Origin of the sequence: Aeromonas sp. PS2Canimalfood6, assembly GCF_048276795.1 — a bacterium.
Taxonomy (GTDB): domain Bacteria; phylum Pseudomonadota; class Gammaproteobacteria; order Enterobacterales; family Aeromonadaceae; genus Aeromonas; species Aeromonas caviae.
This window is the reverse complement of sequence record NZ_JBLUXC010000012.1, coordinates 1-56944: the sequence shown is the minus strand read 5'-3', so window position 1 is coordinate 56944 and position 56944 is coordinate 1. Positions and strand designations below refer to the sequence as shown.

Here is a 56944-nt window from a genome sequence, read left to right as displayed (position 1 = left end):
CCCGCTCGGCGATCCCCTGATGGAGGAACTGGCGATCACCCATGGTGGCGACCTTGCGCCCCTTCACCTTGAGGGTACCGTTTTCGGTCTCCAGCTCCAGCTCATTGCGATCGAAACCGGCCACGGCAACCGTGATGAGGTAGCTGTCGTGATCCCCCTTTTCGATGTTGTACGGGGGGTAGGCCGAGGTCTTCTGATCGAACAGGCCTTCCAGCTCGCGGGCCATCCGCTCGAAGCCGACGGCATTGGAATAGAGATGAGAAAAATCGAGGTTACGCATGATCCTATCCTTCTATAAAGCAACAGGGTTTACTCTCCACGGGCCCGCCATCGGCACCCGGGAAACATCAGCAATGCAACGAGGCCAGGCTGTCAGCCGTTGATCTCGATCTTGCGGGGCTTCATCGCCTCGGGCACTTCGCGCACCAGGTCGATGTGCAGCAGACCGTTCTTCAGGTCGGCCCCCTTCACCCGCACATAGTCGGCCAGCTGGAAGCGACGCTCGAAGCCGCGTTCGGCAATGCCCTGGTAGAGGTAGTTGCGCTCGGTGTCGGCCTGCTTGCTGCCCTTCACCGTCAGCAGATTTTCCTGGAAGCTCAGCTCCAGCTCTTCCTGGGTAAAGCCCGCCACCGCCATGCTGATGCGGTAGTCGCTGTCACCCAGCTGCTCGATGTTGTAGGGGGGATATCCGGCATTGCCATTGCTGGCCGCAGATTCGATGAGAGTGGCCAGACGATCGAAACCGATGGCAGAACGATAGAGCGGAGAAAAGTCGATAGAACGCATAGTATTACCCTCTTGTGAGCGATAACGGATTGTTTGCCCTCCTGATGGACGGGCGCCTGGTCGAAACCTCTGTCGAGCGTTCCGGCCTTGTTATCTATATAGGGGCCAGCATTTGGCTTTCAAGGGGTAAAAACAAAAGAAATACAGGCCATCAAAAATGGCCCGATTAGATCGATAATAGGCCTGTGGGCCACTCATGATCCGTCCCTCATCCCTCCATACTGGCCGTGTCCCCAACGAGAAACCGGAGCACGCCATGAAGATTACCCAGGTTCGCAACGCCACCCTGCTCATCCACTACGCAGGAACCCGCTTCCTCATCGACCCCATGCTGGCCCCCAAGGGGAGCTACCCCGGCTTCGAAGGCATGGCCAACAGCCATCTTCGCAACCCCCTGGTCGAGCTGCCGCTGCCCATGGCGACCCTGCTGGAGGTGGATGCGGTGATTGTCACCCATGACCATCTGGATCACTGGGACGATGTCGCGAAAGCGAAGATCCCCAGGCACCTTCCCCTGTTCGTGCAGCATCAGAAAGATGCCGACACCATGAGGGGATGCGGCTTCGAGGATGTGCGCCTGCTGGGCGAGGTCGGCGAGTTCGCCGGCATCCGCCTGCAACAGACGGAAGGCCGGCACGGCAGCGATAGCATCATGGCCCTGCTGGGGGATCGCCTTGGCGAGGTCAGCGGAGTGGTCTTCTCCCATCCCGCCGAAAAGACCCTCTATCTGGCCGGCGACACCGTCTGGAATGCCCAGGTTGAACAAGCGCTGCACCGGCACCAACCCGAGGTTGTCGTCCTCAACTGCGGCGATGCCCAGGTGACGGGTCTGGGTGCCATCATCATGGGCAAGGAGGATGTGGCCGCCGTCTATCAGGCCGCCCCGCAGGCCACCCTGATCGCCAGCCACATGGAGGCGGTCAATCATGCCCTGCTGTCCCGGCGGGAGCTGCGCGACTACCTGGACAGCCAGGGGATGGCCGCCCGGGTACGGGTGCCCGAGGATGGCGACACCATGGTGCTCTGAGCGAGAGGCCGGGCACCACATGGCTCTTCGGCTTTCTGTTGCTGCCCCGTATGATGGGGATCCGAGTGCAAAGGAGTCTTCAACCATGCCCCGTCCTCTCATCGTCGCCGTCATCACCTTCGATCACTTCAGCCCCTTTCACTGCTCGGTGCCCTGCCTCATCTTTGGCGACAAGATGATGCCGGGCCAGTCGTTGTTCGAGCTGAGACTCTGCGCCGGGGATGACACGCGGCAACCCGCCTCCTCCCAGGGCTTTCGCATGGAGGCCGACTATGGCCTGGAGGGTCTGCTGGAGGCGGATATCATCATCATCCCCTTCTGGCGCGATCCGGCCGAGCGCCCCGCCCAAGCCTTGCTCGATGCCCTGGTTGCCGCCCGGATCAGGGGAGCCCAGATCGTGGGGCTCTGTCTCGGCACCTATGTGCTGGCCTATGCCGGCCTGCTGGACGGGCGCGGTGCCGCCACCCACTGGGAATTTGAACAGGAGTTCGTCCAGCGCTTCCCCCGGGTGCGGCTCGATACCAATGCCCTCTACGTCGACGACGAAGGGCTCATCACCTCGGCTGGCACCGCCGCCAGCCTGGACTGCTGCCTCTATCTGGTTCGCCAGCATCACGGCAGCCAGATTGCCAACAAGCTGGCCAGGCGGCTGGTGGTGCCTCCCCACCGGGAGGGTGGCCAGGCCCAGTTCATCGAGCAGCCGGTGCCCGCCACCACCCGGGATGCCAGGATCAACCAGCTGTTCGATCACCTGCGCCTGCACCTGGCCGCGCCCCACACCCTGGATAGCCTGGCGGAACATTGCATGATGAGCCGACGCACCTTTAGCCGCCGCTTCCAGCTCGCCACCGGTCTCTCCCTCGGGGAGTGGCTGATGGCGGAGCGCCTGCGCCGCAGCCAGACGCTGCTGGAGTCCTGCTCCCACACCGTGGAACGCATCGCCGAACTGGTGGGGCTCGGGTCTGCCACCATATTGAGCAAGCACTTTCGCGCCCGCTTCGGGGTGTCGCCGCGGGAGTGGCGCCGCACCTTTCGCGGTGACAGAGTCTAGGTCTAGGTCCCTCATGTTTCACGTGGAACGCGCCCTCTTCCTTGCCCCAGAAAACAAAAAGCCGCTCACGAGGAGCGGCTTTTGATGGTTGTCGGACCGTCTATTAGACGTCGAGGTTGGCAACCCGCAGCGCGTTGGTCTCGATGAAGTCGCGACGGGGCTCTACGGCATCCCCCATCAGGGTGGAGAAGAGCTGGTCGGCGCCGACCGCGTCGTCGATGGTGACACGCAGCATGCGACGGGCTTCCGGATCCATGGTGGTTTCCCACAGCTGCTCCGGGTTCATCTCCCCCAGCCCTTTATAGCGCTGGATGTAGATGCCACGCTTGCCTTCGCCCATCAGCCACTCGACCGCTTCAACGAAGCTGGCGACCGGCTTCACCTTCTCACCACGCTTGATGTAACCGCCTTCCTCGATCAGATTGGCGATCTCCTTGCCCAGGGAGACCAGCTGACGGTACTCGGAGGATTGCAGGAAGTCGTAGCTGAGCGGGTATTCGCGGTCGACCCCGTGCTGGCGTACCACGGCGTGGGGCACGAACAGGCTGCGCTCCTCGTCGCGGCGTACCTGCATCTGGTACTGGATGCCGTGGTTGCTCTCGTTGAGCACGGCCTCCATGCTCTGGCACCAGGCCTGCAGATCGCTCTCGCTGGCCAGCAGGGTTTCGTTCAACTCAGGCTGATAGATCAGCTGGGTCAGCACGGCTTCCGGGGCGCGACGGGACATGCGGGTGATCAGGTGAGTCACGGAGCGATGCTGGTTGACCAGACGCTCCAGCGCCTCGCCACCGATGGCCGGGGCAGATTCGTTGACGTGCAGGGTCGCACCGTCCAGCGCCATGGCGGTCTGGTACTGCAACAATGCGTCTTCGTCTTTCAGGTACTGCTCCTGCTTGCCCTTCTTCACCTTGTAGAGCGGCGGCTGGGCGATGAAGACATAGCCACGCTCGATGATTTCCGGCATCTGACGATAGAAGAAGGTCAGCAGCAGGGTACGGATGTGCGCACCATCGACGTCCGCATCCGTCATGATGATGATGTTGTGATAGCGCAGCTTGTCCGGGTTGTACTCGTCGCGACCGATGCCACAGCCCAGAGCGGTGATCAGGGTGCCCACCTCCTGGGAGGAGATCATCTTGTCGAAACGGGCCTTCTCCACGTTCAGGATTTTACCCTTGAGGGGCAGGATGGCCTGGTTCTTCCGGTTGCGACCCTGCTTGGCGGAGCCGCCAGCAGAGTCCCCTTCCACGATGTAGAGTTCGGAGAGCGCCGGGTCTTTCTCCTGACAGTCCGCCAGCTTGCCGGGCAGACCGGCGATATCCAGCGCGCCCTTGCGGCGAGTCAGTTCGCGGGCCTTGCGGGCCGCTTCGCGGGCACGGGCCGCATCGATGATCTTGTTGACCACGATCTTGGCGTCGCCCGGGTTCTCCAGCAGGAAGTCTGCCAGCTTCTCGCCCATCGCCTGTTCCACGGCGGTCTTCACCTCGGACGAGACCAGCTTGTCCTTGGTCTGGGAGGAGAACTTGGGGTCAGGCACCTTGACGGAGATAACGGCAATCAGACCTTCACGGACATCGTCACCACTGGCGGCGGACTTGGCCTTCTTGCTGTAGTCCTCCTTGTCCATGTAGTTGTTCAGCGTCCGGGTCAACGCGGTACGGAAGCCCACCAGGTGGGTACCGCCATCCCGCTGCGGAATATTGTTGGTGAAGCAGTAGACCCCTTCCTGATAGGCGTCGTTCCACTGCATGGCGACTTCGACACCGATGCCGTCCTGCTCTGTGGTGAAGTGGAACACCTTGGGGTGGATCGGGGTCTTGTTCTGGTTCAGGTACTCGACGAAGGCCTTGATGCCCCCTTCGTAGCAGAAGTGCGCCTCGCGGCCATCACGCTCGTCCATCAGACGGATGGAGACGCCGGAGTTGAGGAAGGAGAGCTCGCGCAGACGCTTGGCCAGGATCTCGTAGTGGAACAGGGTGTCGCTGAAGATGGTCGGGCTCGGCCAGAAGCGAACTTCGGTCCCGGTGCCAGTGCTGTCACCAATCTGCTTGAGGGGTGCCTGCGGCTCGCCCAGGTGATAGGTCTGCTCGTAGACATGACCGTTGCGGCGGATGGTCAGCAGCAGCTTGTCGGAAAGCGCGTTCACCACGGAAACGCCCACACCGTGCAGACCGCCGGACACCTTGTAGGAGTTGTCATCGAATTTGCCGCCGGCGTGCAGCACGGTCATGATGACTTCAGCGGCCGAACGACCCTCTTCCGGGTGGATGTCCACCGGAATACCGCGACCGTTGTCGCGCACGGAGACGGAGCCGTCGGAATGGATCTTGACCTGGATATCGGAGCAGTAGCCAGCCAGAGCCTCGTCGATGGAGTTGTCGACGACCTCGAACACCATGTGGTGCAGGCCCGATCCATCGTCCGTATCGCCGATATACATCCCCGGGCGCTTGCGGACCGCATCCAGGCCCTTGAGCACCTTGATATTCGAGGAGTCGTAAGTATTTTCACTCATAGCTTACTCTCTGCCTTCTCTAACGTTTCGGAGATCTTGCCTTGTTCCACTTGGAACAGCTTGCAGTCACTCGCATCCATCATGTCTGCGAGCTGACCGGTATCGATGGCGGTGATGAACACCTGGGACGCGCACTGCTTCAGCCTTGCGGCCAGCAGACGACGTTTGTCGACATCCAGTTCAGAGGCAAAATCATCAATTAAAAAAATACAGCCGCGGCTGCTATGTTGATTCAAATAGAGCCCTTGGGCCAGCCGCATGGCACAGACCAGCAACTTCAGCTGACCCCTGGACAAAATATCCTGCGCGGGGACGCCGTTCGCCTTGAGCCGCACGTCCGCCTTCTGCGGACCGACCCCAGTGTACCCCAGCGAACGATCCCGTTCGAACCCCGCCTCCAGCAATGCGTCGAGGGGAGTGTCTTTTTCCCAGCCTCGATAGAATCCAAGACTGATATCGAACTCCGGCAGAAAATCTGCCGTCATCTCCTTGATCAGGGGTGTAATGGCCTGACAATAACTGGCGCGAAACCCCGCCAGCTCGCCGCCCAGTCGCACCAGCTCCTGATCCCAGAACGCCAGTTGACGATACTGGGTGTTCTGGCGCAGCAAGGCATTGCGCTGCTTCAGCAGCCGACGCACCCGCCCCCAGAGGGAGAAGAAGGTCGGCTCCTGATGGAAAACACCCCAGTCGAGCCAGGCCCGGCGAGCCTGGGGCCCACCGGTCAGCAGGCTGAAACCATCGGGGTGGATCAACTGTACCGGCAACAGCTCCGCCAGATCGGCGAGGCGCTGGGCCTGGGCACCGGCGATCTTGAGCTGGGTTTCGCCCCCCTTGTCCTTGGCAAGCCCGATGGGCACCTGACGCCCCTCCAGCTCGCACTGGGCAAACAGGGTAAAGGCCCGCTCGCCCTGGCGGATGACCCGCCCGGTCAAATGGGTACGAAACGAGCGGCCGAGACCAAGGTAATGAATGGCTTCCAGCACGCTGGTCTTGCCGCTGCCGTTGCTCCCGACCAGGATATTGAGGCCGGGAGACAGCGCGAGACTGGCGTGCTGAATGTTGCGAAAGTCGCTGAGCTGGAGTTTGACCAGGGACACGACTAGATCCGCATCGGCATCACCACGTACTGGGCATCTTGGTTCTCAAAATCCTCAATAATGGCGCTGCTGATGGAATCGCTCAGGCTGATCCGGATTTGGTCACATTTTAACGTATTCAACACGTCCAGCACATAGGAGACGTTGAAGCCGATCTCCATCTCGCCAGCGGCGTATTGTACGTCAAGCAGCTCTTCGGCTTCTTCCTGTTCCGGGTTGTTGGCGGTGATGCGCAGCAGGTTTTCCTGCAGATTGAGACGCACCCCACGGAATTTCTCGTTGGAGAGGATGGCGGCACGAGCAAAGGCCTGGCGCAGATCCTCGCGACCGGCGATCAGGGCCTTGTCGCTCCCTCTCGGGATGACGCGGCGCCAGTCCGGGAAACGGCCATCCACCAGCTTGGAGGTGAAGATGAAGCCATCCAGGGCGGCGCGCAGGTTGCTGCGGCCCACTTGCAGCCGTACCGGCTTGTCTTCCGCTTCCAGCAGGCGCACCAGCTCCAGCACCCCTTTGCGCGGCAGGATGACCTGATGATCGGGCAACGATTCCCCCACCACCTCGCGGCGGCAGGTGGCCAGCCGGTGACCGTCCGTCGCCACGGTACGCAGGCCGTGTCCTTCGCTCTCGAACAGCATGCCGTTCAGGTAGTAGCGCACGTCCTGGCTCGCCATGGAGAACTGGGTCGCGTCGATGAGTTTTTTCAGCTCCAGCTGGCTGATGTCGAACTCGAGCACGGATTCCCAATCCTCGATGTTCGGGTATTCGGTCGCCGGCAGGGTCGACAGGTTGAAACGGGAGCGACCGGAACGGATGATGAGGCGCTCTCCCTCGGTGCTGAGGCGGATCTCCGCCCCCTCCGGCAGACCGCGACAGATGTCCAGCAGCTTGCGCGCCGGCACAGTGGTGCGGCCATCCTGGCTGTCGCTGTTGAGATAGACCTGTCCGATCATCTCCACTTCGAGATCGGTCCCGGTCAGCGACAGCAGACCATTGCTGACATCGAGCAGGACGTTGCCGAGGATCGGCAGGGTCGGCCGGCCACCCAGGGCACCGGACACCAGTTGCAGAGGACGTAACAGGGCCTCACGGCTAATTTCGAGCTGCATCTGTGCTCTCCGTTGTTATTGGGAGGAAAGGGTTCGGATCGGGTTGGAATATTCGCGCTGCATCAGTGCACTCCGTTCCGTTATCAGGACGAAAGGGTACGGATCAGGTTGGAATAGTCTTCCTTGATGTCGTGACTCTCTTCCTTCAGCTGTTCGATCTTGCGGCAGGCATGAAGAACGGTAGTGTGGTCACGACCACCAAAGGCATCCCCTATCTCCGGCAGACTGTGGTTGGTCAGCTCCTTGGCCAGGGCCATCGCCAACTGGCGCGGACGGGCAACGGAGCGGGAACGGCGCTTGGAGAGCAGATCCGCCAGCTTGATCTTGTAGTACTCCGCCACCGTCTTCTGGATGTTGTCGATGGTGACCAGCTTCTCCTGCAAGGCCAACAGGTCGCGCAGTGCCTCGCGCACGAAGTCGATGTTGATGGCGCGGCCGGTAAAGTTGGCGTTGGCGATCACCCGGTTGAGGGCGCCTTCCAGCTCACGGACGTTGGATCTCAACCGCTTGGCGATGAAGAAGGCCACTTCGTCAGGCAGGTGGATCTGGTTCTCGTCCGCCTTGCGCATCAGGATCGCGACGCGCGTCTCCAGCTCCGGCGGCTCGATCGCCACGGTCAGGCCCCAGCCAAAGCGGGACTTGAGACGATCCTCGACACCGTTGATCTCCTTTGGATAGCGATCCGAGGTCAGGATGATCTGCTGGTTGCCTTCGAGCAGGGCGTTGAAGGTGTGGAAGAACTCCTCCTGGGAGCGCTCCTTGTTGGCGAAGAACTGGATGTCATCGATGAGCAGGGCATCGACGCTACGGTAATAACGCTTGAACTCTTCAATGGCGTTATTCTGCAGCGCCTTCACCATATCCTGCACGAACCGCTCGGAGTGCATGTAGATGACTTTGGCGTCTTTCTTGCGATCCTTGATGGCGTTGCCGACGGCGTGCAGCAGGTGGGTCTTGCCCAGACCGGTGCCACCGTAGAGGAACAACGGGTTGTAGGCCCCGCCCGGATTGTCGGCGACCTGACGGGCTGCCGCACGAGCCAGCTGGTTGGACTTACCCTCGACGAAGTTCTCGAAGGTATAGTTCACGTTGGTGTTGCTCTTGTGGTTCGGCTCGGGCTTGGCTTCGGCCTTGTTCTCCCAGCTCTTGGGAGAGTTATTCACAGGATCGACACCGCGCGCCGGGGCCCTGGCGACCGCGACGGGATGAGGACGATTACCGATGTCAAAACGCAGGGTAGGCGCATCCGCTCCGCACAGCTCGTTGATGATGCCGTTGACCCGGAGCAGGTACTTGTCGCGTACCCAGTCCAGAACGAAGCGGTTCGGTGCATACAGGGTCAGAGTATTGTCACTCAACTCCGCTTGAAGCGGCCGGATCCACATGCTGAATTCTGCCGAGGGCAACTCATCTTGCAGCCGGTTAAGGCACTGCTGCCATAGCGAAGCAGTCACTCTAGACTCCCGTCAATTGATTAAGTAAAGACCGGCTATTCTACGTTTTTAGTGGCCGGATCTCCAGTTGCCGCCACACGGATCCAGCAAATAAGATCCTTGACTTTCAAGGATCCAACGCCCCAGGATCTGATTTCATCCCCAAAGTTACCCACAGCCGCCAACCGGCGATGTGGACAGAATGAGGCTCTGCGACCAGAGTTATTTTATATAACTAAATATCATTTATTTTTTATATTTTATTCCAATAACATCTGCGCCATTCCATGATTACAACTAAAAATACTGCACTACAGAGAGAGGAATCCCCATGAAATCCACCATCAAGCTGATTTCCGGCGCCGCCATTCTGCTGGCCAGCCTGTCCGGCCAGGCCATCGCCCAGGAAACCATCAAGGTCGGCATGTCCGGCAAATATTTCCCGTTCACCTTCGTCAAGCAGGACAAGCTGCAAGGCTTCGAGGTAGACATGTGGAACCAGATCGGTGAGCGCACCGGCTACAAGGTCGAGTTCGTGACCGCCAGCTTCTCCGGCCTGTTCGGCATGCTGGAAACCGGCCGCGTCGACACCATCTCCAACCAGATCACCATCACCGACGAGCGCAAGGCCAAGTACGATTTCTCCCAGCCCTATGTCTATGACGGCGCCCAGATCGTGGTGCGCAAGGGCAACAACACCATCCACGGTCTGAAGGATCTGGAAGGCAAGACGGTGGCGGTAAACCTGGGCTCCAACTTCGAAGAGCTGCTGCGCAAGAACGACCCGAACAAGAAGATCGACATCCGCACCTATGACTCCGCCTTCGAGCAGGACGTCGCCCTGGGTCGTATCGACGCCTTCGTGATGGACCGCGTTTCCACTGCTCAGCTGATCAAGGAATCCAAGCTGCCGCTGCAACAGGCTGGCGCGCCGTTCGAAACCATCGAGAACGCCCTGCCCTTCCTGAAGACCCCGGAGAAGCAGGCCCTGCTGAAGAAGGTCGACGAGGCGCTGACCGCCATGCGCAAAGACGGTTCCCTGACCAAGATCTCCGAAAAATGGTTCGCAGCGGACATTACCAGCAAATAAATGATGGAATTTGATCTCGAGTACACACTAGGGCTGTTCCCCATCCTGCTCAAATACCTGAGCACCACGATGGAAATGGCCCTGTGGGGATTCGTATTGTCACTCGTACTGTCGCTGATCCTGGCGATAGTACGGGTCTTTCGCGTTCCCGCAATTCACTGGCTGGCGATGCTCTATATCTCGTTCTTCCGAGGTACACCCCTGCTCGTCCAGCTGTTCCTTCTCTACTACGGGTTGCCACAACTCTTCCCCATCTTCGTGGGAATGGATGCCTTTACCGCCGCCATCATCGGCCTGACCCTGCACTTCGCCGCCTATATGGCCGAGTCGATCCGGGCCGCCATCCTCGGCATCCACAAGAGCCAGATGGAAGCCGCCCTCAGCATTGGCATGAGCCGGTTGCAGGCGATGCAACGGATCATCCTGCCCCAGGCGGCCCGCATCGCGACACCATCGCTGATGAACTACTTCATCGACATGATCAAGAGCACTTCCCTGGCGTTTACCCTGGGTGTGGCGGAGATCATGGGCAAGGCCCAGATGGAAGCGGCCTCCTCCTTCAAGTTCTTCGAGAGCTTCATGGCGGTGGCGCTGATCTACTGGGTGGTGGTCATCTTCTTCACCCGCTTGCAGCATCTGCTGGAAGTGCGGCTGAACCGTGCTTATTAAAGGAGGCCTGTCATGATCAACCTAACGGGTCTCTCCAAGGCCTATGACGGAAATCAGGTGCTCAACGGCATCGATCTTGAGGTAAAGAAGGGGGAGATTGTCGTCATCATCGGCCCCTCCGGTACCGGCAAGTCGACTCTGCTGCGCTGCCTCAACCTGCTGGAAACCCCGGATGCAGGGCGGCTCGTCATCGATGACCTCGCCGTGGATCTGGCCAAGGCCAGCGACCAGCAGGCCATCGAACTGCGCAAACGCGCCTCTTTCGTGTTCCAGAACTACGCCCTGTTCGCCAACAAGACGGCGCTGGACAACATCGCCGAGGGGCTGATCACCGTCTGGAAACAGCCGAAGGCGGAGGCTCGTGCCACTGCCCTGGGCATCCTCAAGGACATCGGCCTCGCCGAGAAACAGGATGCCTACCCGGCCTCCCTCTCCGGCGGCCAGCAACAGCGCGTCGGCATCGGCCGGGCCATGGCGGCCCACTCCAAGGTGATCCTGTTTGACGAGCCCACCTCCGCCCTCGATCCCGAGTGGGTCGACGAGGTGCTGGGCCTGATGAAGCAGCTCGCCCGCCAGCACCAGACCATGGTGGTGGTAACCCACGAGATCGAGTTTGCCCGTGATGTCGCCGATCGGGTGATCTTCATGGAAGGAGGCCGGATCGTGGAGCAGGGCCCGCCGGATCAGATATTGGTCGATCCGCAGGATCCCCGTACCCGGGAGTTCCTGCGCAAAGTACTTAAATAGCTCTCTCTTTGGCGGCCTGGCCGCCTTTTTTCTTGAGGGATCCTTGTTTAACCCCGGGTTGCCAGTATAATTCGGGGCCCTTGATCCTCCGGATCCTGCCAGATTATCCCGCTCGGTCGACGAACGGGGCGAGATGGAAAGGAACGGCGGATTGACGAGAAGCTGAACTCTGTTTAGAATTCGGCCTCTTTTGCTAGTCGTCACACGCTATAGCTGGCGCGTCGGCTAAGTGTGACAATCAAAACTGTACAGAAATACGGAATCGAATCATGAAACGTACTTTTCAACCGTCCAACCTGAAGCGCAAGCGCTCTCACGGTTTCCGCGCTCGCATGGCTACTGCCAACGGCCGCAAAGTTCTGGCCGCTCGTCGTGCCAAGGGTCGTGCCCGCCTGGTAGTCTAATGCCTACCCAGCACACCTTCTCTCGGGAGTTACGTCTGTTAACTCCCGAACACTTCAAACGCGTTTTCGCCGAGCCTGTCCGGGCCGCTTCTCCGCAAATTACGCTTCTTGCTTGCCCCAACTCCCTCGAACACCCCCGTCTTGGCCTCGCCGTGCCCAAAAAGGCGCTCAAGCGTGCCGTCTGGCGCAACCGTGTAAAACGAGTGGTTCGGGAAAGTTTTCGCCTCAATCAAGCCAATCTGCCCGCTATCGACATCGTCGTGATCGCCAAGGGTGGCGTGAAGGAGATGGACAACGAAGCGCTGTTCAAGTTACTGGAAAAGCTATGGCGCACTCTGTCACGCCGTTGCAATGGGTAGCAATCAAACTGATACGCCTGTATCAGCTAATCATTAGTCCCCTGCTCGGGCCGCGCTGCCGTTTCACCCCGACTTGTTCCCAATTTGCGATAGAAGCAATCCGACTTCACGGTTTCATAAAAGGCGTTTGGTTAGCCAGCAAACGTCTATTAAAATGCCATCCCTTATCCGAGGGTGGTTATGACCCGGTTCCGCAACCAAAGCGAAGAAACTGAAGACTATGGAATCACAACGCAATTTACTCCTGATCGGTTTGCTGTTCGTGAGCTTCTTGCTCTGGCAACAGTGGGAGTCCGACAAGGCTCCGAAGCCGGCCCCGACTACCGTGGCCCAAACCGAACATTTCGTACCTGAAGCCGGTCAGACCGGTGATATTCCTCAGGTTTCCGAGCAAGCAAATGGTAACGCCGCGCGCAAGCTGATCACCGTCTCCTCCGACGTGCTCAAGTTGACCCTGGACACCCAGGGCGGTGACATCGTCTCTGCCGAACTGCTGGCCCACAAGCTGGAAGAAGGCAAGGAACAGCCGTTTACCCTGCTGACCAGCCAGCCTGCCCACCTCTATGTGGCCCAGAGCGGTCTGGTCGGTCGCAATGGTCCGGACAGCCAGGCCCAGGGTCGTCCCACCTATGAAGCCGCCCAGACCAGCTATCAGCTGGCCGATGGTCAGGATCAAGTCGTCGTTCCGATGACCTGGACCGACAGCAAGGGTGTGGTCTTCACCAAGGAGTTCGTGCTCAAGCGCGGTGATTACGCCGTGGGCGTCGACTACAAGATCGACAACAAGTCTGCCGAGCCGGTCCAGGTACAGTTCTACGGTCAGCTGAAGCAGACCATGACCACGCCGAAGGATCAGGAAGGTCATGCCATGGTGGCCAGTGCCTACCGTGGTGGTGCCTTCTCCAGCGAAGACTCCCGCTACAAGAAGTACACCTTCGACGAGATGAAGGATGCCGACCTGAACAAGACCACCCAGGGTGGTTGGGTCGCCATGCTGCAGCACTACTTCGTCTCTGCCTGGGCCCCGAATGCCAACGACACCAACAGCTTCTACAGCCGCGTGATCCCGGGCAAGGACCAGGCCATCATCGGCTACAAGGCGCCGCTGGTTGACGTCGCTGCCGGCCAGCAGGCCGAAGTGAGCGGCAAGCTGTGGATCGGTCCCAAGCTGCAGGATCAGATGGCCAAGGTGGCAAACCACCTGGATCTGACCGTCGACTACGGCTGGCTCTGGTTCATCGCCCAACCGCTGCACTGGCTGCTGACCGTGTTCCACGGTTTCGTCCAGAACTGGGGTCTGGCCATCATCATGCTGACCCTGCTGGTGCGCGGCATCATGTTCCCGCTGACCAAGGCCCAGTACACCTCCATGGCCAAGATGCGCATGCTCCAGCCCAAGCTGGCTGCGCTCAAGGAACGCTTCGGTGACGATCGCCAGAAGATGTCCCAGGGCATGATGGAGCTGTACAAGAAGGAGAAGGTCAACCCGCTGGGCGGCTGCCTGCCCATCCTGGTACAGATGCCCATCTTCATCGCCCTCTACTGGGCACTGATGGAGTCTGTCGAGCTGCGCCACGCGCCGTTCGCCCTGTGGATCACCGACCTGTCGGTGAAGGACCCCTTCTTCGTGCTGCCAATCCTCATGGGTGCCTCCATGTGGTATCTGCAGAAGATGAGCCCGACCACCATCACGGACCCGATGCAGCAGAAGGTGATGCAGTTCATGCCGATCATCTTCACCTTCATGTTCCTCTGGTTCCCGGCAGGTCTGACTCTGTACTGGCTGGTGAGCAACGTCATCTCCATCATCCAGCAGACCATCATCTATCGTCAGCTGGAGAAGAAAGGCCTGCACTCACGCAACTGATGCGCAGCCCATCTTTCCTGATGACAAAAGAGGCGGCCTTCGGGCCGCCTTTTTTATTACAATGTCCCCCACCCTCTTACTCATTCAGCCAACCAGCGAGTCAAGCAAGATGACAACAGATACCATCGTGGCCCAGGCCACCGCCCCCGGCCGTGGCGGCGTCGGCATAGTCCGCGTCTCCGGCCCTGCCGCCGAGCGGGTCGCCGAGATAGTGCTCGGCAAGCTCCCCAGGGTGCGTTATGCCGAATATCTGCCGTTCAGGGACGAGCAGGGCCAGGCGCTGGATCAGGGCATCGCCCTGCTGTTCAAGGCCCCCAACAGCTTCACCGGCGAAGACGTGCTGGAGCTGCAGGGCCATGGCGGCCCCGTCATTCTCGACATGCTGATCCGCCGCATCCTGCAGATCGACGGCATCCGCCCCGCCCGCCCGGGCGAGTTCAGCGAGCGCGCCTTCCTCAACGACAAGCTGGATCTGGCCCAGGCCGAGGCCATCGCCGATCTCATCGAAGCCTCCAGCGAGCAGGCCGCCCGCAGCGCCATGCACTCCCTGCAGGGGCAGTTCTCCGGCAAGGTTCAGCAGTTGGTGGAGAGCCTCACCCGGCTGCGCATCTACGTGGAAGCGGCCATCGACTTCCCGGATGAAGAGATCGACTTTCTCTCCGACGGCAAGGTGGCGGGTGACCTCTACGCCATCATGTCCGAGCTGGACGACGTGCGCGGCGAGGCCAAGCAGGGTGCCCTGCTGCGAGAGGGGATGAAGGTGGTGATCGCCGGTCGTCCAAACGCTGGCAAATCGAGCCTGCTCAACGCCCTCGCAGGCCGCGAGTCCGCCATCGTCACAGAGATCGCCGGTACCACCCGCGACGTGCTGCGCGAGCACATCCATCTGGACGGCATGCCGCTGCACATCATCGACACCGCGGGCCTGCGCGATACCCAGGACAAGGTGGAACAGATCGGCATCGAGCGTGCCTGGGCCGAGATCGAACAGGCCGACCGGGTGCTGTTTATGGTGGACGGCACCACCACGGATGCCGTCAACCCCCACGACATCTGGCCGGAATTCGTTGATCGGTTGCCAAAAAACATCGGCCTCACCGTGGTGCGCAACAAGGCGGACCTGACCGGCGAGGATCTGGCACCGAGCCAGGAGCAGGGCCATGCCGTCTATCGCATCTCCGCCAAGACCGAGCTGGGGCTGCCCGCACTGCGCGAGCACCTCAAGGCCTGCATGGGCTTCCAGGGCAACACCGAAGGGGGCTTCATGGCCCGCCGCCGCCACCTGGACGCACTGGAGTGCGCCGCCGAACGGCTGCTGGTAGCCAGGGAGCAGCTTGAGGTCTATGTGGCTGGCGAACTGGTGGCCGAGGAGCTGCGCCTGGCCCAGGAGTCCCTGTCCGAGATCACCGGCGAGTTCAGCTCCGACGATCTGCTGGGCCGCATCTTCTCCAGCTTCTGCATCGGCAAGTAAGCCCGCTGAGCAGGCAATGAAAAGCCCGGGTTCATCCCGGGCTTTTTTTGTGCGCTTTTCATCCACCGACCTAGAGGCGGCGCAGGCACCACATGAAGTAAGCACCCCCTAACAGGGTGGAGACCAGACCGACGGGCACCTCCTGGGGAAAGAGGATCTGCTGGCCGATCCAGTCCGCCGACACCATCAGCAAAGCGCCACAGCCTGCGGCGCCGAGCAGGTGCCAGCGCGCCCTCACCAGCCCCATCAATCTGGCTAGGTGCGGCGCCAGCAGACCGGCAAAGGAGAGCGGGCCTATCACCATGGTGGCACTGGCGGTGAGCACGGCCACCAGCAGCAGGATGGTGAGCTGGGCACGGCCGAGATGGATCCCCAGAGCCGTCGCTACCGCCGGCCCCATGGGCATGAGGTCGAGCCAGCGGCTCGCCAGCAGGCAGGCTGCCAGCATCAGCAGCGCCAACACCACCAGGGCAAGGGCCACCGGCTGGGTGACGTAATAGGTGGAGCCGGACATCCAGGAGAGCAGTTGCTGCACCCGCAGGTCGCCGTTGGCCAGGGCGATGGCCTGCAACGGCTCGAACAGCGCCGTGATGGCGATGCCAGACAGCAGTATCCGCTCCGGCTGGAAGCCGTTGCGCCGGTTGATAAGCACCAGCAGCAACAGGCAGGCGAAGGCGCCCACCAGCCCCCCTAGCAGCATCATGGGCAGCGGCAAGGCGGGCAGCAACAGGGCCGCCGCAATCACCCCCATGAAGGTGCCACCGCTCACCCCCAGCAGCTCGGGGCTCGCCATGGGGTTGTTGCTGACTCGCTGCAACAGGGTGCCAGCCAGCGCCAACAACACGCCTGCGGCACCCGCAGCCAGCGTGCGCGGCAAGCGCCACTCCAGTTGGGCCTGCCACCGCAGCCAGCTCGGCCAACCCCAGCCGCCCATCCCCTGCCCAAACAACAGGGAGGCGATCACCGCCGCAGCCAGCCCCAACACCATCAGGCCAACAAGGCGAGTCGGCGCCGGATGGCGGGCCAACTGCAGGGAGGAGTTCGCCTTAGGCGCACTCTGCTTGATACCAAGACGCGGGATCAGCCAGAGCAGCAGCGGCGCCCCCAACAGGGCCGTCATGGCGCCGGTCGGGATCAGCACAGGCCAGAACCGGCTCAGGGTCTGCAGCAGCAGATCGGTGGCCGCCAGCAACAGGGCGCCGAGGATGGGTGCCCACAGCAGCCGCTGGGCCAGTTTTCTGACCCCCAGCAGCCGCACCATGGCGGGCGCCGCCAGCCCGATAAAACCGATCAGCCCCACCACGCTCACCACGCAGGCGGTGACAAACACCGCGAGGCCGAGGCCGGCGAATCTCAGGTGCTTGAGAGAGACCCCCAGGCTGCGAGCGCTGGCATCGTCCAGCTCCAGCACTGCCAGCGGGCGCACCAGCACCACCGCCAGCATCGCGGCCAGCAGCAACCGTGGCAGCAGATAGCCGACGCCGCTCCAGCTGTTCTGGGCCAGAGATCCGCTCCCCCACACCAGCAACCCTTTGAGCTCCTCCTGGAAGAACAGCAGCAATCCCATGCTGATGGCGGCCAGATAGAGGTTAATCACCAGCCCTGCAAAGACGATGACCACGGGATTGAGCTGACGGCGCCAAGCCAGGGCGAAGACCAGCCCCATGGCCAGGCTTCCCCCGGCCATGGCGATCCACTCCCGCCCGATCAGCAGCCAGGAGGGGGCGAGCAGGGTCACCATCATCAGCGCCAGCTGGGCGCCGGAGGCCACCCCCAGGGTGGTGGGCGAGGCCAGGGGATTGCGCAGCACCTGCTGCATCAGGGTACCGGCGAGCCCGAGGGCGGCACCGGCCAGCAGGCAGATGGCAAGGCGCGGCAGCCAGCTGAAATGGACCACCGCCTGGCGGGCATCGTCCAGCTCGGGGGAGAACAGGGCCTGCCACCAGAGCGCCCCCGGCAGTTGACGCGCCAGCTCGGCGCAAGCCAGCCCCAGTGTCAGCACCAACAGGCAGAGACCCGGGCGCAGCAGGGGCGAAGAAAGAGAAGAGCTCATTGATTTGATCCCCCGGTTGCTCTGTGGACAGCCTGCTCCCGCAAGGCACCGTCCAGCAGGGTGGCGAAGCGGCGGGCCGCCAATATGCCACCAAAACTCCATGTCGCAGGCAGATGGATCACCGGATTGTTCTGTACCAGCGGGAGATGCTGCCACAATCCAGGCTCCTGAAGTTTTTCACCAACTCCTACGGGCACGGGGTCCACCACCACCAGCCTGGCCTCCGGCATCCCGAGAAACTGCTCCAGGCTCGCGACCGAGAATCCCCAGGCATTGGTCTCTCCCTGCCAGGCGTTGCGAAGGCCGAGGCGCTGCATCACTGCCTCGAACAGGCTGCCACGGCCAAACACCCGCACATGGCGCTCATCGATGAATTGCACCACCAGCAAGGGGGGCAGATCGGCGGGCTGCGCCGCCTGCATCTGTGCCAGATCCAGCTCCAGCGCGGCGAGCTGGCGTTCGGCCTCGGTCTCTTTGTTGACCAGGGCGGCTATGGTCAGGGTCGCTTCCCGCAGTCGCAGCCACAGATCGGTGCCCGGTTCATACAGGGCGATGGAGTGCACCGGCGCGATGCGGGAGAGAGTCGGCGCCAGGGGGGCCGCCAGCGGCGAGATGAGAATAAGATCCGGTTTGAGCTCCGCCAGCAGTTCCCGGTTGGGCTGGGCACGCAGCCCGATATCGATCACCCCGGCAGGAAGCTGGGGTTCACCGACCCAGGCGCGATAGGGGGCCACATCCCCCACCGCCATCGGGGTGACCCCCAGAGCCAGCAGGGTCTCGGCTATGGTCCAGTCCACTGTGGCGATGCGAGGCGTGGCGCTGGTGGCGTCGGTGGCGGTGACAAGCTGCCCGGCCTCCCCTGCCAGGGGCAGCAGCAGACTGAGCAGACAGGGCGCCATCTTCAATAAACGGTTCAAGAGCGGCCCCCGGTCAGACGATGGCGATGGCGTGGTCATGGGCCGGATGGCGAATGACCTCCATGGGGATGCCATAGATGGCGTTCAGGGTCTCCCCTGTCATGATCTGTTCGGGCTCGCCATGGGTCAGCAGACGGCCGGAGTGCAGCGCCACCAGCCGATCGCAGAAGCGGGAGGCCATGTTGATGTCGTGAATGACGATGATGACCCCGAGGTTGAGCTGGCGGCTGAGCTGCTTGACGAGCGTGAGCACCTCCACCTGATGGGCCACGTCCAGGGCGGCCAGTGGCTCGTCCAACAGGATGAAACGGCTCTCCTGAGCCAGCAGCATGGCGAGCCAGACTCGTCCCCGCTCACCGCCGGAGAGGGTATCCACCAGCCGATCGGCAAAGCGTTCGGTGTGGGTCAGGGCGATGGCCCGCTCCACCTGACGGTGATCTTCCGCTCCCATCCGGCCCAGCAGGCCGCGCCAGGGGTAGCGCCCCATCTCCACCAGCTCGCGGCCGAGCAGGTTTTCGGCACTCGGCAGGTGCTGGGGCAGATAGGCCACCTGACGGGCAAACTCCCGGTTGCCCCAGGCAGACAACGGCTGGTCATCGAACAGGATCTCCCCGCCGCTGTGGGGTTGCTGGCGCGCCAGCAGCTTGATCAGGGTCGATTTGCCCGACCCGTTGTGGCCGATGAGGCCATAGACCCGACCTTGCTCGAAGCGAAGGCTGGTGGGGTGCAGCAGCGTGCGGTCATTGACCGCGAAGCTGGCGGATTTCATCTCGAACATAAGCAATTCCTGTGCTGGCTTGCTGCCAGTCTCATCGGTGCCAGCATCAGGCCGGCACCTTGCCATCCAGATGGGCGACCGCATCCCGACTCACCTGCTCGCGCTGCTCGCCGGTCAGTTCGGTGAGGCGGCCCTGGCGCATCTCCAGCAGGCGATCGGCCAGAGAGAAGTAGTGATCGTCGTGGCTGATGGCGATCACCGTCTTGCCCATCTCCTTGAGACGCGGCAACAGCACCTGATAGAAGATGCGGCGGAACTGGGGATCCTGATCCGCGGCCCACTCGTCGAACAGCATCACCTCCCGCTGCTCTGCCAGGGCCAGCAGTAGGGCGACCCGCTTGCGCTGGCCCTGGGAGAGGTCGATATCGGCGATGAAGCCATCCTCGATGGCAAGCTTGCTGCCCATCTGCAACCGCTCAAGCCACTCGGCGACCAGCGCCTCTTTCGACTCGGGCCCCAGCAAATGCTGGAACAGGTGGTAGTCGGTGAAGATGGCGGAGAAGAGCCCCAGATAGCCGTTGCGATCGGTGACCGGTTCCCCATCCAGCAGGATCCGGCCAGAGACCGGTTGATAGAGCCCGGTCAGCAGCATGGCCAGGGTCGACTTGCCGGAGCCATTGCCACCGATGAGGAATATCTGCTCCCCCCGCTCGATCACCAGATTGATGGGGCCCACGGAGAAACCGCCCTCCCCCTGGTAGTGAAAGCTCACCTGCTCCAGCTCGATGCGCTGCCAGGGGCGAGGCGCAGGCGGCAACGGGAACGCCTCGTCCGGCTCCGCCAGATTGAGGGCAGCTATCTTGTCGAATGCCACCTGGGCGGCGATCAGGGTCGGCAGGGCTCCGATGCCTTGCAGCAAGGGAGTGCGCAGGAACAACAGGGTCAGGGCGAAGGTGGCGGCCACATTGGTGTTGGCCCAGCCCAGCCCGTTGGCCAGGAAGAAGACCAGGCCGATGGCACCCAGCATCATGATGTTCGACCAGTTCACCGCGCTCAGGTGGTAGGTATCGGCGCGGATGATCTGCTCCCGGTAGTCCCGGGCATTCTGCTCATAGAGCTGGTGGTAGACGAAGTGGGCACGCTCGCGGTTGAGCGCCAGCTCCTTGCACCCGGCGATGATGGACTGGTAGTTCTGGTAGAGCCTGTCTTCGGCCTGGCGCATGTGCGCCAGGTGGCGATAGACCCGGTTCACCAGCAGCCAGCCCACCACCATGGTCACGGTGACCCAGAGGGCGGTAACACCGAGCAAGGCGGGAGAGAGCAGGCCAAGGTAGATGATGGAGCCCAGGGTGAGCACCAGACCCTGTACCAGTTCCGGCAGGCGCACGAAGGCGATGGTGATCTGACCGATGTCGCTGGAAAGGGAGGCCAGGAGCGGCCCCTGCCCTATTTGACGCAGACGGGCGACGTCGGTATCCAGCAGTTGCTTGAGCAGGCGGCCACGCAACCGGTAGACGAAATGGTGACCCAGGGTGGTCAGGGCCAGTTGGGATCCGAGCGTGATCACCAGCAGCAGCAAGACAAGGCCGACAAGCTGACCCAGGATCGGCAGCGGATCCCCGACTGATTCGATAAGTGATTGATTGATGAAGGCAATGACGCCTATCCCGCTGACAGCACTCAGCAGGCTGAGCAGGGTAATGGCGATGAAGGGCCAACGGTATTGGCGATAAACCAGTGACAAGAGTTCCATGACAGGCCTGTAGATGAATGGAAGGAGGGCGGGAGCCTTCGCCCCCGCCCGGCCTGTCGCTTACCAGCGGTAGTTGACGGTGCCGACTATGCTGCGCGGCTCGCCGTAGTAGCAGTAGTAGTCGCAGCTCGCCACATAGGTGTCGTTCAGCAGGTTGTTGACGTTGATCTGGGCACGCCAGTTCTTGGCAAAGTCATACCCGATCATCGCATCCCATACAGTGTGTGCCGGTACCTGGGCGGAACCATAGATGGGAGTGTAGTCCGCATTCACCGCGCCGATGCCGACGCTGGAACCCACATAGCGCACGCCGGAACCCAGCTCAAGACCGGATACCGGGCCCTGCTGCACCTTGTAGTTGCCCCAGAAGGAGGCCTGGTGGCGCGGGATCAGGCTCGCACGACGATCGCCGTTGCCGGTGTCGTTGGTCTTGGCATCGGTATAGGTATAGGCAGCGGTCAGGCGCAACGCCTCGGTGGCCTGCACGCTCCCTTCCAGCTCGACCCCCTGAGAGGTCACTTCACCGGCCTGGGTCTGCTGACCGGAGCCGGTAGAGACCAGGGAGTTGGTCTGCTCCAGATCGAACAGCGCCAGGTTGATGTAGCCATCGAGGAAGCTGGGTGCGTACTTGACCCCGGTCTCGTAGAGCTTGCCTTCCAGCGGCTTGTAGGAATTGCCGGTGTTGGGGTCTATCCCCGGCAGCACTTCGAAAGATTCCGCATAGGCGAAGTAAGGGGAGAGACCGTTGTCGGCCAGGTACATCAGGCTGCCGGAGAGAGAGAGGTTGTCGTCGTACTGTTTCTCGTTCTTGCTCTTGGCTTCGCTGATGTTGTGGGTTTCCACGTAGTCGAAACGACCGCCCGCGGTCAGCAGCCAGCGATCATCCCAGCGGATCTGGTGCTGGGCATAGAGGCCGCTCTGGCCCTTGGTGCTCTTCTGGTGGGTCGCGGTGGATTCATCAAAACCGGGGAAACCGCTGTAATCCGGGTTCATGGTGTTGATGGCGCCCATGCCATAGTTGTCGGCTTCCTGGCCTTCATTCACATGGCGCTGCAGATCCACCCCCAGCAGCAGGGTCTGCTCCGTGCTGTCGGTGTTCCAGTAGCCCACCATCTGATTGTCCATGGTGGCGCTCTTGGTATCCCCATCCCGGTAGACCAGGCCGCGGTAGGCGGTGGTGCCTTCATAGGTCGGGAAGATGTAGGTCTGGCGCAGCAGCAGATCGTTGTAGTTGAAGCGAACGTTCTGCTTGAACTCCCAGGTCTGGTTGAGCTGGTGGGCCAGCTCGTACCCGGCGGAGATCTGGGTATTGCGATTGCGATCGTAATCCGGCTGGCTCAGGTTGGTGGAGGGATCGATCTGGCCTCCGGAGGTATTCAGGGTGCCGTAAACCGGGAAGAAGCCGTTGGTCGGCACCCCTTCATCGTGCTTGAAGCTGGAAAGCAGCGTCAGCGTGGTGCGATCCGAAATATCCAGGGTCACGCTCGGCGCCAGATAGGCACGCTCGTTGTAGGTGCCGTCCAGCACGCCGTCCCGCTCGTTGTAGAGGGCCACCAGACGATACCGGCTGTTGTCGGTAAGGGTGTCGGAGACATCCACCCCGACCTGGCGCAGATCCCGGTTGCCCAGTTGCAGGTTCACCAGTCCCTGCGGGGTCGCGGTCGGACGCTTGCTGATGGCGTTGATGACGCCTCCGGGAGGGGCTTCGCCATACAGAATGGAGGCCGGGCCTTTGAGCACTTCCACGCTCTCAAGGCCGAAAGGCTCCGGGGTCCAGACATAGTAACCGGTGCTGAACAGGCGGTTGCCATCCAGGTAAGAAGCCGCATCGAAGCCGCGCACCTTGAACCAGTCAGCATCCGTGTCCGAACCATAGGATTGGGACAGGACGCCGGAGCGATAGCGCAGGGACTCGTCTAGCTTGAGTACGGCGTGCTGGTCCAGCTCTTCGCGATTGACCACGGAAACGGCACGGGGGGTCTCTGCCATGGGGACCTCGACCTTCATGGCGGTCCCGGTCACGACCATGGTTTCACCCGCCTTGGGCAACTCTTTATCCGCCTGTTCCGCCGCCAACACGGGCAGGGACGCCAGCAGACAGGAGAGCGGCAGCAGTTGTGCGCCTCTCTTTCGCATCACGGCATTCGGGGTATTTTTTTGCGCAATCATATAAGTGTCTCAAATATCAATAAGTTATGTTTGATTTCTTATTATGGGTGCCCAATTGGACCGGTCAGCCCGGCGCCTCAGGCGAATAAAGCAGCGCCATGCTACTACAGGTGCCGTGATCGAATCGATTCAATAATTGCTAATCATTTGCATCTGCATTGTTAATTGATGTTTTGAAGTGTCGTTTGACAACGAAAGGTGCGATGAGGTCGCAACAGGCGGAAAGAAGGCGGCACAGTGGCCACGAGGCCGGTTTTGGCTGCAACAAAGTGGACAGGATCCTTATCCCCAAGCTTTATCCATATTTATCCACATGCTTTGGCGGTAAGATCCCCCCTCTTCACTTTTTCGATGACAGCAGGATCCATTCCATGGCCAAACTCAACCTCGTCGTCGGCTCCATGCTGGGGGCCTCCGAATATGTCGCAGATCATGTGGTCGGCCTCCTTGAACAGGCGGGCCACCAGGCGGAGATCCACAACCCCGCCAGCCTGGCCAGGATCCTGACCGAGCCAGAAGCCATCGTGCTGGTGGTCACTTCCACCCATGGTGCGGGGGATGTACCCGACAATCTGCAGCCCTTTGCCCGGGATCTTGCCGAACAGCAGCCGGATCTCGCCGCCTTCAAGTACGGAGTGATCGCCCTGGGGGATCGCAGTTATGACACCTTCTGCCAGGGCGGCAAGACGCTGGATCGGCTGCTGGCCGGGTGCGGTGCCAGCCGACTGGGGGATCTCCTGGAAATAGACGTGACCCAGCACGAGATCCCCGAAGATGCCGCAGAAACCTGGATCCACGACTGGATGACCTTGATCGGCTGATCAGGGCCAGGGAGATCCGGTCACGACCTCCGATCTCCCTGGTTATCCCCAGATCCCTATCCACCAGGTTATTAACAGGGGGATCCGGATAAGTTTTTCCCGAGAACTCCCCACATGATCTCGGATAATTGTGTATAACTTCGGTACCAAGCTCTGCAAAACCTATAGTTATTCATGTATTAGATCTTGCCGACCATGTGTCTGTGTATAAAAACCCATGTTATCCCCCCGTTCGCCCCCTCTGGATCCAAGCTTTTCCACAAGCAGCGATCGACCTTAACCGAATGATCTTTATGATCAAAAATGCCTTATCAACAGAAGTCGCGGATCCTAATAAAAGATCCAATAAAAGATCGATCTAAAGATCCTTAAGATCTATTTAACTGATCCCTGATCCATACTGATCCTGAAGTAGACGTTCCCCTCCGGATGCTAAACAGATAGAATGATCCGCCCTTCAGACCAGGCAAACAAAGATCTTCAGGCGTGCAGATCAAGGTGATCCCCAATGCAATACCATGAACAATTTGATGTGATCGTCGTCGGTGGCGGTCATGCAGGAACCGAAGCAGCAACAGCGGCAGCCCGCATGGGTCTCAATACCCTGTTGCTCACCCACAACATAGATACGCTGGGGCATATGTCCTGCAATCCGGCGATCGGCGGGATCGGCAAGGGACACCTGGTCAAGGAAGTCGACGCCCTTGGCGGGATCATGGCGCAGGCCATCGATCTCGGCGGGATCCAGTTCCGCACGCTCAACTCTTCCAAGGGCCCTGCGGTGCGGGCTACTCGTGCCCAGGCGGATCGCCTGCTGTACAAGGCTGTGGTGCGTCAGACCCTGGAGAACTACCCGAACCTGAAGATCTTCCAGCAGGCCTGCGACGATCTGGTCATGGACGGGGATCGCGTCGCCGGGGTCGTTACCCAGAGCGGGATCCGCATCAGCGGCAAGACGGTCGTACTGACCGTTGGCACCTTCCTCAATGGTCTGATCCACATCGGCATGGAGAACTACAAAGGGGGCCGCGCCGGGGATCCTCCCTCAATTGCCCTCGCCCAGCGCCTGCGTGAAATGCCGCTGCGCATCGATCGCCTCAAAACGGGCACGCCACCACGCATCGATGCACGCACCGTCGATTTTTCCGTGATGCAGCAGCAACATGGTGACGATCCTCGCCCGGTCTTCTCCTTCATTGGCAACGCCAGCCAACATCCGCGCCAGATGCCTTGCTACGTGACCCATACCAATGAGCAGACCCACGAGGTGATCCGCAACAACCTGGATCGCAGCCCCATGTACGCCGGGGTGATCGAGGGGATAGGCCCGCGCTACTGCCCGTCGATCGAGGACAAGATCACCCGCTTTGCCGACAAGACGGCGCACCAGATCTTTGTGGAACCGGAAGGCCTGACCACCCACGAGCTCTACCCGAACGGGATCTCCACCAGCCTGCCGTTCGACGTGCAGGTGCAGATCGTCCGGTCGATCCGTGGCTTCGAGAATGCCCATATCACCCGCCCTGGCTACGCCATCGAGTACGATTTCTTCGATCCGCGGGATCTCAAGGCCAATATGGAGAGCAAGTGCATCGAGAACCTCTTCTTCGCCGGCCAGATCAACGGCACCACCGGCTATGAAGAGGCCGCTGCCCAGGGCTTGATGGCCGGTCTGAACGCGGGCTTGCGCGCCCAGGGCAAGGAAGCCTGGCACCCACGCCGGGATCAGGCCTACATGGGCGTGATGATGGACGATCTCTCCACACTGGGGACCCGCGAACCCTATCGCATGTTCACCAGCCGTGCCGAATATCGCCTGCTGCTGCGGGAAGACAACGCGGATCTGCGCCTGACCGCCATCGGCCGCGAGCTGGGTCTGGTGGATGATCATCGCTGGAGCCTGTTCAATGCCAAGGTGGAACAGGTGGAGCAGGAACGTCAGCGCATGCGCTCGACCTGGATCCACCCGCAGCATCCGTCTCTGGAGGCCGTCAACGCCCTGGTCAACACTCCCCTGACCCGGGAGCAGAGCCTGGAAGAGCTGCTGCGCCGTCCGGAAGTGACCTACGATGCCCTGATGGCCATCGAGGGTGTGGGGCCTGCATTGACCGATGCGGCTGCCGCGGATCAGGTGGAGATCCAGATCAAGTACGCCGGTTATATCGAGCGTCAGCACGACGAGGTGGAGAAACAGCTGCGCAACGAAAACACCCTGCTGCCGCTGGATATGAACTACCGCGACGTGAACGGTCTTTCCAACGAGGTGATCGCCAAGCTCAACGATGCCAAGCCAGAGACCATTGGTCAGGCGTCCCGCATCTCCGGCATCACCCCTGCCGCCATCTCCATCTTGCTGGTGCACCTGAAGAAACACGGCCTGCTGCGTAAAACCGCCTGAGGAATTCCCCGTTGGACAACATGCTGCAAAGATTGAACGGCCTGCTCATGCAGGCCGGAATTGTTATCACCGAAACCCAGAAGACCCAGTTGGTGCAGTTGGTCGAGTTGCTGCACAAGTGGAACAAGGCTTACAATCTCACCTCGGTGCGAGATCCGGACGCCATGCTGGTCAAGCATATCCTCGACAGCCTGGTGGTGAGCCCTCACCTGCACGGTGAACGCTTCATCGATGTGGGGACCGGCCCGGGTCTGCCCGGACTGCCGCTGGCCATCATCAATCCGGACAAACAGTTCGTGCTGCTCGACAGCCTGGGCAAGCGGATCAACTTCATCCGCCAGGTGATCCTGGAACTGGGGTTGACCAATGTGACCCCTGTCAAATCCCGAGTGGAGGAGTATCAACCCGAGACCGGATTTGATGGTGTACTGAGCCGGGCTTTCGCCTCCCTGGAGGACATGCTGAGCTGGTGTCATCATCTGCCGTCACCCGAGGGCAGCTTCCTGGCGCTCAAGGGACAATACCCCGAGCAGGAGCTGGCACAGTTGCCTGACAGCATTCGTCTGGTTGCCACCCACAAGCTGGTGGTGCCGGAACTGGAAGGCGAACGCCATCTGCTGGAGTTTAAAGCCATCCAGCCCGAATAGGGCCGCCGCATTCATTTAGGGGACAGTGTGGGAAAAGTCATTGCCATAGCCAACCAGAAGGGTGGAGTGGGTAAAACCACCACCTGTGTGAATCTGGCCGCCTCCATGGCCGCTACCCGGCGCAAGGTGCTGGTGATCGATCTGGATCCGCAGGGCAATGCCACCATGGGCAGTGGCGTCGACAAGTACGATGTCGAACGCACTGCCTATGAACTGCTGATCGAAGATGCCCCCATCGGCGAGGTGATCATCCCCGAAACCTCGGGAGGCTATCACCTGATTGCCGCCAATGCCGACGTGACCGCGGCAGAAATCCGCCTGATGGAGTTTTTTGCCCGCGAGATCCGCCTGCGCAACGCCCTGGCCTCGGTCAGGGACAAGTACGACTACGTCTTCATCGACTGCCCGCCTTCTCTCAACATGCTGACGGTGAACGCCATGGCCGCCGCCGACTCCGTGCTGGTGCCCATGCAGTGCGAATACTATGCGCTGGAAGGGCTGACCGCCCTGGTGGACACCATCAGCAAGCTGGCAGCCGTGGTCAATCCGGAGCTCAAGATCGAAGGGGTGCTGCGCACCATGTTCGATCATCGCAACCGGCTGGCCAATGATGTGTCCGATCAGCTGAAACAGCATTTCGGGGATAAGGTCTATCGCACCATCATTCCCCGCAACGTAAGACTGGCGGAGGCGCCGAGCTTTGGCGCGCCAGCCATGCACTATGACAAATCATCGGTGGGGGCCAAGGCCTATCTGGCCCTGGCTGGCGAGATCCTGCGCCGCCAGGAACAGGAGTCCCAGCCGCTCACCGCAGATCGAGAGAGCATATGACGCCGAAGAAACGTGGGCTGGGCAAGGGGCTGGACGCCCTGCTCAGCACCAGCACGGCCGCCCGCCAGAAACAGGTGATGAGCGACCAGCGCACCGAACAGGCCATGGCCCCGACCAATCAGGGGGAATTGCGCAAGCTGCCGGTGGAGTGGTTGCAGTCCGGCAAATACCAACCGCGCAAGGATATGTCCCAGGATGCGCTGGAGGAGCTGGCCAACTCCATCCGTGCACAAGGGGTGATCCAGCCCATCGTGGTTCGCTCCATCGGTGAAAACCGTTTCGAAATCATTGCTGGTGAACGCCGCTGGCGCGCCTCCCAGCTGGCCCGTCTCGAAGTGGTGCCCTGCCTGGTCAAGGATGTCGCCGACGAGGCGGCCGTCGCCATCGCACTCATCGAGAACATCCAGCGTGAAGATCTCAACGCCATCGAGGAGGCCGTCGCCCTCCAGCGCCTGCTGACGGAGTTCGAACTGACTCACCAGCAGGTTGCCGAGGCGGTAGGCAAGTCCCGCACCACGGTCACGAACCTGCTGCGTCTCAACCAGCTCAACGAGGACGTGAAGCGCTTCGTGGAACACGGCGACCTCGACATGGGGCATGCCCGTGCCCTGCTGGCCCTGAGCGGTCAGGCCCAGTCAGAGCTGGCCAAACTGGTGGCCCAGAAGGGGCTGACAGTGCGAGATACCGAGAAGCTGGTGCAAAAAGCACTGGAACCGGCAAAAACCAGGGTTGAACCCGTCCGCGATCCGCAGTTTGGTTATCTCGAGCGCCAGATTTCTGAAAAAATTGGCAATCAGGTGCAACTTCAGCCGGGCAAGAAAGATAGCGGCAAGTTAGTAATAAGTTACGATAACTTGGCAGATTTGGACCGGGTATTGGGCTATTTTGGCCTGTCAGAATCGTGATTTTTACGCTTTTTGTAGTAATAAAACATCCATTACTTTCGATATGAACATAACCTTAATTTCGCGCGGAAAGCCGCAAAAATTAAGGATTTTTGCCATGTTGCAATAGCCGTCTTCACGGGTATAATTTGACCGGCTTTTCGAGCTGTGAACCTGGGGTCTTCGGATCCCGATTTTTTACAGTTCTGTAATGTTCAGGGGTAGGTTGGTGAAGCAGAAAATAGCCTTGGAAGGTTTGACGCTGGCCTTGGCTATGCTCGTTTGTCAGCTGGTCCTGATCCTGGCGATCGCCACCGTCTGGTTTTATCAGGCGGGAGAGTTCGCCGGACAATCCTCTCTCTACGGAGGGGGGATGTACTGGGTTCCTCAAGCCCTGTTCACGCTCTGGGTTCTGCGCCGCAAGGTGACGAAAGAGAGCGTAGGCCTGGTTTTGCGGGACTTTTATGGTGGGGCAGGGATTAAGCTCATTACTACAACAGGACTTTTCGCCCTGCTGTTTGGCGCCGGGATTGAGGTCGACACCGCCTCGTTCTTCGCCACTTATATCCTCGCCCTCGTTGTACAGTGGATAGTTTCATTCACGCTTAACAACCACTATTAGGAAAACTCATGTCTGCAACCGGAGAAGTCCTGACTCCTCAGGGATATATCTCCCACCACCTGACCCACCTGCAGGTAGGGTCCGGGTTCTGGACGGTGAATATCGATTCCATGATATTTTCCGTCGTGCTAGGCGCCCTGTTTATCTGGTTGTTCCGCAAGGTTGCCGTCAAGGCCACCAGCGGTGTGCCCGGTAAGCTGCAGTGCTTTGTGGAGATGCTGGTCGAGTTTGTGAATGGTAACGTCAAGGACATCTTTCATGGTCGCAACAAGGTCATCGCACCTTTGGCCCTGACGGTGTTCGTGTGGATCTTCCTGATGAACTTCATGGACCTGATCCCCGTTGACTTTATCCCTCACGCTGCACAGTTGATGGGTGTTCCCTATCTGCGTGTGGTTCCCTCTGCTGACGTTAACATCACCATGTCCATGGCTTTGGGCGTGTTCTTCTTGATCCTGTACTACAGCATCAAGGTCAAGGGTATCAGCGGGTTCGTGAAGGAGCTGACGCTTCAGCCTTTCAATCACCCTGCTGCCATCCCGGTTAACTTCATCCTTGAAACCGTCACGTTGATTTCCAAGCCTGTTTCATTGGGTCTGCGACTGTTCGGCAACATGTATGCTGGCGAACTGATCTTCATCCTGATTGCGGGTTTGTTACCCTGGTGGTCACAGTGGATCCTGTCCGTGCCTTGGGCAATCTTCCACATCCTGATCATCACTTTGCAGGCGTTTATCTTCATGGTTCTGACCATCGTCTATCTGTCGATGGCGCAGGAAGACCATGGTTGATGCAACTCAAATAATCCTTTTTATACAATCAATTACATCTAAATAAATGGAGATCCTCATGGAAAACTTGAACATGGACCTGCTGTACATCGCTGCTGCAATGATGATGGGTCTGGCGGCTATCGGCGCCTCCATCGGTATCGGTATCCTGGGTGGCAAGTTCCTGGAAGGTGCAGCTCGTCAACCTGACCTGATCCCTGTTCTGCGTACCCAGTTCTTCATCGTGATGGGTCTGGTGGATGCGATCCCGATGATCGCCGTTGGTCTGGGTCTGTATGTGATGTTTGCGGTTGCCTAAGTCATTACGACTCACGCAGAACCCATTAACTAACTAAAGAGGACATCGGCTGTGAATATCAACGCCACCCTCCTCGGCCAAGCAGTTGCTTTTTTCATCTTCGTAGTGTTTTGCATGAAGTACGTATGGCCGCCGCTGATGGCTGCCATCGAAGCCCGTCAGAAAGAAATCGCTGACGGCCTCTCTTCTGCAGAACGTGCCAAGAAAGATCTGGAGCTGGCCAAGGCCAACGCCACCGATCAGCTGAAAGAAGCCAAGCTTCAGGCTGCTGAAATCATCGATCAGGCCAACAAACGCAAGGCCCAGATCATTGATGAGGCCGCTGTCGGAGCCCAAGCTGAGCGGGAAAAAATCCTGGCTCAGGGCCGTGCAGAGATCGAAGCTGAACGTCATCGTGCCAAAGAAGAACTGCGCAAGCAGGTTGCTGCTCTTGCCATCGCGGGTGCAGAGAAGATCCTGGCACGCCAAATCGACCAGGCTGCCAACAGCGACATCGTCGACAAACTGGTAGCAGAACTGTAACGGGAACGGGGCTATGTCTGAACTGACTACAATCGCTCGCCCCTACGCCAAGGCTGCTTTCGAGTTTGCCGTTGAGCACAAGGCGGTTGACCAATGGCTGGAGATGCTCGATTTCGCCGCTCAGGTGGCAGAAAACGAGACCATGCACAGCCTGGTAAACGGCTCCGTTGCTGCCGAAGAACTGGCAAAGTTGTTTGTCGGTGTCTGCGGTGAGCAGCTCAACGAGCACGGTCAGAACCTGATCCGGGTGATGGCCGAGAATGGTCGCTTGGGTGTGCTGCCGGCGGTCGTTGCCGAATTCGTCGCGCTCAAGGCTGAACTGGACAAAGAAGTTCAGGCTGACGTGATTTCGGCGATCGAACTGACCGACCAGCAGAAAGCCAATATTCAGGCTTCTCTGGAACAACGTCTCGCGCGCAAAGTGAAGCTGAATTGCAGCACAGATGCGTCCTTGATGGCCGGGGTGCTCATCAAGGCCGGTGATCTCGTTATCGACGGCACGGTCCGCGGTAAGCTGGATCGCATGGCCGATGCGCTGCAATCTTGATTGGGGTATTAGAGCATGCAACTGAATTCCACTGAAATCGCCGAGCTGATCAAGCAGCGCATTGCGCAGTTTGATGTCAAAAGCGAAGCGCGTAACGAAGGTACCATCGTTTCTGTAAGCGACGGTATCATTCGTATCCACGGTCTGGCCGATGCCATGCAGGGTGAGATGATCGAGCTGCCGGGCAACCGCTTCGCTCTGGCATTGAACCTGGAGCGTGACTCCGTTGGTGCCGTAGTAATGGGTCCCTATGCTGATCTGGCCGAAGGGATGAAGGTAAAGGGTACCGGCCGCATTCTGGAAGTGCCGGTCGGTCGTGGTCTGTTGGGCCGGGTGGTCAACACCCTGGGTCAGCCGATCGACGGTAAGGGTCCGGTAGACAACGACGGCTTCTCGCCGATCGAAGTGATCGCCCCGGGCGTTATCGAGCGTAAGTCTGTTGACCAGCCAGTCCAGACCGGTCTGAAAGCCATCGATGCCATGATCCCTATCGGTCGTGGCCAGCGTGAGCTGATCATCGGTGACCGCCAGGTTGGTAAGACCGCCATCGCCATCGACACCATCATCAACCAGAAAGATTCCGGCATTAAGTGCGTCTACGTTGCGATCGGCCAGAAGGCCTCCACCATCGCCAACGTGGTGCGCAAGCTGGAAGAGCACGGTGCCCTGGCCAACACCATCGTGGTCGTGGCTTCTGCCTCCGAAGCGGCTGCTCTGCAGTACCTGGCTCCCTACGCCGGTTGCTCCATGGGCGAGTACTTCCGTGACCGCGGCGAAGACGCACTGATCATCTATGATGACCTGTCCAAGCAGGCCGTTGCCTATCGCCAGATCTCCCTGCTGCTGCGCCGTCCGCCTGGACGTGAAGCTTACCCGGGTGACGTCTTCTATCTGCACTCCCGTCTGCTGGAGCGTGCTGCTCGCGTCAACGCCGAGTACGTAGAGAAGTTCACCAATGGTGCCGTGAAAGGCCAGACCGGTTCCCTGACCGCCCTGCCGATCATCGAAACCCAGGCCGGTGACGTCTCCGCGTTCGTTCCGACCAACGTGATCTCCATCACCGATGGCCAGATCTTCCTGACCTCCCAGCTGTTCAACTCCGGTATTCGTCCGGCGGTTGACCCGGGTATCTCCGTATCCCGTGTGGGCGGTGCTGCTCAGACCAAGATCGTCAAGAAGCTGTCCGGTGGTATCCGTACCGCGCTGGCCCAGTACCGCGAACTGGCGGCATTTGCCCAGTTCTCTTCCGACCTGGACGATGCTACTCGCAAGCAGCTGGATCACGGTCAGAAAGTCACCGAGCTGATGAAGCAGAAGCAGTACTCTCCGATGAGCGTGGCCCAGCAATCCCTGGTGCTGTTCGCCGCCGAGAAGGGTTATCTCGCCGATGTCGAACTGAGCAAGATCGTCGACTTCGAAGCCGCTCTGCTCTCTTACGCCAATACCCAGCATGCCGAGCTGATGGCTGAAATCAATGCCAAGGCCGACTACAACGACGCGATCGTTGGCAAGCTGACTGCGTTGCTGGATGACTTCAAGGCAACCCAGACCTGGTAAGCGTGTGTGGCAGCGTAAGCTGCCACCTGATGGAGAGAAGAGATGGCCGGCGCAAAAGAGATACGTAACAAGATCGGGAGTGTGAAGAACACTCAGAAGATCACCAGCGCTATGGAAATGGTGGCAGCGAGCAAGATGCGCCGTGCGCAGGAACGCATGTCTGCCAGCCGTCCGTACGCTGAAACCATGCGCAAGGTGATCGGCCATATCGCTCAGGGGAACTTGGAATACAAGCACCCCTACCTCATCGAACGTGAGGTGAAGCGAGTGGGTTACATCGTCGTCTCCACCGACCGTGGCCTGTGTGGTGGTCTGAACATCAACCTGTTCAAGGCTGCCCTCAATGATATGAAGCAATGGAGCGCGAAAGGTGCCAAGGTTGACCTGGCATTGATCGGTAACAAGGCCTCCAACTTCTTTGAACGGCACGGCGCCAAGGTGAAAGCCCACGTCTCCGGACTGGGTGACAACCCGAGCGTCAATGACCTGATCGGTTCAGTGAAGGTCATGCTGAAGGCTTACGACAACGGTGAGATTGACAGGCTGTATCTGGTGTACAACAAGTTCGTCAACACCATGGTTCAGCAACCAAAAGTCGATCAACTGCTGCCTTTGCCCGTAACAGAAGACAGCAAGCTCGCCAAGAAGCACCACTGGGACTACCTCTATGAGCCGGATCCCAAGCAACTGCTGGATACCCTGCTGATTCGCTACGTCGAATCCCAGGTCTACCAGGGTGTGGTAGAAAACTTGGCAAGTGAACAGGCAGCCCGAATGGTTGCCATGCAAGCCGCGACTGACAACGCCGGCAACCTGATTAACGATCTGCAACTGGTATACAACAAGGCCCGTCAGGCCAGTATTACCCAGGAGCTCACAGAGATCGTTTCCGGTGCTGCTGCGGTGTAAGGCAAGGGTTATCAAAGGTTTAGAGGATTTGACATGAGTAACGGTTTCATCGTCCAAATCATCGGCGCTGTGGTGGACATCGAGTTCCCGCAGAATGCCGTGCCCCAGGTGTACGATGCACTGAAGGTTGTCAGCGAAGGCCAAGGCCAGGGTCTGGTACTGGAAGTTCAGCAACAGATCGGCGGCGGCGTCGTGCGTTGCATCACCATGGGTTCCTCCGACGGTCTGCGTCGTGGGTTGGAAGTAGTTAACAGCGGCAAGGCCATCCAGGTACCGGTCGGTACCTCGACCCTGGGCCGTATCATGAACGTACTGGGCGACCCCATCGACGAGAAGGGTCCGATCGGCGAAGAAGAGCGTTGGTCCATCCACCGCGAAGCCCCCAGCTACGAAGATCAGTCCAACAGCACCGAGCTGCTGGAGACCGGCATCAAGGTTATCGACCTGGTATGTCCGTTCGCCAAGGGTGGTAAGGTTGGTCTGTTCGGCGGCGCCGGTGTAGGCAAGACCGTCAACATGATGGAGCTGATCCGTAACATCGCGATCGAGCACAGCGGTTACTCCGTGTTCGCCGGTGTAGGTGAGCGTACCCGTGAGGGTAACGACTTCTACCACGAGATGATGGAGTCCAACGTACTGGACAAAGTATCTCTGGTTTACGGTCAGATGAACGAGCCGCCCGGAAACCGTCTGCGCGTGGCGCTGACCGGCCTGACCATGGCCGAGAAGTTCCGTGACGAAGGTCGTGACGTGCTGTTCTTCGTGGACAACATCTACCGTTACACCCTGGCCGGTACCGAAGTATCCGCACTGCTGGGCCGTATGCCCTCCGCAGTAGGTTACCAGCCGACCCTGGCCGAGGAGATGGGTGTTCTGCAAGAGCGCATCACCTCCACCAAGACCGGTTCCATCACCTCCGTCCAGGCCGTTTACGTGCCTGCGGATGACTTGACCGACCCGTCTCCGGCGACCACCTTCGCCCACCTGGATGCGACCGTCGTACTGTCCCGTCAGATCGCGGCTCTGGGTATCTACCCGGCCGTTGACCCGCTGGACTCCACCTCCCGTCAGCTGGATCCGCTGGTGGTTGGCAAGGAGCACTACGAGACCGCTCGTGGCGTTCAGACCGTACTGCAGCGCTACAAGGAGCTGAAGGACATCATCGCCATCCTGGGTATGGATGAACTGTCAGAAGAAGACAAACTGACCGTAGCCCGTGCCCGTAAGATCGAGCGTTTCCTGTCCCAGCCGTTCTTCGTGGCAGAAGTGTTTACCGGTTCTCCGGGCAAATACGTGCCGCTGAAGGAAACCATCCGTGGCTTCCAGGGCATCCTGAAGGGCGAGTATGACGATCTGCCGGAGCAGGCGTTCTACATGGTTGGCGGCATCGACGAAGTCGTCGAGAAGTCCAAGAAACTGTAAGCCTCGATAGGAGGGCCCATGGCTGAGATGATCTCCTTTCACCTGGATGTGGTGAGCGCCGAAGGAAAACTGTTTTCCGGTCGCGTGCAATCTGCCCAGGTATCAGGCTCCGAAGGTGAGCTGGGTCTCCGCCACGGTCATGCTCCGTTGCTGACTGCCATCAAGCCGGGCCTGGTCCGCTTGATCAAGCAAAATGGTAGCGAAGAGGTGCTGTACATCTCCGGCGGCATGCTGGAAGTACAACCCGAAGCCGTGACCGTGCTGGCCGATACCGCCATTCGCGCAGACGATCTGGATGAGGCGAAAGCCCAGGAAGCCAAACGTCGTGCCGAAGAGCGGATCAACAGCTCCCATGGTGATATCGACTATGCTCAGGCGTCTGCCGAGCTGGCCAAAGCGATGGCCCAGCTGCGGGTTATCGATATCGTCAAAAAGAATTACCGCTAATCACGGTGATGCAAAAAGCGACCTTCGGGTCGCTTTTTTTTTGCCCGTTGGATAGACTCCGCCCAGCATTTCCACCTGTTTCAAAGGCTAGCTATGTCTCTCAACGTCGTGATCCTGGCTGCGGGCAAAGGCACCCGCATGCGTTCCTCCCTGCCCAAGGTGCTGCACCCCGTGGCCAACAAGCCCATGGTCTCCCATGTGATCGAGACCGCTCGCCAGATTGGTGCCGAACAGTTGCACCTGGTCTATGGCCACGGTGCCGAGCTGCTCAAGGAGCGGATCGTCGCGGAAGATGTGAACTGGGTACTGCAGGCCCAGCAGCTGGGAACCGGCCACGCGGTGGCCCAGGCCATCCCGTTCTGGAACGACGAAGACGACGTGCTGGTGCTGTACGGCGATACCCCGCTGATCCAGCCGGAGACCCTGCAACGGCTGCTGGCCGCCAAGGCAAGCGATGGCATGGCGCTGCTGACCGTGGTGCTGGACAACCCGACCGGTTATGGCCGCATCGTGCGCAGCAATGGCCAGGTGGTCGGCATCGTCGAGCAGAAGGATGCCAATGCCGAGCAGCTGGCCATCCGTGAAGTGAACACCGGCGTGCTGGTGGCCAACGGTGGCCAGCTGCGCAGCTGGCTGTCGCGTCTGGACAACAAGAATGCCCAGGGCGAGTTCTACCTGACCGACGTCATCGCCATGGCCCATGGGGATGGCTGTGCCATCGCCGCCGTCCACCCGGACAGCGCCATGGAAGTGGAAGGGGCCAACAACCGGGTGCAGCTGGCGGCGCTCGAGCGCAGCTACCAGCAGATGCAGGCCGAGAAGCTGATGATCGCTGGCGCCACCCTGATCGATCCGGCCCGTTTCGATCTGCGGGGTTCCCTGGAAATCGGGGAGGAGGTGGTGATCGACGTCAACGTCATCATCGAAGGCAAGGTGGTGCTGGGCAATCACGTGCGCATCGGTGCCGGCAGCGTATTGAAGGATTGCGTGATCGGCGACCACTCCGAGGTGAAACCTTACTCCGTCATCGAAGGTGCGCAAATTGCTGACCAGTGCTCGGTCGGGCCCTTTACCCGCCTGCGCCCGGGTGCCGTGCTGGAGCAGGATGCCCATGTCGGCAACTTCGTCGAGATGAAGAAGGCCCGGCTGGGTGTGGGCTCGAAGTGCGGTCATCTGACCTATCTGGGCGATGCGGAGATCGGTGCCAAGGTGAACATCGGTGCCGGCACCATCACCTGCAATTACGACGGGGTGAACAAGTTCCAGACCATCATCGAGGACGATGTCTTCGTCGGCTCCGATACCCAGCTGGTGGCGCCGGTGAGGATCGGCAAGGGGGCGACCCTGGGGGCCGGCTCCACCATCACCAAGGATGTGGCGGAAAACGAGCTGGTGATCACCCGGGTGCCCCAGCGCCACATTCCGAACTGGCCCCGTCCGGTCAAGAAGAAGTGATGCCCGATCAATGAAATGCAAACCGGCGCCCGAGGGCGCCGGTTTTTTTGCTTATGGCTGATGGCTGGTGTTACAGGTCGATGGCTGGGGGGGCCGCCCATGCGGTGGCGGAGGGACTGCTCTCCATCACCTGATACCAGTCGAGCTTGCGAGTCAGCCCCATGACCAGCGCCAGGGTGGCGAACAGCAGCAGGGCACCGAGCAACAGGGCTGTCTCCTCGGCCTGCAGCAGCCCGAACAGAATGGCGTAGACCAGCCCCAGCAGGGCGGCGAATCCCATGCCCTGTTTCGGGCCGCCCAGCACATGGCTCAGGTAGAAGCCATTGAGGGCCACACTGGCCAGGGCGGCAATGAGATAGGCCCAGGTAAAGCCGAGATGCTCGGTCAGCGCCAGCAGCACCAGATAGAAGATGGCCAGCCCCATGCCCACCAGCGCGTACTGGATGGGGTGTACCCGCAGCCCCTTGAGCAGCTCGAACATGAAGAAGCTGATGAAGGTGAGGCCGATGAACAGCAGGGCATATTTGGCGGCCCGCTCGTTCAGCTGATAGTGATCCACCGGTTGCACCAGGCTGACGCTGAATGACGGCAGTTTGGTGCCCGCTCCCTTCATCATGCGGTTGAAGCGGCTCTCCATGTCGGTGGCGAACCAGCTGGTCTGCCAGCTTGCCTCGAACCCTTGATCCGCAAGGGTGCGTTCACCGGGCAGAAAGTCGCCGAGAAAATTGGGATGGGGCCAGTTGCCGCTCAGGTGAAACCGGCTGTCCTGTCCGAGCGGCACCACTTCCAGCGCGTTCATGCCCTGCAGATCCAGCTCGATGCGAAAGCGGCCATCTTCGTCTGGCAAGGCGTCGAGCGGGGCATGGATCCCCACTCGCCCGTCTCCCAGCTGGGCGCCAGGTGCAAACGGGATGCGTTGCTCCCCCCATTGCAGTTCGGGTACGCGGCTGATGCCCCGGGCATCGGAGAGGATCAGGCTGAGATAGGGTTTGCCCGGCGCCAGGGCGGGATCCGCCGGGTCGAAGCTCAGGTTCGGGTTGCCGGCCACCAGCCCCTTGTCAGCCAGGCTAGTGGGCATCAGGCCGGAGAGGGAGAGGCGACTGTGATAAATCTGGGCCTGATAGATACCGAGCTTGCGCGGGGTCACCTCCATGCTGGCCCGCACGTCCAGCCTCTTGGGCAGCAGGTAGCGATAGACCTGCTCCTTGCGCACGAAATGTTTGCCATCCTGCTCGACGGTGACTGTCCGGGTATAGGGCTGTACCAGTACGGGCCCCATCAGGCGCTGGGGCCCGCTGTGGCTGGCCATGATGCTGTGAATGGCCTGACTGCGATAGGCCTGGCGCTCCCGATTCAGCTCCATGATGGCGTGAACCGGGATCATCATCAGCAGGCAGAGCAACAGCAGCAGGGCGATCTTGTGGGTGAAAATCTGTTTGACCATGACACGTCTCCTTGTTGTTGAACGGGAGTGTGCCGGGGTCGCGTGAAGGGAGGATGGGGCAGTGTGAAGTAGTGGTGAAGGGGGATAAAAAAACCGGCGCAAGGCGCCGGTGTTGCTGGCATCAGAGTGTCTTCAACCGGGCCGGCAGGGCGGCGAACACCTCCTCCCTGGCCCTGAGGGAAGCGAACTGCTTGCCCGGCTTCTGGATAACGGTGTGGACGAAGATGAGCGTCTTGTCCTGTTTGCTGGCCCAGCCGACGAACCAGCCGATCTGCTGCTCCCTGTCCAGGCTGCCATCCAGCAGCTTGGGGTAACCCATGCCGGTCTTGCCGTGGATCTGCCAACCGTCGATGTCGGGCTGACGCATCAGGTTGGCGGTATGGCGCAGGGTCTTGGCGGAGACCGGCAGCTTGCCGCTCACCATCTTGCCAAGGAAGCGGGCTTGCTCCTGGGGGCTGATGGCGAGGCTGGCGCTGAGCCAGGCCTGGGTCAGACCGTCGTGCTTGCCCTGGTTGCCTTCGAGATCCCGGTTGCCGTAGTCGAAGCTGTCCACGTAGTGCTGGAAGCGAGCCTCTCCCAGCCACTCGGTGAGGCGCTGCGAGTACCAGATGACCGAGAATTGCATCCAGCTGCTCGGGGTGGTGGTCTGTTTCCACTCCGGCAGGAAATCAGGATCACCGGCCTTGAACGGCAGGGCCGGCAGTTGTTCATCCACCAGGAAGCCGCTGTCATAGCCCATCAGTGCCAGCGGGATCTTGAAGGTGGAGGCCGGGGTCAACTGGGCGGCACAGTCCCCCTGGGTGCTGACGGGTTTGCCGGTTCCATCGGCAAACAGCATGCAGCCAGAAGCGGCGCTGGCAGGCAGTGCACAGAAGAGGCCGGCGGCAAGCAGACCGGACAACAGCATACGGGGCATATCTATCTCCTTGATTAATATGAATGCGCATCGACGGGGACGGTCGTCATCGAGGAGGTGCAGCTTAGCCCGGCTCTGTGTGCTTGGTGTGAAGTGTCCTCAGTTGCCGGGCAGCCAGAGTGTGGCCAGCACCCCCCCGTCCGGCTGATTGGCAAGAGCAAGATGGCCGCCGTGCTGGCGTGCCACCTCCATGGCAAAACTGAGCCCGAGGCCGCTGCTTTTTCCCTTGTCTGGCCTTGGCAGGGAGTAGAAACGCTCGAAAATCCTGGGCAGCGCAAAGTCGGGAATGCCTGGCCCCTGATCCCGCACCCGGAAGCAATAACCCCCCTCCACCATGGCGCCGCTCAGCACCAGGGTACTGCCGATGGGGGCGAAATCGAGGGCGTTGTCCAGCAGGTTGCCAAGGGCCTGCTCCACCAGCAGGGGATCCCACTTCTGCTTCTGACCTTCCCCCAGCTCGGCGTGCAGGGCGATCTGGCGGCGCTGGGCCTGGATCTGGCGGGCGTCGAGCACCCGTCTGCCCAGCCGGGCCGGCTCAACGGATTGTCTGTCCAGCCCCTGCCCTGATTCGAGGCGGGCGAGTTGCAGCATGCGCTCGATCAGTTGTTGCATGCGGGCCGTCTCCAGATTGATGTTGCCGATAAAGCGCTTTGCGATGTCCGGCGGCGGCGCCTCGGCCAGGATCTCCCCCGCCCCGCGAATGGCCGCCAGCGGGCTTTTGAGCTCGTGGGTCAGGCTGTGGACATAGGCCTCGATATAGGCCTTGCCGTCCAGTTGGCGGCGCATGGTTTCCAGGGAGTGGCCTAGCCTGTCCAGTTCGGGGCTGTAGAGGCGCGGCAGGCTGGCGGGCTGACCCTGGCTGATTGCATCCGCATAGTGCACCAGCTTGCCGATGGCGCGGTTGAGCCACCACACCAGCAGGGCGCCGATGAGCAGGGAGATGCACAGCAGCAGAGCCGCCCCCTGCAGCAACTGGTGCTCGCTGCGCTCTATCATGGGCAGCAGGGTGCGGTTGGGCTTGGCGACGGTGAGGGAACCCAGGATGTCGTCCCCTTCCCGTAGCGGGGCGGCGACGTGCATCACCGAGCTGGCGGGATCGTCAGGATCGCTGCGGGTGCTGCGGGCGCCGTATTCGCCGCGCAGGGTCAGGTAGACGTCGTTCCAGCGAGAGTAGTCCTTGCCCAGATCCACCCCGTCCGAGTCGTAGACCACCTTGCCCCAGCGGTCGACCACATAGATGCGGTACTCCGCCTGCTGCTTGAGGTGGCCGTCGATGAGGGCGTTGATGGGGTTCTGGTTGAGGCGGGCGAAGGCGCTGGCGAGCCGGCCATTCGCCATCTTCCCTTCCTGCATGTCGTCCAGGGCCAGGGGGGCCAGCATCTGGGCCATGTCCACCAGGGTGTCTTCGGTGGCGCTGCGCACCCCGGGCTTGATCTCCTCGACGAAGATCTCCAGCACGAACCAGGCGGCCAGCGCAAAGATCAGCACCAGCCCGCACAGCAGTTGCAGTCCGATCCTCATGTCAGCCTCCGGCAGGTGCCCGGCAGCTAGGCGTTCATGCCAGCTCCAGGCTGTAGCCCAGCCCGCGGTGGGTCAGGATCAGGTTGGCTTCCGGGTCCCGTTCCCTCAGCTTGGCCCGCAGGGTCTTGATGTGGGTGTCGACGGTGCGATCCAGACTCTCTTCCGCATCCTGCCACACCAGATCCATCAGCTGCTGGCGGGAGTAGACCCGACCCGGCGCCTGCATCAGGGTCTTGAGCAGCAGGTACTCATAGCGGGTGAGCGTCAGGGGCTGGCCCAGGAAGCAGATTCGTGCCCGCTCCTCGTCCAGGGCGAGTGGCTGTATCGGCTGGTAGGGGGCGGGCTGGCTGCGGCGCAGGATGACCCGCACCCGGGCGCATACCTCACGGGGTGAGAAGGGTTTGGCCACATAGTCGTCTGCCCCTATCTCCAGCCCGATCAGCCTGTCTATCTCCTCGCTGCGGGCGGTGAGAAACATCAGGGGAATATCGGTCAGTGCCCGCACCCGCTTGCACAGTTCGAAACCGCTGATGTCCGGCAGCCCCACATCCAGGATCAAAAAATCCGGTCGCGTCTGTTCCAGTCGCGCCAGCAACGGCTGACCGAGGGGAAACCACTCCACCTCGAAACCATCGGTCTGCAGGGCATAGATCAGGGTATCGGCAATGCTGGCTTCATCTTCCACCAGCCAGATGAGTCGTTTTTGCATGGCGTCCTCGTCGCAAATCGGCTCCTCATTCTGGCATCGAACCAAATCGGATCCTATTTGCCGTTTGATTTTTCCCGAAAAGGCATTAATATTTCGCCATTCTTTCTAATCGAAACTTATAAATGACCAAACGCAACACACAGCAGCGCCGTCACACCATAGTGAGTCTGGTGCAGGAGCAGGGGGAAGTCAGTGTCGATGCCCTGGCCAAACACTTCGCCACCTCCGAAGTGACCATCCGCAAAGATCTGGCGGTACTGGAGACCGGTGGCCTGTTGCTGCGTCGCTACGGCGGTGCCGTTCCCCTCCCCAGCGAGATGGTGGTGGACAGCAACCCGGAACAAGTTTCGAATCGAAAGATGGCCATTGCCCGCGCCGCGGCCGAGCGGATCCGCGATCACAACCGCGTCATCATCGACAGCGGCAGCACCACCAGCGCCATGATCCCCATGCTGGGCAACAAGCGCGGCCTCATCGTCATGACCAACTCCCTCAATGTGGCCGGTGCCCTGCGCGAGCTGGAAAACGAGCCCACCCTGCTGATGACTGGCGGGACCTGGGATCCCCATTCCGAATCATTCCAGGGTCAGGTGGCGGAGCGGGTGCTGCGCTCCTATGACTTCGACCAGCTCTTCATCGGTGCCGATGGCATCGACCCGGAGCGGGGCACCACCACCTTCAACGAGCTGGTGGGCCTCTCCCGGGTCATGGCCGAAGTGTCACGGGAGGTCATCGTCATGGTGGAGTCGGAAAAGATCGGCCGAAAGATCCCCAATCTCGAGCTGCCCTGGTCCGGCATCCATACCCTGGTGACCGACGAGGGGCTGAGCAATGCGGCCAGAGAACAGATTCAGGCCAGGGGGATCACGCTGATTTGCGCTCCCGTGGCCGTGTGATTTGAACAAACCATTATCCAACCGGATTAACGTCTTACGTTTCAAGGAGAAGTCTATGTGTGGCATCGTCGGGGCCGTCGCCCAACGTGATGTGGCTGAAATCCTGGTAGAGGGCCTGCGCCGTCTGGAATACCGTGGCTACGATTCGGCCGGTGTCGCCGTGTTCAGCGCCAACCAGCCGCTGCAGCGGGTGCGTCGCCTCGGCAAGGTAGCCGAGTTGGCCAAGGCACTGGAGGAGCAGTCCGTCCACGGTGGTACCGGCATTGCCCACACCCGCTGGGCTACCCATGGCGAGCCGTCCGAGCGCAATGCTCACCCCCATGTCTCCGAGCATATCGTAGTGGTGCACAACGGCATCATCGAGAACCACGAAGAGCTGCGCGAAGAGCTCAAGGCGCTGGGCTATGTGTTCAGCTCCGACACCGACACCGAGGTGATTGCCCACCTGGTGCACCACGAGCTGAAATCCGCCCCCAGCCTGCTGGTGGCCATGCAGGTAGCGGTGAAGCAGCTGCGCGGCGCCTACGGCACCGTGGTCATGGACAGCCGTGACGACAGCCGCGTGGTGGTGGCCCGTTCCGGCTCCCCCCTGGTGATCGGCCGCGGCATCGGCGAGAACTTCATCGCCTCCGACCAGATGGCCCTGCTGCCGGTGACCCGCCGCTTCATCTTCCTGGAAGAGGGCGATGTGGCCGAAGTGACCCGCCGCGACGTGCACATCTTCGATACCGACGGCGAGGCCGTGGTGCGCGAAGAGCTGGAGTCCGAGCTCTCCCACGATGCCGGTGACAAGGGCGAATACAGACACTACATGCTCAAGGAGATCTACGAGCAGCCCAAGGCCATCACCAACACCCTGGAAGGCCGCCTGGGCAGCGATCACGTGGTGGTCGAGTCCTTCGGCAACGGCGCCCGCGCCATTTTCGACAAGGTCGAGCACGTCCAGATCGTCGCCTGCGGTACCTCCTACAACTCCGGCATGGTGGCGCGCTACTGGTTCGAAGAGATCGCCGGCGTCTCCTGCGACGTGGAGATCGCCTCCGAGTTCCGCTATCGCAAGTCGGTGGTGCGCCCCAACAGCCTGCTGGTGACCCTCTCCCAGAGCGGCGAGACTGCCGATACCCTGGCCGCCCTGCGGTTGGCCAAGGAGTCCGGTTACATGAGCTCCCTGGCCATCTGCAACGTACCGGGCTCCTCCCTGGTGCGCGAATCCGACCTGGCCTTCATGACACGTGCGGGGGCAGAAATCGGGGTGGCGTCCACCAAGGCGTTCACCACCCAGCTGGCTGGTCTGCTGATGCTGGTGGCCTCCGTCGGTCACTGCCGTGGCAACCTGAGCGCCGCCGCCGAGGCCGAACTGGTCAAGGCGCTGCAAGCCCTGCCTGTGCGCATCAAGGAGAGCCTGGCCCTGGCCAAGCAGATCGAGACTCTGGCCGAAGAGTTTGCCGACAAGCACCACAGCCTGTTCCTCGGTCGTGGCAGCCAGTACCCCATCGCCATGGAAGGGGCGCTCAAACTCAAGGAGATCTCCTACATCCACGCCGAGGCCTATGCCGCCGGTGAGTTGAAGCATGGCCCGCTGGCGCTGATCGATGCCGAGATGCCTATCATAGTGGTAGCGCCGAACAACGACCTGCTGGAGAAGCTGAAGTCCAACGTGGAAGAGGTGCGTGCCCGTGGCGGGATCCTCTATGTGTTCGCCGATGCGGACGCCGGTTTCAAGAGCGACGAGACCATGCGGGTGATGAGCCTGAACCACGTGGAAGAGATGATCGCGCCGATCGTCTATACCGTGCCGCTGCAGTTGCTCTCCTACCACGTCGCCCTCATCAAGGGCACCGACGTGGATCAACCGCGCAACCTGGCCAAATCCGTGACTGTGGAATAAGCGCTGTCGGGTGGGGGAACAGGCTCCCCCACCAAGGAAAACAGCCCGTCCGAAGGCCGGCGCACCAACCCAGTGGTGCGCCGGCCTTTTTAATTCAAGTTGTTGAAAGCAGATGGTTTATTTAGGGACTAAGCTTCCTCCAGACCGAGTGGTTCATGGGATGGCCACTCACTCATCTGATTGGAGCCTCGATCACCATGAATCACTCTCAAGACCTTCATCAGCCCGCCACCATACTGGTGGTGGACGATACCCCGGACAACCTGATGCTGATGGCTGCCTTGCTCAATGAGAAGTACAGGGTCAAGCTTGCCAACAGTGGCGACAAGGCGCTGCGCATCCTGCAGGGGGATCCCCTGCCTGACCTGATCCTGCTGGACATCATGATGCCGGGCCTGTCCGGTCATCAGGTGGCCGAGCGGCTCCAGCAAGATTCCCGTACCCGCCACGTCCCCATCATCTTCCTCACCGCCATGGCCGCCATGGAGAACGAGGTGCAGGGGCTGGCGCTGGGGGCCGTCGATTACATCACCAAGCCCATCAATCCGGCGCGGGTGCTGGCGCGGGTCGATACCCAGCTCAAGATCAAGGCCGCCGCCGACTTCCTACGGGATCAGAACGACTTTCTCGAGCAGGAGGTCCAGCGCCGCACCCGCGAGGTGATGGCCATCCAGGACGTGACGATTCACGCCATGGCGTCCCTGGCGGAGACCCGCGACAACGAGACCGGCAACCATATCCGCCGTACCCAGCACTACGTCAAGCTGCTCGCCGAGTTGCTGCGCGACCACCCGAGGTTCAGCCACTTCCTCGACGACGACACTATCAGGCTGCTGTTCAAGTCTGCCCCCCTGCACGACATCGGCAAGGTCGGCATCCCGGATCATATCCTGCTCAAGCCCGGCCGCCTGACGGTGGAGGAGTTCGAGATCATGATGACCCACACCACTCTGGGGCGGGATGCCATCCAGCATGCCGAGGATCAGCTGGGGATCTCGGTGGACTTTCTGCGTCTGGCCAAGGAGATCGCCTACAGCCACCAGGAGAAATGGGATGGCAGCGGCTATCCGCAGGGGCTGGCCGGGGATGCCATTCCCATCAGCGCCCGACTGATGGCGGTGGCCGACGTCTATGACGCGCTGATCAGCCGCCGGGTATACAAGGCCGGCATGCTCCACGAGGAGGCGGTGGACATCATCCGTCAGGGCGGTGGCTGGCACTTCGATCCCGATGTCTGCGCCGCCTTCCTGTCCGCCGCCGAGCAATTCCAGGCCATCGCCGAGCGCTTCACCGACAGCGATGATGATATGGCCAAGCATCAGGCGGCCATGGCGAACAGCATCCCTAAACCCTGAATCAGGAGCCCATGATGAGAGTGCTTTCCCTGCTTGAGCGGCTCGCGCTGCCACACAAGCTGATACTGGGGTTCGCCGTGCTGCTGGCGCTGGCGCTGGCGCTCGGCATACAGAGCCTGCGCACTCAGGACAAATTGACCCGAGACCTGGATCACCTCTACAGCAAGGACCTGGTGGGCGCCCTCCACCTGCACGAGGCCAGGGTACAGTTGCCACATATATTGCAGGCCTTGCACAAGGCCATAGGCAGTACCAACTCCGAGGTCAGGCTCGAGGCGCTCAAACAGATGCAGGACGCCCAACAACGTCTCCATGAGGAGCTGGCCCAGGCCAAGCCGACCCTCTGGCGTACCGAAAACCTGATCAGTGCGTCTGACCTCGATCTGCAACTCGAACGCCATCAAAAACTCGGCGACAAGGCCTTGCAGCTAACCGCCCAGGGGCGCCAGGCGCAGGCGCAGGCGTTGCTCAACAGCGATGAATTTGAGCAGCTGGATGCCCGTGTGGATGCGATGCTGGAAAACATAGCCAGGGTCAAGCAGAGCGCGCTGCGGGATCTGGTCATGGAGACGACCACCTATGCCAAGCGCAGCAGCCTGCTCACCTCCATCCTGCTGCTGGGGGGGTTGGCGCTGGCGCTGATGCTCTCCTGGCTGGTCAGCAAGTCGATCCGCAACCCGCTCGATCGGGTGCGCCGTGCCGTGGACCAGCTGGCGGCCGGTCAGCTGGATCAACCCATCCCCCACGTCGATCTGCACAACGAGACCGGCGATCTGGCGCGGGCCATCGCCACCCTGCAACTCGAATCGCGCCAGCTCGATCTGCAGCGCAGGGTCAGGTCGCAGGTCTCCCTGTTGCAGGCCGATCTGCAGCAGGCTGAGACCCCGCAGGAACTGGCCCAGGCCTTCTTCGCTCGCATGGCCCCCTCCCTCGGCATCTGCCAGGGGGCGCTCTACAGCCTGCACCAGGGCTCGAGCAGCCTGCAGCTGCTGGGCGGCTATGCCAACGATCCTGCCCATCCGCTGGCCACCGTGGTGGCCCTCGGCGAGGGGCTGCTCGGCCAGTGCGCGCGCGATCGTCAGCCGCGTCAGCTGGAGGGGTTGCCGGCCTCCTTCTGGCATATGAGTTCCCAGCTCGGGGGGGCCCCGGCCAGCTATCTGCAGGTGCAGCCCGTGCTGCGCGGCGAGCGTCTGCTCGGGGTGCTGGAGCTGGCGGGTTTCCACCCCATCGGGGAGACCGAGGCCCTGCTGTTGCAGGAGGTACTGCCCAGGCTGGCTGGCGCCATGGCCATCATGGAGCGCAGTGAAGCCGCCCTGGCCCTGTTGCAGGAGACCCGCCGCCAGGCCGACGAGATGGGGGAGCAGACCCTGCAGCTCGAACGTCAGGCGGTGGAGCTGGAGTCCCAGCAGAGTGCCCTGCGGGCCACCGAGGCCTGGTATCGCGGCATCATAGAGGCGGCGCCGGACGGCATGCTGGTGATCGGCGCCGACGGCCTCATCCTGCTGACCAACCCGCAGCTGGATCAGCTGTTTGGCTATGGCGCGGGCGAGCTGATCGGCCAGCCCATCGAGTGTCTGGTGCCCGAGAGCGGCCGCGGTCAGCATGTGGCGCTGCGCGACGAATTCATCGTCCACGGCACCACCCGTCAGATGGGGGCCAACATCGAGGATCTGCAGGGGGTGCGCAAGGATGGCGGCCTGTTCTCCGTGGAGATAGGCCTCTCCCATCTACCCACCCTGGCCGGGCGTGGCACCTGCGTCTGTGCCTCGGTACGGGACGTGAGCGAGCGCAGGGCCATGGGGGCCAGGCTGCGTACCGCCAGCGAGCGCCTGACCCTGGCACAGGAGGCGGGTGGCATCGGGCTGTTCGACATCGATCTCCTGACCGGCCGCAACTACTGGACTCCGCAGCTGGAGAGCATGTTTGGGCTGGAGCCGGGAGGTTTCGGCGGTGATCAGGAGCACTGGAAGGCACTGCTGCATCCCGACGATGTGGCCACCGCCGCTGCGACCTTCGATCATGCGCTCGAAGAGGGGGCCGATCGGGTTGAGTTCGATTTTCGCATCGTGCGCCACAACGATGGCATGGTGCGCACCTTCAAGTCCCTGTGCCGCTTCACCCGCACTCAGGATGGGACGCCTCTGCGTGCCACCGGGGTCAACATCGATGTGACCGCGCTGACCGAAGCGCGGGCGGCGGCGGAGGAGGCGACCCAGGCCAAGAGCGCCTTCCTCGCCAATATGAGCCACGAGATCCGCACCCCCATGAACGCCATCATCGGCATGAGCCACCTGGCCCTGCGCACCCAGCTGGATCGCCGTCAGCGCAACTATATCGAGAAGGTGCACCGCTCGGCGGAAAACCTGCTCGGGATCATCAACGACATCCTCGACTTCTCGAAGATCGAGGCCGGCAAGATGGAGCTGGAACTCATTCCCTTCCACCTGGAAGATGTGCTGGAGAACTTCGCCAGCATGATAGGCCTGCGGGCCGAGGAGAAGGGGCTGGAGCTGCTGTTCGACACGGCGCGCGAGCTGCCCACTGCCCTGGTCGGCGATCCGCTGCGGTTGGGGCAGATCCTGATCAACCTAGGCAACAACGCGGCCAAGTTCACCGAACGGGGCGAAATCGTGGTGGGGGCCGAGGTGCAGACGGACGCCGGTGAGCAGATCGAGCTGCACTTCTGGGTGCGGGATACCGGCATCGGCATGAGCGCGGAGCAGTGTGAGCGGATATTCCAGTCGTTCAGCCAGGCCGACAGCTCGACCACTCGCAAGTACGGAGGTACCGGTCTGGGTCTCGCCATCTCCAAGCGCCTGGTCGAATTGATGGGGGGGCGCATCTGGGTGGAGAGCGTGCCGGGACAGGGTTCGACCTTCCACTTCTGCGTCATGCTGGGGCGTCAGCGTGACGAGCAGCCGAGGCGTATGTTCACGCAGGACGAGTTGCTCGGTATCCGGGCCCTGGTGGTGGACGACAACGCCAGCGCACGCGAGATCCTCTATGGGATGGCCAGCAGTTTTGGCATAGAGGTGGAGGTGGCCGACAGCGGTCAGGTCGCCCTGGCGATGCTGGTGTCGGCCGAGCGCAAGGCGCTGCCCTACGATCTGGTGTTGATGGACTGGCGCATGCCGGGCATGGATGGGGTGGAGACGGTGCGGCAGATGCACAGGGCCAACCTGGCGCAGACGCCATCGGTGATCATGGTGACCGCCTTCGGCCGCGAAGAGGTGCGCGAGGAGGCCGAGATGCATGGGGTCGAGTTGCCCGTGGTGCTGACCAAGCCGGTCACTCCCTCCACCCTGCTGGAGGCAATCGCCTCGGTGCTTGGCAAGGGTCAACACATCGACAGCCGCGCGACCGAGCGCAGCGAACTGAACGCCAGCGCCACGGCCAGCCTGCACGGTGCCCGCCTGCTGCTGGTGGAGGACAACGAGTTGAATCGCGAGCTGGCGAGCGAGTTGCTGCAGGAGGCGGGCATCGAGCTCTGCCAGGCCGTCAACGGTCAGCAGGCGCTCGACATACTGGCGCAGGATGCGGACTTCGACGGCGTGCTGATGGATTGCCAGATGCCGGTGATGGACGGCTATACCGCGACCGGCCTGATCCGCCAGCAGTCGCGCTTCGCCACGCTGCCGGTGATCGCCATGACCGCCAACGCCATGAGCGGGGATAGGGAGCGGGCGCTGGCCTGCGGCATGAACGATCACATCGCCAAACCCCTGGATGTGGCCGGCATGTTCGCGACCCTGGCCAGATGGATCAAGCCGCGCCCCCGTCAGGCATCGAGCGGTGCGGCGGAGGCTGTGCCGCCCGCCTCCACCCTGCCTGCCGAACTCGACGGCATCGATCAGGCTGCCGGGTTGGCGACCTGTCGGGGGCATGCCGATCTCTATCTGCGGCTGCTGCGCAAGTTCCTCGCCGCCAACCAGGACTTTGTCGGGCAGTTTGAGGCGGCGCTTGTCGATCCCGATCCCGCGGCGGCGGCCCGGCTCGCCCACAGCCTGAAGGGGACAGCCGGCAACATCGGTGCCTTCGGGGTTGCACAGGCGGCGACCGAGTTGGAACAACGCTGTCTGTCTGGCGCCGACAGGGAGCAGCTGAATGCGGCCCTTGCCGGAGTCGAGCGTAGCCTGATCCCCGTGCTCGGCGCCCTGACGGGGCTGGATGCCGCGGCTCCGGTGTCAGCGCCGACGATGGCCGTCCCCGAGGGCGAACTGCAGTCACGCTTGGCCAGGCTTGGTCACCTGTTGGCCGAGAGCGACAGTGAGGCACTCGAGGTTCTGCTGGAGTTGAGGGCCCTCGCCCTGCCGCCCGAGTTGGCCGAACGCCTGGCCAGGGTCGCGCAGCAGGTAGAGCGCTTCGACTTCGATGCCGCGCTGGCGCTGCTGGAAGGTTGAGCCACCAGAGCTGATGGTGAGAGACGGGAGCGCTGAATGAAAAAGAGCCGCTGTTGCGGCTCTTCTTGCTGCTCCCTCGTTCAGGAGAGGCGCAGGTTGGTGATGGTCACATCGTCGAGTGAGGGCACTATGATGCCGCTGGAGATACTCTTGGCGATCGCCTGGTTGCGGTTCTTGGAGTCCGTCTTGTTGGTGACCTGATTGAGGTGGAAGTTCACCGTACGCTCGCTGATCCCGAGGATGGTGGCGATCTCCCAGGAGGTCTTGCCCTCGCTGGCCCAGAACAGGCACTCCTTCTCCCGGTCCGACAGCTCGGTCAGGTGCTTCATCAGCTCGGGTCTGCGCTTTATCAACTGCAGCGCCGCACCGAAGATATAACTGGCGCAAAACGACAGTGTGGGAGCGTTTTCAAACATCAGTTCAGAATTGGACTTCTCCTTGCTGATGAAGGAGAGGATACCGTGCTCCCCCTGCGGGGTGTGGAGCGGGAAGGAGACGCCGTTTCTCACCCCGAAGTCGGCGGCCAGATTCATCACCTCCCGGCTGGCACTGGGCAACCAGGGGGAATCGCAATCTAGCTTGTTCCAGAAGATGGGCTGGGTCTGCTTCAGCCCCAGGAAGACGACCGGATCCTGGGTCAGGTAGTGGCGCTCCGAATAGGCGTCAAACCAGCTGGTGGGACAGTTGTTGAACAAGGCCACATGGGACTTTTGCATGCTGATGGGAAAAATGATCAGCAGCCGAAAGTAATCAAAGCCCATCTGATGGCTGAAGCGCTCCAGTTGCTGCTGGATATCGCTAGTTTTCTTGGCCTTGGTGAACCGATCTATGTGTTCCCAGATCGCATCGTTAAACATGTAACTCTCCTTTTTCGATCGCTTATCTTGCTGATCGAAAAGACATTTTTTAGTTATTTAAAATGGCGTTGCGACTACCAACGCCAGTTATTCCCGTACTTGTCTAAAAAGTATCCTGTTTTTTCGTCCAGAGGCCAAGAAAATCATCTGATTGCCAGTGACCCTACTCTTTGAGACAATGAGAATAGTTATCATTGTTAAGATTTATATCATGAACAAGTTTTGGGGTCTGGCCTTGTTACCCATGGCCGTTCATTGCGTCGTGTCCGCCGACGAGGTGGTTGCGCCAGCATTGAAGAACAGTATCGCCGACGGGAAAGCCTCCCAGCTGCGTGTGGAGAAAGCCGCCGATGGAGCCGTCGCCGCCAGGATTGAGCTGCAAAATGCCCAACTGCAACTGCGGGATCTGGAAGCCTACAACCGCTACATGCAGTCTCTGGTGGCCGATCAGCAAAACGAGCTGGGCAAGCTGAACCAGCAGTTGGAGGCGGTACAGGAGACCAGACAGGGGCTTGTCCCCCTGATGCTGCAGATGCAAGCCGATCTGGAACAGCTGGTACAGGATGACATCCCGCTGCGCAGGGAGGATCGTCTGGCGCGGGTTGCTGCCTTGAAAGCGACGCTGGCCAGAGCCGATGTGAGCGAGGCGGAGAAGTTCCGCCAGCTATTGCAGGCCTATCAGATTGAAGCCGAATACGGCAGCAGGCTGGACCATTATTCCGCCGAGCTGGTGCTGGATGGCGCACCGCGCCGGGTCGACGTGCTGGCTCTGGGTCGGGTCTCCCTGCTGGCGATGACCGCCGATCGCTCCCAGGCGTGGCGTTGGTCTGCCGAGCACAAGCAGTGGCAAGCCCTCGACGGCCAGTGGCTCTCCCCCATCGCCGAGGCGTTGGAAATGGCTGCCGACAAGAAAGTTCCCCAGTTGTTGAATGTCCCCCTTTCCGTCAGCCGTGGTCAGGAGGCCCAGTCATGAGCGTCACCATGAAGTGGTTACCCCTTGCCCTCGCCCTCTCTCTGGGCACCACAGCCGCCGTGGCCGAGGAAGCCTGGCAGCAGCAGGAACAGGCCCGTGAGCAGAAGGCTAAGCAGGATCTGGCGTCTGTCTCCAGGGATCTGAGCAGTGCCCGTGCCAAGCTGGCCGAGGCCCAGCGCCTGAGCAAGGAGCTGGCCAGCCAGTTCGCGGCCAATGAAAAGCAGCTGGTGGAGCTCAATACCCAATGGGAGCAAGCCTCCGGCGACATGAACGACATCTTTGCGGTCACCCGTCAGGGCGCCAGCGATGCGGTCAAGTTGCTGAGCGAATCCGCCGTCGAGGGCCAGTATCCTGATCGTCTCGCCCCACTGAAAACCATGGCACAGGATAAACAGGTGCCTGATCGCGCCGCCCTTGCCCTGCTGCCAGCCACCTTGCTGCAGGAGATCCGCGAATCGGGCCGGGTTGCCCAGTTCAACGGCAAGGTGCTCGATGCCCAGGGCGTTGCCAGCGAGCAGACGTTGACCCGGATCGGCAGCTTCGCCCTGCTGGGCGATGCTGGTTTCTTGCAACCGGGGGCCGAAGGCCTGAGTCCGGTGCTGGGCCTGCCAGGCAGCGTGCTTTCCGCTGTGGCCGCCTATCAGGGTCAGGAGGGAGAAGCGTTGCCGCTGGATCCCTCCCACGGTGTTCTGCTCGATATGCTGGCCCAGGCGCCCACCTTCTGGCAGCAAGTCCAGCAGGGCGGCCAGGTCGGCGCCATCATCGTGCTGCTGGCCGCCATCGGCCTGGGGATCGCTGGAGTACGGCTGTGGAGCCTCTCTCGCGAACTGGGTCGGGTTCGTCGCCAGCTCAAGAGCGGTGAATATCATGCCGACAACGCCCTCGGCCGGGTGCTGACGGTGGCTGACAAGCATCCAGAACTGAGCATGGAGGCCCTCGAATTGCGTCTGGATGAGGCGATCCTGCAGGAGACCCCTCGCCTGGAGCGCGGCATCGGCATGGTCAAGGTGATCGCGGCCATCGCCCCCATGCTGGGTCTGCTCGGGACAGTGACCGGTATGATCGGCACCTTCCAGGCCATCACCCAGTTCGGTACCGGCGATCCCAAGATCATGGCGGGCGGCATCTCCATGGCCCTGGTCACCACGGTGCAGGGTCTGGTAGCGGCCATTCCGCTGATCCTGGCCCACAGCCTGTTGCAGTCCCGTTTCACCGAGCTCTCCAACGTGCTGGAACAGCAGGTGGCCGGGATCCTGGCCGAGCGGGCCGAAAGCAATGGTGACAGGGTGGAGCGGGTAGCATGATGCTCGACATCTGGCAGCAGTTGCAGAGCTTCATGGGCCGTGGCGGCCCGGTGCTCTGGGTCATTCTGGCCTTGCTGGTGCTGATGTGGATTCTGATGATCGAGCGGCTGCTCTACCTCAACCTGGGGTTTGCACCGTTGCAGCGCCAGCTGCTGGGCCGCTGGCAGGCGCGTCGCGAGCGTCACAGCTGGCACGCTCGCGCGATTCGCGGGCGCTGGCTGGCAGAAGTGGAGCTGGCGCTCAACCGTCATCTGATCTTCATCCGCACCCTGGTGGTGCTCTGCCCCATGCTGGGGTTGCTGGGTACAGTGACCGGCATGATAGGCGTATTCGATGCGCTGGCTGCGGCCAACCGCTTTAACCCGGAGAGCATGGCGGGCGGGATCTCACGCGCCACCATCCCCACCATGGCAGGCATGGTGGTGGCCCTCTCCGGCGTGTTGTTACTTAGCCGGCTCGAGAGTCAGGCCAAGCGTGCGCTGGCCAAGACCCGGGACGGCCTGCGAGAAGAGAAGGTAATGCAATGAGACGGCAATCCAAACGCCAGCGCGATGAAGTGCAGATCGACATGACCCCCATGTTGGATATCGTCTTCATCATGCTGATCTTCTTCATCGTGACCACCTCCTTCGTGCGCGAAGCCGGGCTTGAGGTACACAGACCCCAGGCCAGCCAGGCCAAGGCGCAGAAATCGTCCAGCATCATGCTGGCGATCGGCGCTCAGGGGCAGATCTTCCTCGACCGCAAACAGGTGGATGTGGAGCGGGTGCAGGCCACCCTCGCCCGACTGTTGGCGGAGCAGCCCGAGGCAAGCCTGGTGATCCAGGCCGATGAACGGGTACCCCACGGCAAGGTGGTGCGGGTGATGGATGAAGCCAAGGCGGCAGGCATCGCCAACATCGCCGTGGCGGTGGCACCGAAATGAAACACAAGTTGATGAGCCTGGGACTGGGGATCACCCTCAGTCTGGGCATCCTGTTGTTCATGGCCACCCTGGTGGAGCCGCCCGGAGGGGAGAAGGCGACCACAGAGCAAAAATCCATCGTCATCAACATGCAGAACGAGGTGACCGAGGTACAGGTGCGTGAGCGGCCGGTACCCCAGGAGCCGGAACCCTTGCCGGAGCCGCCTGCCGCGCTGGCTTCGACACCGCTGCCCATGCCGGCGGCGGCCCCGTTGCCTTCGGTACAGCCGAGCCTGGATCTGGTCTCGACCCTGAGTGCGGTACAGGTCTCTGCCCCTGGTGTGGCGACCAGTCCCACTCCGGTCGCGAGCGGCAATTTCCATGGACAGCAGCAGGGCGCTGGAATCGGTGCCAGCGACCTCTTGATGCCACTGCAACGGGTTGAGCCTGTTTATCCCTACCGGGCCCAACAGGCCGGCATCGAGGGGTCCGTGACCTTGCGTTTCAGCGTCGATGCCGACGGCCGGGTACAGGATGTGGAGGTGGTCGAGGCCAAGCCGAAGCGCCAGTTCGAGCGAGCGGCCATTCAGGCGATCAACAAGTGGCGCTATCAGCCGAGGCCGGGCGCCACCGACAAGCTGGTGCAAGTCATCACGCTCAAATTCAAATTGGAGTCATAACCATGTTGCGGATCTGGATCTGTCTGCTGGCCCTGGTCAGCCAAGCCTGTCTGGCGATGGAGGTGAGCCCTCATTTCTCCCGCCAGCTGGAGCCCGTGATGAAGCTCTATCAATCCGGCCAGTGGCAACAGGCCCAGAGCAAGGCGACTGTGCTCAAACCCGGTTCCGAGGCTGAGCACGCCTGGCTGGCGCAGTTACAGGCCTCTCTGGCAGCCAACCTGCAGCAGACCGCACAGGCGAGTCGCTATGTGGAGCAGGCTCTTGCCTATAAAGAGTGGCCAGAGCAGCAACGACTTCAGTTGTTGCGTCTGCGAGGGGATATCCAGGCCCAGCAATCCAACTGGTCCGGCGCCATCGCCAGCTACAAGGCCGCATTGGCCATCAAGGCTGACGATGCCTTGCGTCTGCGCTTGGCTGGCCTCTATTACCACAACAAGCAGTACGGCGAGGCAGCCAGCCAGAGTGAACAACTGTTGAAGAAAAGCTGGCAGAAGCAGGCAGCCATCATCCGCCTCTCCGCCCTCACTGCATTGCAGCGTTACGGCGTGGCTGCGGATCAGGCCGAAGAGTTGATCCGCCGCGAGCCGAAAGAGAGCAAGTGGTGGCAGCAGGCTGTGTCGCTCAATCTCTCCGCCAAGCGTGGTGATCGAGCGCTTGCACTGCTGCAAACCGCCATCGACCGTCAATTGATGGATGATGCCGCCGCCCGCAACCAGCTGATCCGCCTGTATGCCTGGCAGGGACTGCCCTATCGTGGTGCGCGTCTGCTGGAGTCTGCCATGGCCAAGGGACAGATGAAGCAGAGCGCCGAGAATCGCCAATTGCTGGCCCAGTTGTGGGAAGGGGCACGTGAGTGGCCGAAGGCTGTGGACAGCTGGCAGCTGCTTGCCCGGGAACATGCTCACCCCAAGGCCGCCATGCGTGCCGCCGAACTGCTGCTGCAACAGGGCAAGACGGATGCCGCCATGACCCAGCTCGCGGCCATCAAGTCAGTGAAGGGAGAGCAGGGCAACAGAGCCAAGGCCCTGCTGGTGCAGGCACACCTCAATAAAGAACAATATGCTCAGGCGCTGGTGTTGGCTCGCGAGCTGCAACAGCAGAACAACTGGCAAGACAGGGCGACCAGCTGGGTCAACTATATTCAGGCCCAGACTGACGGTATGAACAAAAAATCGGCATGAAACTGGGGTAAACTCTCATTTCATGGGGTTTAGCCTGCTTTTTCAGCAAACGAGCGTATTTTTACAAAAAGCCCTTGTCATCACGGCGCGGCTCCCTATAATGCGCCCCTACCAGCACGGCGGACCACGCCAAACTGAAGAGCTAGCCTCCTGATGAGGTGGGCGCCGAAAGAAAAGCGAAAACAACCGCTTGACTTTCGAAGTGAGGAGCGTAAGATGCGCCTCCTCAACGCGATAAGCGTGACGCTCTTTAACAATTTGAATCAAGCAATCTGTGTGGGCACTCACAGCATCGAGCATCAAAAACAATTTTTGATTTTCAATGTCTGATGAAGTGACCAAAGCAACTTTTAGTTGCAGCAGTTAATTCAGCAATTCATTGAGCCGCTTTGCTTAAGCGATTAAGCAGGCAACCAAACTTAAATTGAAGAGTTTGATCATGGCTCAGATTGAACGCTGGCGGCAGGCCTAACACATGCAAGTCGAGCGGCAGCGGGAAAGTAGCTTGCTACTTTTGCCGGCGAGCGGCG

At 61.0% G+C, this 56944-nt stretch carries 51 protein-coding genes and 1 rRNA gene (1 of these 52 cut by a window edge); 36 read left to right on the top strand and 16 right to left on the bottom strand.

Going from position 1 to position 56944, the window contains the following annotated elements:
- Positions 1-280: the 5' portion of an Hsp20 family protein gene (locus ACNPAA_RS07485; RefSeq protein ID WP_315627542.1), read on the bottom strand. The gene continues 161 nt to the left of window position 1, outside the view; only the first 280 of its 441 coding nucleotides appear in the window; the start codon lies at positions 278-280; the stop codon falls past the left edge of the window.
- A gap of 92 nt (positions 281-372) precedes the next feature.
- A complete protein-coding gene (locus tag ACNPAA_RS07480; RefSeq protein WP_010672291.1) occupies positions 373-786 on the bottom strand; it encodes an Hsp20 family protein in 414 nt (137 codons plus the stop codon).
- A gap of 256 nt (positions 787-1042) precedes the next feature.
- Between ACNPAA_RS07480 and ACNPAA_RS07475 the strand changes: the two genes are divergently transcribed.
- Both ACNPAA_RS07475 and ACNPAA_RS07470 read left to right on the top strand, forming a co-directional pair.
- Entirely contained in the window at positions 1043-1813 is a 771-nt protein-coding gene (locus tag ACNPAA_RS07475) for an MBL fold metallo-hydrolase (protein ID WP_103243949.1), read from the top strand.
- 85 nt (positions 1814-1898) lie between these two features.
- Positions 1899-2864 carry a GlxA family transcriptional regulator gene (locus ACNPAA_RS07470; RefSeq protein ID WP_103243950.1) on the top strand — a complete coding sequence of 322 codons (966 nt, stop codon included), beginning with the start codon at positions 1899-1901 and terminating at the stop codon, positions 2862-2864.
- 103 nt (positions 2865-2967) lie between these two features.
- On the opposite strand, the gene gyrB is transcribed toward ACNPAA_RS07470, so the two are convergent.
- From gyrB to dnaA, 4 genes are all read right to left on the bottom strand, one after another.
- Positions 2968-5379: a DNA topoisomerase (ATP-hydrolyzing) subunit B gene (gyrB, locus tag ACNPAA_RS07465; RefSeq protein ID WP_042016138.1), complete on the bottom strand. Its 2412-nt coding sequence runs from the start codon at positions 5377-5379 to the stop codon at positions 2968-2970.
- Positions 5376-6479: a DNA replication/repair protein RecF gene (recF, locus tag ACNPAA_RS07460; protein ID WP_069784372.1), complete on the bottom strand. Its 1104-nt coding sequence runs from the start codon at positions 6477-6479 to the stop codon at positions 5376-5378. Before recF ends, gyrB begins: the two co-directional genes overlap by 4 nt.
- Positions 6480-6481: 2 nt before the next feature.
- Positions 6482-7585: a DNA polymerase III subunit beta gene (gene dnaN / locus ACNPAA_RS07455; protein WP_039040646.1), complete on the bottom strand. Its 1104-nt coding sequence runs from the start codon at positions 7583-7585 to the stop codon at positions 6482-6484.
- An 83-nt stretch (positions 7586-7668) separates the two neighbouring features.
- The gene (gene dnaA, locus ACNPAA_RS07450) at positions 7669-9039 is read right to left on the bottom strand and encodes a chromosomal replication initiator protein DnaA (RefSeq protein WP_042079066.1); all 1371 of its coding nucleotides are present in this window, start codon (positions 9037-9039) and stop codon (positions 7669-7671) included.
- A 310-nt stretch (positions 9040-9349) separates the two neighbouring features.
- On the opposite strand from dnaA, the gene ACNPAA_RS07445 reads away from it, so the two are divergent.
- The 8 genes from ACNPAA_RS07445 to mnmE all read left to right on the top strand — a co-directional run bounded on the left by ACNPAA_RS07445 (position 9350) and on the right by mnmE (position 15625).
- Positions 9350-10108 (top strand): amino acid ABC transporter substrate-binding protein, encoded by a 759-nt coding sequence (locus tag ACNPAA_RS07445; RefSeq protein WP_323937522.1) that lies wholly within the window; start codon positions 9350-9352, stop codon positions 10106-10108.
- Entirely contained in the window at positions 10109-10777 is a 669-nt protein-coding gene (locus tag ACNPAA_RS07440) for an amino acid ABC transporter permease (protein ID WP_323937523.1), read from the top strand.
- 12 nt (positions 10778-10789) lie between these two features.
- Positions 10790-11524: an amino acid ABC transporter ATP-binding protein gene (locus ACNPAA_RS07435; protein ID WP_010672282.1), complete on the top strand. Its 735-nt coding sequence runs from the start codon at positions 10790-10792 to the stop codon at positions 11522-11524.
- A 269-nt stretch (positions 11525-11793) separates the two neighbouring features.
- Positions 11794-11928: a 50S ribosomal protein L34 gene (rpmH, locus tag ACNPAA_RS07430; protein ID WP_005307156.1), complete on the top strand. Its 135-nt coding sequence runs from the start codon at positions 11794-11796 to the stop codon at positions 11926-11928.
- Positions 11928-12287, top strand: a complete 360-nt coding sequence (rnpA, locus tag ACNPAA_RS07425) for a ribonuclease P protein component (protein WP_010672281.1) — start codon at positions 11928-11930, stop codon at positions 12285-12287. Before rpmH ends, rnpA begins: the two co-directional genes overlap by 1 nt.
- Positions 12254-12502, top strand: a complete 249-nt coding sequence (yidD, locus tag ACNPAA_RS07420; RefSeq protein WP_010672280.1) for a membrane protein insertion efficiency factor YidD — start codon at positions 12254-12256, stop codon at positions 12500-12502. The genes rnpA and yidD overlap by 34 nt, the downstream gene beginning before the upstream one ends.
- 5 nt (positions 12503-12507) lie before the next feature.
- Positions 12508-14154 carry a membrane protein insertase YidC gene (gene yidC / locus ACNPAA_RS07415; protein WP_010672279.1) on the top strand — a complete coding sequence of 549 codons (1647 nt, stop codon included), beginning with the start codon at positions 12508-12510 and terminating at the stop codon, positions 14152-14154.
- Between the two features lie 109 nt (positions 14155-14263).
- Entirely contained in the window at positions 14264-15625 is a 1362-nt protein-coding gene (mnmE, locus tag ACNPAA_RS07410) for a tRNA uridine-5-carboxymethylaminomethyl(34) synthesis GTPase MnmE (RefSeq protein ID WP_173418165.1), read from the top strand.
- A 70-nt stretch (positions 15626-15695) separates the two neighbouring features.
- Here mnmE and fhuB read toward each other — a convergent pair whose 3' ends face one another.
- Genes fhuB through ACNPAA_RS07385 form a run of 5 tightly spaced genes read right to left on the bottom strand, consistent with a single transcriptional unit; the run spans position 15696 to position 23235 of the window.
- Positions 15696-17678, bottom strand: coding sequence for a Fe(3+)-hydroxamate ABC transporter permease FhuB (gene fhuB, locus ACNPAA_RS07405; RefSeq protein ID WP_103243991.1), 1983 nt, complete (start codon positions 17676-17678; stop codon positions 15696-15698).
- Positions 17675-18577 (bottom strand): ABC transporter substrate-binding protein, encoded by a 903-nt coding sequence (locus ACNPAA_RS07400; RefSeq protein WP_417891671.1) that lies wholly within the window; start codon positions 18575-18577, stop codon positions 17675-17677. The genes fhuB and ACNPAA_RS07400 overlap by 4 nt, the downstream gene beginning before the upstream one ends.
- 31 nt (positions 18578-18608) lie before the next feature.
- Positions 18609-19373, bottom strand: a complete 765-nt coding sequence (locus tag ACNPAA_RS07395; RefSeq protein ID WP_010672275.1) for an ATP-binding cassette domain-containing protein — start codon at positions 19371-19373, stop codon at positions 18609-18611.
- Between the two features lie 46 nt (positions 19374-19419).
- Positions 19420-21066 carry a multidrug ABC transporter permease/ATP-binding protein gene (locus ACNPAA_RS07390; protein WP_103243992.1) on the bottom strand — a complete coding sequence of 549 codons (1647 nt, stop codon included), beginning with the start codon at positions 21064-21066 and terminating at the stop codon, positions 19420-19422.
- Positions 21067-21126: 60 nt separating this feature from the next.
- A complete protein-coding gene (locus ACNPAA_RS07385) occupies positions 21127-23235 on the bottom strand; it encodes a TonB-dependent siderophore receptor (RefSeq protein ID WP_029313364.1) in 2109 nt (702 codons plus the stop codon).
- A gap of 371 nt (positions 23236-23606) precedes the next feature.
- Here ACNPAA_RS07385 and mioC point away from each other — a divergent pair, with 371 nt between their 5' ends.
- The 15 genes from mioC to glmU all read left to right on the top strand — a co-directional run bounded on the left by mioC (position 23607) and on the right by glmU (position 37386).
- Positions 23607-24056 carry an FMN-binding protein MioC gene (mioC, locus tag ACNPAA_RS07380; protein WP_039040628.1) on the top strand — a complete coding sequence of 150 codons (450 nt, stop codon included), beginning with the start codon at positions 23607-23609 and terminating at the stop codon, positions 24054-24056.
- 508 nt (positions 24057-24564) lie between these two features.
- Complete coding sequence (gene mnmG, locus ACNPAA_RS07375; protein WP_010672271.1) at positions 24565-26454, top strand: tRNA uridine-5-carboxymethylaminomethyl(34) synthesis enzyme MnmG; 1890 nt, start codon at positions 24565-24567, stop codon at positions 26452-26454.
- 20 nt (positions 26455-26474) lie between these two features.
- The gene (gene rsmG, locus ACNPAA_RS07370; protein ID WP_010672270.1) at positions 26475-27101 is read left to right on the top strand and encodes a 16S rRNA (guanine(527)-N(7))-methyltransferase RsmG; all 627 of its coding nucleotides are present in this window, start codon (positions 26475-26477) and stop codon (positions 27099-27101) included.
- A gap of 27 nt (positions 27102-27128) precedes the next feature.
- On the top strand, positions 27129-27932 hold the full coding sequence (locus tag ACNPAA_RS07365) for a ParA family protein (RefSeq protein ID WP_029313362.1): 804 nt from the start codon (positions 27129-27131) through the stop codon (positions 27930-27932).
- Entirely contained in the window at positions 27929-28837 is a 909-nt protein-coding gene (locus ACNPAA_RS07360) for a ParB/RepB/Spo0J family partition protein (protein ID WP_010672268.1), read from the top strand. The genes ACNPAA_RS07365 and ACNPAA_RS07360 overlap by 4 nt, the downstream gene beginning before the upstream one ends.
- 190 nt (positions 28838-29027) lie before the next feature.
- On the top strand, positions 29028-29438 hold the full coding sequence (locus tag ACNPAA_RS07355; RefSeq protein WP_010672267.1) for an ATP synthase subunit I: 411 nt from the start codon (positions 29028-29030) through the stop codon (positions 29436-29438).
- Between the two features lie 8 nt (positions 29439-29446).
- The gene (gene atpB / locus ACNPAA_RS07350) at positions 29447-30229 is read left to right on the top strand and encodes a F0F1 ATP synthase subunit A (protein ID WP_010672266.1); all 783 of its coding nucleotides are present in this window, start codon (positions 29447-29449) and stop codon (positions 30227-30229) included.
- Positions 30230-30287: 58 nt separating this feature from the next.
- Positions 30288-30527 carry a F0F1 ATP synthase subunit C gene (gene atpE, locus ACNPAA_RS07345; protein ID WP_010672265.1) on the top strand — a complete coding sequence of 80 codons (240 nt, stop codon included), beginning with the start codon at positions 30288-30290 and terminating at the stop codon, positions 30525-30527.
- A 51-nt stretch (positions 30528-30578) separates the two neighbouring features.
- Positions 30579-31049 (top strand): F0F1 ATP synthase subunit B, encoded by a 471-nt coding sequence (atpF, locus tag ACNPAA_RS07340; protein ID WP_010672264.1) that lies wholly within the window; start codon positions 30579-30581, stop codon positions 31047-31049.
- A gap of 13 nt (positions 31050-31062) precedes the next feature.
- Entirely contained in the window at positions 31063-31596 is a 534-nt protein-coding gene (gene atpH / locus ACNPAA_RS07335; protein ID WP_010672263.1) for a F0F1 ATP synthase subunit delta, read from the top strand.
- 15 nt (positions 31597-31611) lie between these two features.
- Complete coding sequence (atpA, locus tag ACNPAA_RS07330) at positions 31612-33153, top strand: F0F1 ATP synthase subunit alpha (RefSeq protein ID WP_010672262.1); 1542 nt, start codon at positions 31612-31614, stop codon at positions 33151-33153.
- A 42-nt stretch (positions 33154-33195) separates the two neighbouring features.
- Positions 33196-34062: a F0F1 ATP synthase subunit gamma gene (gene atpG / locus ACNPAA_RS07325; protein ID WP_010672261.1), complete on the top strand. Its 867-nt coding sequence runs from the start codon at positions 33196-33198 to the stop codon at positions 34060-34062.
- Between the two features lie 33 nt (positions 34063-34095).
- A complete protein-coding gene (atpD, locus tag ACNPAA_RS07320) occupies positions 34096-35484 on the top strand; it encodes a F0F1 ATP synthase subunit beta (RefSeq protein WP_010672260.1) in 1389 nt (462 codons plus the stop codon).
- A gap of 18 nt (positions 35485-35502) precedes the next feature.
- Complete coding sequence (locus tag ACNPAA_RS07315; protein WP_010672259.1) at positions 35503-35931, top strand: F0F1 ATP synthase subunit epsilon; 429 nt, start codon at positions 35503-35505, stop codon at positions 35929-35931.
- Positions 35932-36024: 93 nt separating this feature from the next.
- Positions 36025-37386 carry a bifunctional UDP-N-acetylglucosamine diphosphorylase/glucosamine-1-phosphate N-acetyltransferase GlmU gene (gene glmU, locus ACNPAA_RS07310; RefSeq protein WP_417891669.1) on the top strand — a complete coding sequence of 454 codons (1362 nt, stop codon included), beginning with the start codon at positions 36025-36027 and terminating at the stop codon, positions 37384-37386.
- Positions 37387-37456: 70 nt separating this feature from the next.
- Here the strand turns inward: glmU and creD are convergent, their stop codons facing one another.
- The 4 genes from creD to blrA all read right to left on the bottom strand — a co-directional run bounded on the left by creD (position 37457) and on the right by blrA (position 41976).
- Entirely contained in the window at positions 37457-38830 is a 1374-nt protein-coding gene (creD, locus tag ACNPAA_RS07305) for a cell envelope integrity protein CreD (RefSeq protein ID WP_113978276.1), read from the bottom strand.
- 121 nt (positions 38831-38951) lie between these two features.
- Entirely contained in the window at positions 38952-39746 is a 795-nt protein-coding gene (locus ACNPAA_RS07300; protein WP_052815145.1) for a class D beta-lactamase OXA-1159, read from the bottom strand.
- Between the two features lie 99 nt (positions 39747-39845).
- Positions 39846-41267, bottom strand: coding sequence for a beta-lactam sensor histidine kinase BlrB (blrB, locus tag ACNPAA_RS07295; protein ID WP_052815144.1), 1422 nt, complete (start codon positions 41265-41267; stop codon positions 39846-39848).
- A 34-nt stretch (positions 41268-41301) separates the two neighbouring features.
- Positions 41302-41976, bottom strand: a complete 675-nt coding sequence (gene blrA, locus ACNPAA_RS07290) for a beta-lactam response regulator transcription factor BlrA (RefSeq protein ID WP_323937533.1) — start codon at positions 41974-41976, stop codon at positions 41302-41304.
- Between the two features lie 122 nt (positions 41977-42098).
- Between blrA and ACNPAA_RS07285 the strand changes: the two genes are divergently transcribed.
- From ACNPAA_RS07285 to ACNPAA_RS07270, 4 genes are all read left to right on the top strand, one after another.
- Positions 42099-42872 (top strand): DeoR/GlpR family DNA-binding transcription regulator, encoded by a 774-nt coding sequence (locus ACNPAA_RS07285; protein WP_323937535.1) that lies wholly within the window; start codon positions 42099-42101, stop codon positions 42870-42872.
- 55 nt (positions 42873-42927) lie between these two features.
- Positions 42928-44760, top strand: a complete 1833-nt coding sequence (gene glmS / locus ACNPAA_RS07280; RefSeq protein ID WP_042864689.1) for a glutamine--fructose-6-phosphate transaminase (isomerizing) — start codon at positions 42928-42930, stop codon at positions 44758-44760.
- Between the two features lie 197 nt (positions 44761-44957).
- A complete protein-coding gene (locus ACNPAA_RS07275; protein ID WP_323937537.1) occupies positions 44958-46115 on the top strand; it encodes a two-component system response regulator in 1158 nt (385 codons plus the stop codon).
- An 11-nt stretch (positions 46116-46126) separates the two neighbouring features.
- Entirely contained in the window at positions 46127-50515 is a 4389-nt protein-coding gene (locus ACNPAA_RS07270) for a response regulator (RefSeq protein ID WP_417891668.1), read from the top strand.
- Positions 50516-50595: 80 nt separating this feature from the next.
- Here the strand turns inward: ACNPAA_RS07270 and ACNPAA_RS07265 are convergent, their stop codons facing one another.
- Positions 50596-51372: a helix-turn-helix transcriptional regulator gene (locus tag ACNPAA_RS07265; RefSeq protein ID WP_042079092.1), complete on the bottom strand. Its 777-nt coding sequence runs from the start codon at positions 51370-51372 to the stop codon at positions 50596-50598.
- A gap of 211 nt (positions 51373-51583) precedes the next feature.
- Here ACNPAA_RS07265 and ACNPAA_RS07260 point away from each other — a divergent pair, with 211 nt between their 5' ends.
- From ACNPAA_RS07260 to ACNPAA_RS07230, 7 genes are all read left to right on the top strand, one after another.
- Entirely contained in the window at positions 51584-52345 is a 762-nt protein-coding gene (locus ACNPAA_RS07260; RefSeq protein ID WP_041214169.1) for a DUF3450 domain-containing protein, read from the top strand.
- Positions 52342-53649 carry a MotA/TolQ/ExbB proton channel family protein gene (locus ACNPAA_RS07255; protein ID WP_279956387.1) on the top strand — a complete coding sequence of 436 codons (1308 nt, stop codon included), beginning with the start codon at positions 52342-52344 and terminating at the stop codon, positions 53647-53649. The genes ACNPAA_RS07260 and ACNPAA_RS07255 overlap by 4 nt, the downstream gene beginning before the upstream one ends.
- Positions 53646-54176 (top strand): MotA/TolQ/ExbB proton channel family protein, encoded by a 531-nt coding sequence (locus tag ACNPAA_RS07250; protein WP_041214167.1) that lies wholly within the window; start codon positions 53646-53648, stop codon positions 54174-54176. Before ACNPAA_RS07255 ends, ACNPAA_RS07250 begins: the two co-directional genes overlap by 4 nt.
- Positions 54173-54574 (top strand): ExbD/TolR family protein, encoded by a 402-nt coding sequence (locus ACNPAA_RS07245; protein WP_010672232.1) that lies wholly within the window; start codon positions 54173-54175, stop codon positions 54572-54574. Before ACNPAA_RS07250 ends, ACNPAA_RS07245 begins: the two co-directional genes overlap by 4 nt.
- On the top strand, positions 54571-55233 hold the full coding sequence (locus tag ACNPAA_RS07240; RefSeq protein WP_201871692.1) for an energy transducer TonB: 663 nt from the start codon (positions 54571-54573) through the stop codon (positions 55231-55233). Before ACNPAA_RS07245 ends, ACNPAA_RS07240 begins: the two co-directional genes overlap by 4 nt.
- 2 nt (positions 55234-55235) lie before the next feature.
- The gene (locus tag ACNPAA_RS07235; protein WP_323937542.1) at positions 55236-56414 is read left to right on the top strand and encodes a hypothetical protein; all 1179 of its coding nucleotides are present in this window, start codon (positions 55236-55238) and stop codon (positions 56412-56414) included.
- Positions 56415-56835: 421 nt separating this feature from the next.
- Positions 56836-56944, top strand: a 16S ribosomal RNA gene (locus tag ACNPAA_RS07230); the annotation flags it as partial.

Excerpts from the sequence above, each read along its gene's own strand:
- ACNPAA_RS07285 (WP_323937535.1), top strand. The coding sequence starts at position 42,099 with ATGACCAAACGCAACACACAGCAGCGCCGTCACACCATAGTGAGTCTG.
- rnpA (WP_010672281.1), top strand. The coding sequence starts at position 11,928 with ATGCCTACCCAGCACACCTTCTCTCGGGAGTTACGTCTGTTAACTCCC.
- mnmG (WP_010672271.1), top strand. The coding sequence starts at position 24,565 with ATGCAATACCATGAACAATTTGATGTGATCGTCGTCGGTGGCGGTCAT.
- ACNPAA_RS07275 (WP_323937537.1), top strand. The coding sequence starts at position 44,958 with ATGAATCACTCTCAAGACCTTCATCAGCCCGCCACCATACTGGTGGTG.
- ACNPAA_RS07255 (WP_279956387.1), top strand. The coding sequence starts at position 52,342 with ATGAGCGTCACCATGAAGTGGTTACCCCTTGCCCTCGCCCTCTCTCTG.
- yidC (WP_010672279.1), top strand. The coding sequence starts at position 12,508 with ATGGAATCACAACGCAATTTACTCCTGATCGGTTTGCTGTTCGTGAGC.
- ACNPAA_RS07395 (WP_010672275.1), bottom strand. The coding sequence starts at position 19,373 with ATGTTCGAGATGAAATCCGCCAGCTTCGCGGTCAATGACCGCACGCTG.
- atpH (WP_010672263.1), top strand. The coding sequence starts at position 31,063 with ATGTCTGAACTGACTACAATCGCTCGCCCCTACGCCAAGGCTGCTTTC.
- atpA (WP_010672262.1), top strand. The coding sequence starts at position 31,612 with ATGCAACTGAATTCCACTGAAATCGCCGAGCTGATCAAGCAGCGCATT.
- ACNPAA_RS07260 (WP_041214169.1), top strand. The coding sequence starts at position 51,584 with ATGAACAAGTTTTGGGGTCTGGCCTTGTTACCCATGGCCGTTCATTGC.
- glmU (WP_417891669.1), top strand. The coding sequence starts at position 36,025 with ATGTCTCTCAACGTCGTGATCCTGGCTGCGGGCAAAGGCACCCGCATG.
- ACNPAA_RS07360 (WP_010672268.1), top strand. The coding sequence starts at position 27,929 with ATGACGCCGAAGAAACGTGGGCTGGGCAAGGGGCTGGACGCCCTGCTC.
- ACNPAA_RS07440 (WP_323937523.1), top strand. The coding sequence starts at position 10,109 with ATGATGGAATTTGATCTCGAGTACACACTAGGGCTGTTCCCCATCCTG.
- ACNPAA_RS07300 (WP_052815145.1), bottom strand. The coding sequence starts at position 39,746 with ATGCCCCGTATGCTGTTGTCCGGTCTGCTTGCCGCCGGCCTCTTCTGT.
- mioC (WP_039040628.1), top strand. The coding sequence starts at position 23,607 with ATGGCCAAACTCAACCTCGTCGTCGGCTCCATGCTGGGGGCCTCCGAA.
- gyrB (WP_042016138.1), bottom strand. The coding sequence starts at position 5,379 with ATGAGTGAAAATACTTACGACTCCTCGAATATCAAGGTGCTCAAGGGC.
- ACNPAA_RS07435 (WP_010672282.1), top strand. The coding sequence starts at position 10,790 with ATGATCAACCTAACGGGTCTCTCCAAGGCCTATGACGGAAATCAGGTG.
- ACNPAA_RS07315 (WP_010672259.1), top strand. The coding sequence starts at position 35,503 with ATGGCTGAGATGATCTCCTTTCACCTGGATGTGGTGAGCGCCGAAGGA.
- ACNPAA_RS07240 (WP_201871692.1), top strand. The coding sequence starts at position 54,571 with ATGAAACACAAGTTGATGAGCCTGGGACTGGGGATCACCCTCAGTCTG.
- ACNPAA_RS07390 (WP_103243992.1), bottom strand. The coding sequence starts at position 21,066 with ATGGAACTCTTGTCACTGGTTTATCGCCAATACCGTTGGCCCTTCATC.
- ACNPAA_RS07385 (WP_029313364.1), bottom strand. The coding sequence starts at position 23,235 with ATGATTGCGCAAAAAAATACCCCGAATGCCGTGATGCGAAAGAGAGGC.
- ACNPAA_RS07265 (WP_042079092.1), bottom strand. The coding sequence starts at position 51,372 with ATGTTTAACGATGCGATCTGGGAACACATAGATCGGTTCACCAAGGCC.
- ACNPAA_RS07235 (WP_323937542.1), top strand. The coding sequence starts at position 55,236 with ATGTTGCGGATCTGGATCTGTCTGCTGGCCCTGGTCAGCCAAGCCTGT.
- ACNPAA_RS07245 (WP_010672232.1), top strand. The coding sequence starts at position 54,173 with ATGAGACGGCAATCCAAACGCCAGCGCGATGAAGTGCAGATCGACATG.
- atpG (WP_010672261.1), top strand. The coding sequence starts at position 33,196 with ATGGCCGGCGCAAAAGAGATACGTAACAAGATCGGGAGTGTGAAGAAC.
- atpD (WP_010672260.1), top strand. The coding sequence starts at position 34,096 with ATGAGTAACGGTTTCATCGTCCAAATCATCGGCGCTGTGGTGGACATC.
- rpmH (WP_005307156.1), top strand. The coding sequence starts at position 11,794 with ATGAAACGTACTTTTCAACCGTCCAACCTGAAGCGCAAGCGCTCTCAC.
- glmS (WP_042864689.1), top strand. The coding sequence starts at position 42,928 with ATGTGTGGCATCGTCGGGGCCGTCGCCCAACGTGATGTGGCTGAAATC.
- creD (WP_113978276.1), bottom strand. The coding sequence starts at position 38,830 with ATGGTCAAACAGATTTTCACCCACAAGATCGCCCTGCTGCTGTTGCTC.
- blrA (WP_323937533.1), bottom strand. The coding sequence starts at position 41,976 with ATGCAAAAACGACTCATCTGGCTGGTGGAAGATGAAGCCAGCATTGCC.
- ACNPAA_RS07355 (WP_010672267.1), top strand. The coding sequence starts at position 29,028 with ATGTTCAGGGGTAGGTTGGTGAAGCAGAAAATAGCCTTGGAAGGTTTG.
- ACNPAA_RS07400 (WP_417891671.1), bottom strand. The coding sequence starts at position 18,577 with ATGGCGCCCTGTCTGCTCAGTCTGCTGCTGCCCCTGGCAGGGGAGGCC.
- atpB (WP_010672266.1), top strand. The coding sequence starts at position 29,447 with ATGTCTGCAACCGGAGAAGTCCTGACTCCTCAGGGATATATCTCCCAC.
- blrB (WP_052815144.1), bottom strand. The coding sequence starts at position 41,267 with ATGAGGATCGGACTGCAACTGCTGTGCGGGCTGGTGCTGATCTTTGCG.
- atpE (WP_010672265.1), top strand. The coding sequence starts at position 30,288 with ATGGAAAACTTGAACATGGACCTGCTGTACATCGCTGCTGCAATGATG.
- ACNPAA_RS07270 (WP_417891668.1), top strand. The coding sequence starts at position 46,127 with ATGATGAGAGTGCTTTCCCTGCTTGAGCGGCTCGCGCTGCCACACAAG.
- ACNPAA_RS07470 (WP_103243950.1), top strand. The coding sequence starts at position 1,899 with ATGCCCCGTCCTCTCATCGTCGCCGTCATCACCTTCGATCACTTCAGC.
- rsmG (WP_010672270.1), top strand. The coding sequence starts at position 26,475 with ATGCTGCAAAGATTGAACGGCCTGCTCATGCAGGCCGGAATTGTTATC.
- fhuB (WP_103243991.1), bottom strand. The coding sequence starts at position 17,678 with ATGAGCTCTTCTCTTTCTTCGCCCCTGCTGCGCCCGGGTCTCTGCCTG.
- ACNPAA_RS07480 (WP_010672291.1), bottom strand. The coding sequence starts at position 786 with ATGCGTTCTATCGACTTTTCTCCGCTCTATCGTTCTGCCATCGGTTTC.
- ACNPAA_RS07475 (WP_103243949.1), top strand. The coding sequence starts at position 1,043 with ATGAAGATTACCCAGGTTCGCAACGCCACCCTGCTCATCCACTACGCA.
- ACNPAA_RS07445 (WP_323937522.1), top strand. The coding sequence starts at position 9,350 with ATGAAATCCACCATCAAGCTGATTTCCGGCGCCGCCATTCTGCTGGCC.
- ACNPAA_RS07250 (WP_041214167.1), top strand. The coding sequence starts at position 53,646 with ATGATGCTCGACATCTGGCAGCAGTTGCAGAGCTTCATGGGCCGTGGC.
- yidD (WP_010672280.1), top strand. The coding sequence starts at position 12,254 with ATGGCGCACTCTGTCACGCCGTTGCAATGGGTAGCAATCAAACTGATA.
- dnaN (WP_039040646.1), bottom strand. The coding sequence starts at position 7,585 with ATGCAGCTCGAAATTAGCCGTGAGGCCCTGTTACGTCCTCTGCAACTG.
- mnmE (WP_173418165.1), top strand. The coding sequence starts at position 14,264 with ATGACAACAGATACCATCGTGGCCCAGGCCACCGCCCCCGGCCGTGGC.